Annotated in this window: 51 protein-coding genes and 1 pseudogene (1 of these 52 cut by a window edge); 34 read left to right on the plus strand and 18 right to left on the minus strand. The window is 67.3% G+C overall.

The genetic code is table 11. The features are described 5' to 3' along the window. Positions 1-272: integrase core domain-containing protein (locus tag B5D37_RS08890; RefSeq protein WP_143814232.1), on the plus strand; the 272-nt coding region annotated here is incomplete at its 5' end. Between the two features lie 224 nt (positions 273-496). Here the strand turns inward: B5D37_RS08890 and pilB are convergent. From pilB to B5D37_RS08910, 4 genes are all read right to left on the minus strand, one after another. Continuing rightward, complete coding sequence (gene pilB, locus B5D37_RS08895; protein WP_078758385.1) at positions 497-2,224, minus strand: type IV-A pilus assembly ATPase PilB; 1,728 nt, start codon at positions 2,222-2,224, stop codon at positions 497-499. Between the two features lie 172 nt (positions 2,225-2,396). Continuing rightward, the gene (locus B5D37_RS08900; protein WP_143814233.1) at positions 2,397-2,735 is read right to left on the minus strand and encodes a pilin; all 339 of its coding nucleotides are present in this window, start codon (positions 2,733-2,735) and stop codon (positions 2,397-2,399) included. A 320-nt stretch (positions 2,736-3,055) separates the two neighbouring features. Then, entirely contained in the window at positions 3,056-3,475 is a 420-nt protein-coding gene (locus tag B5D37_RS08905) for a pilin (RefSeq protein WP_078758386.1), read from the minus strand. Positions 3,476-3,718: 243 nt separating this feature from the next. Continuing rightward, on the minus strand, positions 3,719-5,134 hold the full coding sequence (locus B5D37_RS08910; RefSeq protein ID WP_078758387.1) for a sigma-54-dependent transcriptional regulator: 1,416 nt from the start codon (positions 5,132-5,134) through the stop codon (positions 3,719-3,721). A gap of 142 nt (positions 5,135-5,276) precedes the next feature. Between B5D37_RS08910 and B5D37_RS08915 the strand changes: the two genes are divergently transcribed. From B5D37_RS08915 to B5D37_RS08940, 6 genes are all read left to right on the plus strand, one after another. Then, entirely contained in the window at positions 5,277-8,252 is a 2,976-nt protein-coding gene (locus tag B5D37_RS08915) for a type VI secretion system Vgr family protein (protein ID WP_078758388.1), read from the plus strand. Next, positions 8,245-9,078 carry a hypothetical protein gene (locus B5D37_RS15065; RefSeq protein WP_143814234.1) on the plus strand — a complete coding sequence of 278 codons (834 nt, stop codon included), beginning with the start codon at positions 8,245-8,247 and terminating at the stop codon, positions 9,076-9,078. The genes B5D37_RS08915 and B5D37_RS15065 overlap by 8 nt, the downstream gene beginning before the upstream one ends. 160 nt (positions 9,079-9,238) lie before the next feature. Further along, the gene (locus B5D37_RS08925; protein ID WP_143814235.1) at positions 9,239-9,670 is read left to right on the plus strand and encodes a hypothetical protein; all 432 of its coding nucleotides are present in this window, start codon (positions 9,239-9,241) and stop codon (positions 9,668-9,670) included. Positions 9,671-10,102: 432 nt separating this feature from the next. After that, positions 10,103-10,789, plus strand: coding sequence for an SH3 domain-containing protein (locus B5D37_RS08930; RefSeq protein WP_143814236.1), 687 nt, complete (start codon positions 10,103-10,105; stop codon positions 10,787-10,789). Positions 10,790-10,854: 65 nt separating this feature from the next. Then, positions 10,855-11,493, plus strand: a complete 639-nt coding sequence (locus B5D37_RS08935) for a hypothetical protein (protein ID WP_078758392.1) — start codon at positions 10,855-10,857, stop codon at positions 11,491-11,493. A gap of 119 nt (positions 11,494-11,612) precedes the next feature. Continuing rightward, the gene (locus tag B5D37_RS08940) at positions 11,613-12,263 is read left to right on the plus strand and encodes a hypothetical protein (RefSeq protein WP_143814237.1); all 651 of its coding nucleotides are present in this window, start codon (positions 11,613-11,615) and stop codon (positions 12,261-12,263) included. A 6-nt stretch (positions 12,264-12,269) separates the two neighbouring features. Here B5D37_RS08940 and B5D37_RS08945 read toward each other — a convergent pair whose 3' ends face one another. Beyond that, complete coding sequence (locus B5D37_RS08945) at positions 12,270-12,617, minus strand: DUF3817 domain-containing protein (protein ID WP_078758394.1); 348 nt, start codon at positions 12,615-12,617, stop codon at positions 12,270-12,272. 48 nt (positions 12,618-12,665) lie between these two features. Beyond that, positions 12,666-14,348, minus strand: a complete 1,683-nt coding sequence (locus B5D37_RS08950; RefSeq protein ID WP_200809219.1) for a sensor histidine kinase — start codon at positions 14,346-14,348, stop codon at positions 12,666-12,668. Positions 14,349-14,588: 240 nt separating this feature from the next. Between B5D37_RS08950 and sucC the strand changes: the two genes are divergently transcribed. The 3 genes from sucC to B5D37_RS08965 all read left to right on the plus strand — a co-directional run bounded on the left by sucC (position 14,589) and on the right by B5D37_RS08965 (position 18,485). Further along, positions 14,589-15,755, plus strand: coding sequence for an ADP-forming succinate--CoA ligase subunit beta (sucC, locus tag B5D37_RS08955; RefSeq protein WP_078758396.1), 1,167 nt, complete (start codon positions 14,589-14,591; stop codon positions 15,753-15,755). 105 nt (positions 15,756-15,860) lie between these two features. After that, complete coding sequence (gene sucD, locus B5D37_RS08960; RefSeq protein ID WP_078758397.1) at positions 15,861-16,736, plus strand: succinate--CoA ligase subunit alpha; 876 nt, start codon at positions 15,861-15,863, stop codon at positions 16,734-16,736. A gap of 114 nt (positions 16,737-16,850) precedes the next feature. Then, a complete protein-coding gene (locus B5D37_RS08965) occupies positions 16,851-18,485 on the plus strand; it encodes an NAD+ synthase (protein ID WP_078758398.1) in 1,635 nt (544 codons plus the stop codon). Positions 18,486-18,700: 215 nt separating this feature from the next. On the opposite strand, the gene B5D37_RS08970 is transcribed toward B5D37_RS08965, so the two are convergent. Then, positions 18,701-19,558, minus strand: coding sequence for an outer membrane protein assembly factor BamD (locus B5D37_RS08970; RefSeq protein ID WP_078758399.1), 858 nt, complete (start codon positions 19,556-19,558; stop codon positions 18,701-18,703). A gap of 84 nt (positions 19,559-19,642) precedes the next feature. Here B5D37_RS08970 and rluD point away from each other — a divergent pair, with 84 nt between their 5' ends. Both rluD and pgeF read left to right on the plus strand, forming a co-directional pair. Continuing rightward, positions 19,643-20,641: a 23S rRNA pseudouridine(1911/1915/1917) synthase RluD gene (gene rluD / locus B5D37_RS08975; RefSeq protein WP_078758400.1), complete on the plus strand. Its 999-nt coding sequence runs from the start codon at positions 19,643-19,645 to the stop codon at positions 20,639-20,641. Beyond that, positions 20,638-21,405, plus strand: a complete 768-nt coding sequence (gene pgeF, locus B5D37_RS08980; RefSeq protein ID WP_425478046.1) for a peptidoglycan editing factor PgeF — start codon at positions 20,638-20,640, stop codon at positions 21,403-21,405. The genes rluD and pgeF overlap by 4 nt, the downstream gene beginning before the upstream one ends. Before the next feature lie 30 nt (positions 21,406-21,435). On the opposite strand, the gene otsA is transcribed toward pgeF, so the two are convergent. From otsA to otsB, 3 genes are read right to left on the minus strand one after another with little or no spacing between them, the layout of a single operon-like run. Further along, positions 21,436-22,803, minus strand: coding sequence for an alpha,alpha-trehalose-phosphate synthase (UDP-forming) (gene otsA / locus B5D37_RS08985; protein ID WP_078758402.1), 1,368 nt, complete (start codon positions 22,801-22,803; stop codon positions 21,436-21,438). Then, entirely contained in the window at positions 22,800-24,590 is a 1,791-nt protein-coding gene (locus B5D37_RS08990; RefSeq protein WP_078758403.1) for a glycoside hydrolase family 15 protein, read from the minus strand. The genes otsA and B5D37_RS08990 overlap by 4 nt, the downstream gene beginning before the upstream one ends. Then, positions 24,587-25,342, minus strand: coding sequence for a trehalose-phosphatase (gene otsB / locus B5D37_RS08995; protein ID WP_078758404.1), 756 nt, complete (start codon positions 25,340-25,342; stop codon positions 24,587-24,589). The genes B5D37_RS08990 and otsB overlap by 4 nt, the downstream gene beginning before the upstream one ends. 118 nt (positions 25,343-25,460) lie before the next feature. Between otsB and clpB the strand changes: the two genes are divergently transcribed. Beyond that, a complete protein-coding gene (gene clpB, locus B5D37_RS09000) occupies positions 25,461-28,046 on the plus strand; it encodes an ATP-dependent chaperone ClpB (RefSeq protein WP_078758405.1) in 2,586 nt (861 codons plus the stop codon). Positions 28,047-28,236: 190 nt separating this feature from the next. Here the strand turns inward: clpB and ybaL are convergent. Further along, a pseudogene (gene ybaL, locus B5D37_RS09005) lies at positions 28,237-29,918 on the minus strand (YbaL family putative K(+) efflux transporter). A gap of 109 nt (positions 29,919-30,027) precedes the next feature. Between ybaL and B5D37_RS09010 the strand changes: the two are divergent. Continuing rightward, the gene (locus B5D37_RS09010) at positions 30,028-31,914 is read left to right on the plus strand and encodes an ABC-F family ATP-binding cassette domain-containing protein (protein ID WP_078758406.1); all 1,887 of its coding nucleotides are present in this window, start codon (positions 30,028-30,030) and stop codon (positions 31,912-31,914) included. 18 nt (positions 31,915-31,932) lie between these two features. On the opposite strand, the gene B5D37_RS09015 is transcribed toward B5D37_RS09010, so the two are convergent. Continuing rightward, positions 31,933-32,868: a PhzF family phenazine biosynthesis isomerase gene (locus B5D37_RS09015; RefSeq protein WP_078758407.1), complete on the minus strand. Its 936-nt coding sequence runs from the start codon at positions 32,866-32,868 to the stop codon at positions 31,933-31,935. 16 nt (positions 32,869-32,884) lie between these two features. Beyond that, entirely contained in the window at positions 32,885-33,592 is a 708-nt protein-coding gene (locus B5D37_RS09020; protein ID WP_078758408.1) for an SIMPL domain-containing protein, read from the minus strand. A 116-nt stretch (positions 33,593-33,708) separates the two neighbouring features. On the opposite strand from B5D37_RS09020, the gene B5D37_RS09025 reads away from it, so the two are divergent. Continuing rightward, positions 33,709-34,959 carry a cation:proton antiporter gene (locus B5D37_RS09025; RefSeq protein WP_078758409.1) on the plus strand — a complete coding sequence of 417 codons (1,251 nt, stop codon included), beginning with the start codon at positions 33,709-33,711 and terminating at the stop codon, positions 34,957-34,959. Between the two features lie 3 nt (positions 34,960-34,962). Here the strand turns inward: B5D37_RS09025 and B5D37_RS09030 are convergent, their stop codons facing one another. Then, the gene (locus B5D37_RS09030) at positions 34,963-36,237 is read right to left on the minus strand and encodes an MFS transporter (protein ID WP_078758410.1); all 1,275 of its coding nucleotides are present in this window, start codon (positions 36,235-36,237) and stop codon (positions 34,963-34,965) included. Between the two features lie 162 nt (positions 36,238-36,399). Here B5D37_RS09030 and B5D37_RS09035 point away from each other — a divergent pair, with 162 nt between their 5' ends. From B5D37_RS09035 to queC, 18 genes are all read left to right on the plus strand, one after another. Continuing rightward, positions 36,400-36,762 (plus strand): FmdB family zinc ribbon protein, encoded by a 363-nt coding sequence (locus tag B5D37_RS09035; RefSeq protein WP_078758411.1) that lies wholly within the window; start codon positions 36,400-36,402, stop codon positions 36,760-36,762. 232 nt (positions 36,763-36,994) lie between these two features. Continuing rightward, positions 36,995-38,767, plus strand: coding sequence for an aspartate--tRNA ligase (aspS, locus tag B5D37_RS09040; protein ID WP_078758412.1), 1,773 nt, complete (start codon positions 36,995-36,997; stop codon positions 38,765-38,767). Further along, positions 38,764-39,306, plus strand: a complete 543-nt coding sequence (locus B5D37_RS09045) for a GNAT family N-acetyltransferase (RefSeq protein ID WP_078758413.1) — start codon at positions 38,764-38,766, stop codon at positions 39,304-39,306. Before aspS ends, B5D37_RS09045 begins: the two co-directional genes overlap by 4 nt. Beyond that, positions 39,303-39,929 (plus strand): esterase/lipase family protein, encoded by a 627-nt coding sequence (locus tag B5D37_RS09050; RefSeq protein WP_078758414.1) that lies wholly within the window; start codon positions 39,303-39,305, stop codon positions 39,927-39,929. The genes B5D37_RS09045 and B5D37_RS09050 overlap by 4 nt, the downstream gene beginning before the upstream one ends. Before the next feature lie 42 nt (positions 39,930-39,971). Beyond that, positions 39,972-40,703 (plus strand): YebC/PmpR family DNA-binding transcriptional regulator, encoded by a 732-nt coding sequence (locus tag B5D37_RS09055; protein WP_078758415.1) that lies wholly within the window; start codon positions 39,972-39,974, stop codon positions 40,701-40,703. 17 nt (positions 40,704-40,720) lie between these two features. Then, complete coding sequence (gene ruvC, locus B5D37_RS09060; protein WP_078758416.1) at positions 40,721-41,248, plus strand: crossover junction endodeoxyribonuclease RuvC; 528 nt, start codon at positions 40,721-40,723, stop codon at positions 41,246-41,248. Between the two features lie 13 nt (positions 41,249-41,261). Beyond that, positions 41,262-41,852 carry a Holliday junction branch migration protein RuvA gene (gene ruvA / locus B5D37_RS09065; protein WP_078758417.1) on the plus strand — a complete coding sequence of 197 codons (591 nt, stop codon included), beginning with the start codon at positions 41,262-41,264 and terminating at the stop codon, positions 41,850-41,852. Positions 41,853-41,880: 28 nt separating this feature from the next. Further along, positions 41,881-43,797: a potassium transporter Kup gene (locus tag B5D37_RS09070; protein WP_078758418.1), complete on the plus strand. Its 1,917-nt coding sequence runs from the start codon at positions 41,881-41,883 to the stop codon at positions 43,795-43,797. A 187-nt stretch (positions 43,798-43,984) separates the two neighbouring features. Continuing rightward, the gene (gene ruvB, locus B5D37_RS09075; RefSeq protein WP_078758419.1) at positions 43,985-45,025 is read left to right on the plus strand and encodes a Holliday junction branch migration DNA helicase RuvB; all 1,041 of its coding nucleotides are present in this window, start codon (positions 43,985-43,987) and stop codon (positions 45,023-45,025) included. Between the two features lie 39 nt (positions 45,026-45,064). After that, entirely contained in the window at positions 45,065-45,475 is a 411-nt protein-coding gene (gene ybgC / locus B5D37_RS09080) for a tol-pal system-associated acyl-CoA thioesterase (protein WP_078758420.1), read from the plus strand. Between the two features lie 74 nt (positions 45,476-45,549). Beyond that, positions 45,550-46,329: a protein TolQ gene (tolQ, locus tag B5D37_RS09085; RefSeq protein ID WP_078758421.1), complete on the plus strand. Its 780-nt coding sequence runs from the start codon at positions 45,550-45,552 to the stop codon at positions 46,327-46,329. 45 nt (positions 46,330-46,374) lie between these two features. Continuing rightward, the gene (gene tolR, locus B5D37_RS09090; RefSeq protein WP_078758422.1) at positions 46,375-46,818 is read left to right on the plus strand and encodes a protein TolR; all 444 of its coding nucleotides are present in this window, start codon (positions 46,375-46,377) and stop codon (positions 46,816-46,818) included. Beyond that, positions 46,815-47,771, plus strand: a complete 957-nt coding sequence (gene tolA, locus B5D37_RS09095; RefSeq protein ID WP_159447373.1) for a cell envelope integrity protein TolA — start codon at positions 46,815-46,817, stop codon at positions 47,769-47,771. Before tolR ends, tolA begins: the two co-directional genes overlap by 4 nt. An 89-nt stretch (positions 47,772-47,860) precedes the next feature. Next, the gene (gene tolB / locus B5D37_RS09100; protein WP_078758423.1) at positions 47,861-49,192 is read left to right on the plus strand and encodes a Tol-Pal system beta propeller repeat protein TolB; all 1,332 of its coding nucleotides are present in this window, start codon (positions 47,861-47,863) and stop codon (positions 49,190-49,192) included. An 81-nt stretch (positions 49,193-49,273) separates the two neighbouring features. Then, positions 49,274-49,783 (plus strand): peptidoglycan-associated lipoprotein Pal, encoded by a 510-nt coding sequence (gene pal, locus B5D37_RS09105; protein ID WP_078758424.1) that lies wholly within the window; start codon positions 49,274-49,276, stop codon positions 49,781-49,783. A 19-nt stretch (positions 49,784-49,802) separates the two neighbouring features. Continuing rightward, the gene (gene ybgF, locus B5D37_RS09110; RefSeq protein WP_200809221.1) at positions 49,803-50,621 is read left to right on the plus strand and encodes a tol-pal system protein YbgF; all 819 of its coding nucleotides are present in this window, start codon (positions 49,803-49,805) and stop codon (positions 50,619-50,621) included. 56 nt (positions 50,622-50,677) lie between these two features. Continuing rightward, on the plus strand, positions 50,678-51,355 hold the full coding sequence (gene queE, locus B5D37_RS09115) for a 7-carboxy-7-deazaguanine synthase QueE (protein WP_078758425.1): 678 nt from the start codon (positions 50,678-50,680) through the stop codon (positions 51,353-51,355). A 141-nt stretch (positions 51,356-51,496) separates the two neighbouring features. Beyond that, positions 51,497-52,174 (plus strand): 7-cyano-7-deazaguanine synthase QueC, encoded by a 678-nt coding sequence (gene queC / locus B5D37_RS09120; RefSeq protein ID WP_078758426.1) that lies wholly within the window; start codon positions 51,497-51,499, stop codon positions 52,172-52,174. Here queC and B5D37_RS09125 read toward each other — a convergent pair. Further along, entirely contained in the window at positions 52,165-53,109 is a 945-nt protein-coding gene (locus B5D37_RS09125; RefSeq protein WP_078758427.1) for a cytochrome c oxidase assembly protein, read from the minus strand. The genes queC and B5D37_RS09125 overlap by 10 nt on opposite strands. Here B5D37_RS09125 and B5D37_RS09130 point away from each other — a divergent pair. Next, positions 53,108-53,704: a CopD family protein gene (locus tag B5D37_RS09130; protein ID WP_234987786.1), complete on the plus strand. Its 597-nt coding sequence runs from the start codon at positions 53,108-53,110 to the stop codon at positions 53,702-53,704. The two genes, B5D37_RS09125 and B5D37_RS09130, sit on opposite strands and share 2 nt — an antisense overlap. A 31-nt stretch (positions 53,705-53,735) precedes the next feature. On the opposite strand, the gene B5D37_RS09135 is transcribed toward B5D37_RS09130, so the two are convergent. The 3 genes in view from B5D37_RS09135 to ctaD are tightly spaced (at most 8 nt apart) and all read right to left on the minus strand, a layout consistent with a single transcriptional unit that may run on beyond the window. After that, on the minus strand, positions 53,736-54,269 hold the full coding sequence (locus tag B5D37_RS09135) for a DUF2231 domain-containing protein (protein WP_078758429.1): 534 nt from the start codon (positions 54,267-54,269) through the stop codon (positions 53,736-53,738). Between the two features lie 8 nt (positions 54,270-54,277). Next, positions 54,278-54,643 carry a hypothetical protein gene (locus tag B5D37_RS09140; RefSeq protein WP_078758430.1) on the minus strand — a complete coding sequence of 122 codons (366 nt, stop codon included), beginning with the start codon at positions 54,641-54,643 and terminating at the stop codon, positions 54,278-54,280. Then, positions 54,640-57,109, minus strand: the 3' portion of a protein-coding gene (gene ctaD, locus B5D37_RS09145) for a cytochrome c oxidase subunit I (RefSeq protein ID WP_078758516.1). Its footprint extends 23 nt past the window's final position; only the last 2,470 of its 2,493 coding nucleotides appear in the window; its start codon lies beyond the right edge, outside the window; its stop codon occupies positions 54,640-54,642. The genes B5D37_RS09140 and ctaD overlap by 4 nt, the downstream gene beginning before the upstream one ends.

A 57,109-nucleotide genomic window follows, 5' to 3' on the forward strand; every position in this document is an offset into this window, starting at 1 on the left:
GCAGCTTCCGCCGCCTGGTCCACCGGCTCGGCATGCGCCACCTGCGCACGCGCCCCTATACCCCGCGTACCAACGGCAAGGCCGAGCGGCTGGTCCAGACCTGCCTGCGCGAATGGGCCTACGCACGCTCCTATGCCAACTCCGAACAGCGCGCAGGCGCCCTCCCGGGCTGGCTGCACCACTACAACTGGCATCGGCTACACGCCAGTCTTGGCTACAAGCCGCCCATTACCCGCATCCCGCTGAACAACGTGCTGGGTTTACACACCTAGAACTTTTAGCCATTGCAGCAAATCGGCACGCAAAGACTGCGCACCTCCCCCGACGTCAGCCGTGGCTCCCCACCACGACGTCGCGGCCGCCGGACCAGGAGGCCCAACATGCCGCGTACCAGCATATCCTGCCCTTGCGTGTCGGGATAGCAACCGCGGTCACAGCTGCACCCTCCGCGCCGCGGCTCTCGGCCCATTCAGCCGGGGGTGCGATAGGCAGCTCCTTAGTCCTTGGTCACCCGGTTGATCTCTGCCAGGCTTGTTATGCCCCGCCGGACCTTCAAAAGGGCGGATTGCCGGAGGTCCCGAACACCAGCCCTCTGCGCGGCCTCGGCAATCTGCATGGCGTTGCCGCCGGCCAAGACAATTTCCTGAATCTCATCGCTCATCGGCATCACCTGATAGATGCCGGTGCGCCCTTTGTAACCTTCCGTGCAGTCCGGACACCCCACCGGCTCGTAGATGCGAAAGTCTGGAAGGGTAATCTCCTCCGCCGTGAATCCCTCGGCCAGCAGTGCGTGCTCCGGCAGTTGGATCTCCCGCTTGCAGTCATGGAGCCGCCGGGCTAAGCGCTGGGCGACGACCAGCGTCACAGAGGACGTGATGTTGAACGGAGCGACACCCATGTTCATCAGACGCGCGATGGTCTGCGGTGCGTCATTCGTGTGCAGCGTCGACAACACCATGTGCCCAGTCTGTGCCGCTTTGATTCCGATTTCCGCCGTTTCCAGATCGCGGATCTCGCCGACCATGATCACGTCCGGATCCTGTCGCAAAAAACTCCGTAGTGCAGCGGCAAACGTCATCCCGCGCTTGACGTTCATCTGCACCTGGTTGATGCCAGGGACGCGGATTTCCACTGGGTCTTCGACAGTGGAAATATTGCGCGTCTCGTCGTTGAGGATGTTCAATGCGGTGTACAGCGACACAGTCTTGCCTGAGCCGGTCGGCCCCGTGACCAACACCATGCCGTACGGCTTCGCGATGGCCTGCAGGTACAGCTCCTGCTGGTCATCCTCGTAGCCAAGCTTCTCAATGCCCAGCTTGGCGGCGCTGCTGTCCAGGATGCGGAGCACGATCTTTTCGCCGAACAGCGTTGGTAGCGTGCTCACGCGGAAGTCGATCTGCTTGGTCTTGCTGAGGTTGAGCTTGATGCGCCCATCTTGCGGTACGCGTTTCTCGGCGATATCCAGTTGCGCCATCACCTTCAGGCGCGCTGATATCCGCGGCTGCAGCTTCACTGGGACCTTGGCGGCCTGCTTCAGGAGGCCGTCGATACGTAAGCGCACCCGGTACTCGGTTTCATAAGGTTCGAAGTGAATGTCTGACGCGCCACGCCGGATGGCGTCGACAAGCACCTTGTTGACAAACTTGACGACGGGCGTGTCATCCGTCTTCGTATCGACACCACTGTCGCCGGAGCTGTCCTCTTCCTTACCGACATCGAGGTTCTCAAGCCCCTCGTCATCCGCGCCCATGCTGTCGCCCAAGGCGTCGGCAGATTCCAGCCAGCGATCGATGTGTCGCCGGATACTGTCCTCATCCACCAGAATGGCTTCAACCGCCAGGTTGGCCTGGAACTTGATCTCGTCCAACGCCTGGGTGTTAGTCGGGTCGCTGATGCCTACGAAGAGACGGTTGCCACGCTTGAAAAGTGGGAGCACGCAGTGCTTGCGGAGCAACTCCTCCTTGACGAGCTTGATGGCCGTCTGTTCCGGATCAAGCACAGACGGATCGAGCAATGGCACACCGAACTCGATGGAGTTCGCGGCGGCCAATTGCGCCGGAGTGACCAAGCGCTGGCTCACCAGATAACTTGCTATCGGCTTCTTTTCAGCCGCAGCGGCAGCCATGGCCTCCCGGGCCTTGCCTTCCTCAAGCGCCCCGTCGACCACCAGTCGACGGGCGATACCCGTGATGCCTACGAGGTTTGCGGAAACAACTGCGTTCATGGAGCGCCTCTTGCCGTTCACGCCTCAACTGCGGCGGACTGGACCGGAACAACGATGTTGACGGAACTGTTGCCGTAGGCAGCAGTTCCGTCGTGATTTTAGGATCTACAGGTAGATGGTACGTGCTTGTCTTCGCCTGAGATGTGTTGACAAGCCCATACAACGGGTCCGTTCACGCTGTATGACGGAGCCAAGGCCGTGTTACCGATCCTGCTTTGGCAGTGGTGGTCACGGTCAACACGCCCAATCCCCCGCAGCCGAAGCTCGCAACGTTCTTCGTCGCAGTGGCTAAAACGGGGACACCGCTGCAAGCGGCTGCTGTGAGTGCATTCGCGTTGTTGACGTTCTCGGTCACAGTCGCCTTCGCGCCGCTCGCCAAGACAATGGCTTCGGCGACCCTCGCCCTGACGGCGTAGTCCTGATAGGCGGGCAAGGCAATGGCCGCGAGAATGGCAATGATCGCCACAACGACCATGAGCTCGATCAACGTGAACCCCGAAGCGCGTTTCATCGTCACCCCCCCCCGGTTAGTGAATGATCAAACATAGTTCAGCAAAGATCATGCCAATTCCGTCCCCGATTCCGCGGCAATCCAGCGCGCACTTCACGAGGAAGTTGCGCAATGGCCGCGATTAGGAATTCAGGTCCTCCCGTTTCGCGGCGAGCCGTGGGCCTATGGCCCCGTGCGATACCTCGTGAGGGTGCAGAGGAGCGCCTTGATTAGAACTCTGCGGCGGAACTGATGCTTCATTGCTCAATCTGGGCACCAAAAATAAAAAAGCCCCGGCTATATTGCCGGGGCTTTCCACACAGCGAGCAAAAAGCAGCTGCTTAGTTGCGGCATTCGGCAGGACGATATTTCTGTGCCAAGGTGCCACCGGTCTTGCACTGCCACGTGACATTGGTAGCCGGGGGGGGTCCAGCCACCAGGGCCGGCGAAGGAGTGAAAACGATCGTGCCGTCGCCGGCGCGCGTGCTGGTATCCAGCGTGATGACTCCGTTTGCGGCAATGGCGACGGAATCCGTGTTCACGGTGGCGGTCGGCGCGATGTAGCCGCTCGCGAGCGGGTTTCCGGTGGAAGCGTTCTCCACCACAGTCACCTTGGCAGCGGACACCAGGCCCATACCCTCGGCAACGCGCGAGCGGACGGTGTAGTCCTGGTAAGCCGGCAGAGCAATGGCGGCCAGGATGGCGATGATCGCGACGACGATCATCAGTTCGATAAGCGTAAAGCCCTTCTGGTTCTTCATGGTGTTCCCCTAGGAGTGGTTGATCTCACGTGCCTTCGAGCCGGTTTTCCGGTCCTCGGGCTGCCGTGCTCGTGGCACGTGCCTGTAAGACTACGCATGACCCGTGCCAACTCCGGCCATCCTTGCCTCGCATCATCGGAGTGAAACCGGCGTCACGGTTCTTGGCGGGTACGGCAGCGAAGGGTGACGCAGAAGGTCGGTTGGGCTGTCGGCAGGGTGACGCTTCACGTCACTCCGGCGGCTTCAGTCGATGCCCAGCTTCTTCAACTTGTACCGCAGCGCCCGGAAGGTAATGCCCAAAGCCGCGGCGGTACGCGTCTTGTTGTAGCGGTTTTCCTGCAGCGCGTGCTGGATGGCCGCACGCTCGATCTCCTCGATGTACGAGGGCAGGGCGCTGGTGGCGGTGTCGCGGGGGTCGATAGTGCGTGGGTCGATGCCGTTGGCGGCAGCGGCGGCCTGCGGTGTCTGGGGTGCCGTGGAAGCCGTTGGCAGCGAGGGCACCACCATTTCCGGCAGGCGAAGATCGTCCGCGGTCAGCACGTCGCCATCAGCCATGGCCAAGGCGCGCTCCAGGATGTTCTCCAGCTCGCGCACGTTGCCGGGGAACGGGTAGTTGCGCAGGGCGGCCACGGCGTCCTCGCCCAGCGACGGGGCGGGGCGGGCCTGGTCCTTCGAGAGCCGGCCGAGGATCTTCTCAGAAAGGCCCGGCAGGTCCTCGAGGCGCTCGCGCAGCGGCGGCACGCGCAGCTCGATGACGTTGATGCGGTAGTACAGGTCCTGGCGGAAGCGGCCGTCGGCCACCATCGGGGCCAGGTCCTTGTGGGTGGCCGAGAGGATGCGCACGTCGACGCTGACCTCGGTGTTGGCGCCCACCGGCTTGATCGACTTCTCCTGGATGGCGCGCAGCAGCTTGACCTGCATCGGCAACGGCAGTTCGGCGACTTCATCGAGGAACAGGGTGCCGCCGTCCGCGCTCTGGAACAGCCCGGGCTTGTCGGCGTGGGCGCCGGTGAAGCTGCCCTTCTTGTGGCCGAAGAACTCGCTCTCCATCAGCTCGCTGGGGATGGCGCCGCAGTTGACCGGCACGAACGGCCCGCCTGCGCGGCCGCCCTCGGCGTGGATGGTGCGGGCGACCAGCTCCTTGCCGACGCCGGATTCGCCGGCGATGTATACCGGGGCCTGGCTGCGGGCGACCTTGGCAATGGTCTGGCGCAGCGACGTCATCGCCGGGGACTGGCCATACAGGCGCGATGCCACGGCGTCGGCCGCCGGTGTCTTCTCCGGTGAATCGCCGAGTTCCAGCGCGTGGCGCACAAGGTCGCGCAGCACGGAAAGCTCCACGGGCTTGGCGACGAAGTCGAATGCCCCGGCCTTGAGGGCTTCCACGGCGGCATCCACGTTGCCGAACGCAGTGATCATGGCGACCGGCGTGTCGGGGTGGTTCCGGGAGATCTCGGAGACCAGGTCGATGCCGGAGCCGTCCGGGAGGCGCATGTCGGTGAGGCAGAGATCGTACTGGTTGCGCTGCAGCAGGTTGCGCGCGTCCGAAAGGCTGGACGCGGTGTCGCACCGCAAGCCCATGCGCCCCAGGGTCATGACCAGCAACTCGCGGATATCCCGCTCGTCGTCGACCACGAGTGCGTTTCGGTTCTCAGCCATCCAATCCTCCAATGCGCACAATACCTTAAGGGATTGTGAAGAGCCACGGGCAGAAGCCCGGCTCGCGGTCGCTCCGCGCTGATTCCATAACGGCCGCCGACGCGGTACCTTGAGCGGGTCAAGGACAGACATCGAAAACGGCATGGACAGCCTCAACCCGGTCGCCACGGCGGCCCTCGCCGCGCTCGCGCGCCTGCGCGATTCCGAGCGGCTTTACTCGCTCCAGTTGCCCCGCATGCCGGCCGCCCGCCTCGTGGTGGACCGCTGGCAGGGGTGGGAATCACTATCGGCCGGCTATGAGTGGTGGGTCGACGCGCTTTCGACCGACGCCTGCCTGCCACTGGACGAACTGGTCGGGCAGAACGCGACCTTGTGGACTCGCACCAGTACCGGCGGGCGGTTGCGCCGCAGTGGTCTGGTGCGGGAGGCGGTCCAACTGGGCAGCGATGGTGGGCTCGCCCGGTACCGGCTCTGCCTGGTGCCGTGGACCTGGCTGCTGACCCAGGGGCGGCACAGCCGGGTGTTCCAGGAGCGCGGGGTGCTGGAGATCCTCGGCACGGTGTTCGGCGACTATGCGCCTTGGGCGGCTTGGCAGGTCTCGGATGATGTTGGCCCCTTCCTCGAAGGCGCGCCGCGCCGGAGCTACTGCGTGCAGTACCGCGAGAGCGACTTCGATTTCGTCAGCCGCCTGCTGGCGGAAGAGGGGCTGGGCTGGCGGATCGAGGAAGATCCCGATGCGGCCGCGGGTCATCGCATGGTGCTGTTTGCCCAGAGTGGCGCGAGTCCGGAGGATCCGACGGCAGCTTTGGGCGGTGGCATCCGCTTCCATCGGAGCGACGCCACCGAATCCAGCGACACGATCCAGGCGTTCGGGAGTGCCAGTGTCCTCGGGCCGACCGCGCTCACCCTGTTGAGCGATGACTACAAGAGCGGCCGGACCCGCGGTACCACGCTGCCGCTGGGGAATCCGGCGGTCGACGTCTCCCTCGAGGCGTACGACCCGGCGGGCCCCTATGCGTTTCCGAACCAGGCTGCGGCCGAACGGCAGGCGGGCTTGCTCGCCGACGCCCGTCGCGCTGCCGACGAGCGCTGGTTTGGTCGGGGCTGCGTGCGCAGCTTCCGCGCGGGCGAGTGGTTCCGCCTCCTGCAGGCGCCGATCGATACCGATGGCCATCCAGAGGCGCTGCTGGTTTCGGTGCGCCAGACGGGGGTGAATAACCTGCCTGATGCCGTGCGGGGAGCACTGGAGCACTTTCCCCCGGATCCGCCGCCGATGGCGACCGCGGGCGCGGATGGCATCTCACGGATGGCGTGGGAGACAACGCTCACCCAGGCGCAGACGGTGGGCTATGCGAATGCTTTTGTTGCCTTGCCGCGTGAGCTGCCGTGGCGGCCAGTGCTGGTGGACGACACCGGTGCACGCCTGAACCCGCGGCCGACCGCACCCGGCTACCAGACCGCCATCGTGGTGGGCGATGGCGAGTTGAGCAGCGATGCCCTGGGGCGGATCCGGGTGCGCTTCCACTTCCAGAACGACGAAGGCGCCGAAGGTACTGCCGACGACTCGTGTTGGCTGCGCGTCGCCCAGCGCTACGCCGGGCCGGGTGTCGGCAGTCAGTTCCTGCCGCGCGTGGGGCAGGAGGTGCTGGTCACGTTCCTGGAAGGCGACATCGACCGGCCGCTGGTCGTTGGCGCGCTGTACAACGGGCAAGGCGAGGGTGGGATACCGGCAACGCCAGGCGGCGCGGAAGCGGAAATCGAACCCTCGGCCTTCACGCGCGCGTCGGACCATCGTCCCAGTGCGCAGGGCAACCGCGCCGGCGGCAACGCGCCGCCGTGGCACGGCATGAGCCCCGACGCCGAGGGCCACCGCAACGCTGCCGCGATGAGCGGGTTCAAATCGAAGGAGTTCAACGGCGAGGGCCACAACCGGCTGGTGTTCGACGACAGCGACGGCCAATTGCGGATGCAACTCGCCACGACGCACGGCGCGAGCCAGCTCAACCTCGGCCACCTGATCCACCAGGCCGACAATTTCCGGGGCAGCTTCCGTGGCGAAGGCTTCGAGCTGCGCACCGATCAGTGGGGCGCGGTGCGGGGCGAGCGCGGCCTGTGGATCAGCGCCTACCCCGCGGATCCCGGCGCACCCGCCGGCGAACACATTCCAGAGCTCGCGCTGCTTCGCCAGGCCGAGCGGCTGGGTGCGACGTTCTCCGACATCGCCGGCACGCACCTGACGGTGCAACTGGCCGCACATCTCGGTGCCGACCGGGCGGGACACTCGCACCTGGCCGACGACCAGCCCCCGCTCGAGGCATTTGCTGCCAGCGCCGCGACCACCGTTGACGGCACCCGCTATGACGCGGCCATCGCCCAGGCCCCCGACGGCGCGACCCGCGCCGGCGATGGCCGCGTCCCCCATACCCGCGACGCCATCCTCGGCCTGTCCGCCCCCGCGGGCATCGCCCTGGTAGCAGGGCAGGCCCTGCATTGGAGCGCCGGCGAAACGCTGACGGTCATGAGTGGGGCCGACAGCAACCTGGCGGTCGCGGGGGATTTGCGTCTCCATGCCGGGCAGGCGATCGGTTGGCTGGCCGGCGCGGTCGAAAGTGCGAGCAGCGCGACGGGCCACAACTTAGCGCTGGTCACCGCGGAGGGCGAACTCGCCCTGCAAGCTCAGAATGGCGACGCAAACCTCAAGGCGCGGGACGGGCTAAAGGTGGTGAGTGCCAATGCCGAGGTCGAACTGGCCGCCGGCAAAACCGTGCACCTCGCCACGGCGGGCGGGGCGAGCATCACGATCGAAGGCGGCAACATGACTGTGGCGTGCCCCGGGGAGATACGGGTGCAGGCGGGGAAGAAGTCCTTCGTTGGGCCGGCGCAGTTGTCGCGGGAGATGAACTCGTGGCCGGAGTCGCGATTTGATGATCGCTACTTCGTCCAACTTCCGGATGGTTCTGTCGCGGCAGGCATGTCATACGAGATCATAAGGGCTGACGGGGCAGTGATTCGCGGTACAACGTGTGAGAAAGGAGGCCTAGCTCTCCAGCGGTCCATGGCGCGAGAGCGCGTCCAGATCCGGATTGCAGAAGCCCGTGGAGGTGCTGAGAATGGATAGCGAGATGCCTGTGGCAGGGCGACGGCTACAGAGCAGCTTCGACTCAGGCCGGGAGAGTTGGGTCGCAAGTACAACGCTCACGCCAACAGCGAACCAGGAGCCGGTCTCGATCATCATTGGGCAGCGATGCACGTGCTTTGACGAGCAGAAATTCCTCGATCTCTACCGCGACGAACACTCGCTGCACTTTGGCTGGTACGAGCGTGAGGGATCATCAAAATCCCGACTGCCTCCGCTCAACTCCGAATCACTATCCAACCTCGAGAAGCTGCTTGGGGGAATAAAGCAACACTTCGTTCCCGTTGCAGGTTGTCGACTCGATCAGATCGCTTACATGCTTGCTACGGTGCGTGTGGAGGCATATGACTTCATGCGGGGCGTGTTCTTTGGACCCACCATCGAACGGATCTCCTACGCGAGTGCTGAGGTCCATTACGGGGTAGGACCAACGGCCCGCAGGCCGACCTATGCGCGCAGGCATGGAAACATTGACGTGGGGGATGGATTCAAGTTCAGGGGGCGGGGCTTCATCCAGATCACTTGGCGTTCCAATTACGAAAGCTTCAGCTCTATCGCGGGCGTTGACCTGGTCGCCTCGCCGGATGCAGCAATGGAGTGGGAAACGGCGCTCAAGATCATGGTGATCGGCATGGTAGAGGGCCGATTCACTGGTCGGAAGTTGGACGACTACTTGGGCGACGGACAGAGCGATTTCTATGGAGCAAGAAGAATCATCAACGGACTAGATAAGGCCCACATCATTGCCGAGTATGCGGAGAAGTTCTTGGAACTCCTCCACAGCACGAGGTGCCCCGCGAGTGAATAGCTTCTCAAAGGCAATCCTCACAGCCACTCTTGTCGCCTCCGCCTTCTGTGGATGTACGTCGACGCCTCATTCTTCGTACGTAATTTCGGCTGACGGAGATCTGGTGCGTCTGGATGGAGGGAGGAGGACAACTGTGGCGTCTGGCGTGGACGACGGCGCCATGACCTATGACGTGTACCTAGACGAAAACCCATCTCTGGGCCCGTTGCTCGTGAGGGAGAGGTTTGGTGGCAGCAGGCAAATGGTGTTGGTGCCCGTCACTCCAGAGCTGGAGGCCCGCTGGGCTCTTAGCCTGTCCATAGATATGGCCGGTTCACTGGGAAAAGCAGAGCCGGTTTGGCGCGGAGTAGAGCTGAAGTTCGCCCGCCCTGCGTCGCTGAATGACAGCATCTGGGATGCTGTGTTCGCGGGCTTGGAACATGTCGAGGGTAACGCTCCAGACCCAGTGCCGCTGCACAATCCTGGGGGTGCGGGCGACGAGCTGGTTATTCCGACGTTGGTGTACTCGGGCGATCGCCTGATAGGAACTAAGACGTACCTTGCTCCCGGAGCCGTGGTCGACCCACGGACGCTCAGGCGAGCCGATCCTTGAGTTGCACTTCGGCTTTCCCCTCGCCCAGTCAGTTCAACGTTTATCGGGTGCGGTAGTGTTCAACACGGCCCCCGACAGCAACCCCCGCCGCTTGAACCACACCTCCAGCGGCCAGGTCACAGCGGCGGAATGGCGGCGAACAGCGCAAGCACGGCGGCCCACAACGGCCAGTTCAGGCCGTGGATTCCACGTGTTGGTTCTGGCGCATGGGCTCCGCACTTGACCGTTTTCAGCTTGAAGACAGCTCTCTCAGCCGCGAAGCCGATGCGCTATAGCTTGCTGTTGCTAATTGTCGCCACTTCGTGTTCCAGCACGGCGCAACAAGAGGGCATTGGCCCACGGGGTGAGCTGTCTCGGTACACCCTTGAAGTGCCGACAACCGTGCGCTTGTCCGCTACACGGACTGCAGAGCTATCGAGGCGGAATGACCAGGTGGAAGTCGCCGAGGCCGGTCGCACGCACCTGCTCTCGGCGCTCGATTTCCCTGACACTCATGTGCTGGCTGGTGATCTGACTGGCGATGGAGAGAGCGAGATCCTGGTCGAGCTGTTCTCTTCAGCGTCGGGCAGCTGCTATGAGCTGTGGTTGCCGAGAGGTGCGACCTATCACCAGTACGACGATGTGTTCTGCAACCCGGTTTCCGAGCCTGATGGGACGTTGCGGACCGTGCGACGTGACGGCCCCTTTTCGCACATAACAACTTACCTGCCCGATGAGGAGCGCGGCCTGCGAAAGTTAAGCCGGCAGGAGCCCTTGAACCGGGACTTCAGCAGGTTTAGTGAGTGGCGGCAGGACGGGGCGATGGAAGAGGCCATCATATTCCTTGGACTTCCAGAGTGTGGCGAGGCAAGAGTCGTAATCGACTCTGTTCGGTCGCTGCGTGAGTCGCCCCGCGGGGATACGACCGGAAGAGTTCAGGGCGAAGTGCGTGTGCTTTCGATCAGCGAGGAAGAGCCCTTCGATCAACACTGGGTGCAAGTGCAAGCTCCGGACGGCTCGGAGGGATGGCTGTTGCCCGAGGAGCTGGGTGACATTGGGGCTGCCGCGATGCGTCACTGCCGCGCTCGATCAACAATCTCGGGCGACGCCAAGAAACCGCTGAGGCAGAAACTGCAATGATTGCGTCCCGCCACCTGCTTGTCGGTATCGCTGTGGCGACAGCGGGGTGTAGTGGGAGTGTGCCCATGCACGATGAAGATGCCGCATTGGGTCGGACGCCGGCCGATGGCCTAGAAGAGGCTGTGGAGGCCGCGCCGGCTGGCCCCGACAAACGTGGAACCGTTATGTACGTGGGCGATGCGGATGGAAAGAAGCGCAGCGTCGAAATCTACTATGACAGGCGGCATGTCAGAACCATCGACCACAGCTTCGGCGAATTTCAGCAGGAGCTCCCAGCCTCGATGTCGAGCTCGGGCAACATCGTCCTGCTGCACCAGGTTGAGAGCGGCACATTGCACGTGTCACCTGAGGAGGTGCAGCGACATGAGCGCTACTACTGCAACTTCGTTGATCTGCGGACCGGCTGCCTTCTCGATAGGAGAACTGGTGAATTCTGTGCCGGAGAGTGGGCTGAGAACGATACGTGGCGGGGTTCTGATGGTCGAACAGTCAACCTTCTCGAAGAACGCATCACGGCCGCACAAGTTGTGGGGTCGAGCCAGCCGCCCGCAGATGGTCCGGTCTGGAGTTACCGGAACCTGCGGCATTGTGACCCCCCGGGCCGGCATAACCGCAGAAGCTACATAACCCTGCTTGAGGCGAACGTCTTCTCCCTTACTGCAGAACAGCTTGGAGCTGAGTGGGAAGACTCAGAGAACTGGTAACACGCGATGCACGCGAGGTGATTGTGCCGAGTTTGGAGCGTGATACGGCTCCGACACCTGAGTGATCTGGCCTACTCCGCGCAGCGCCAGTGTGGGCAATCTAGGAGAGGGTGACCCAAATGGAATTTCGGTGGAGCAATGCAAAGAAGATGGTCGGGATCACTGCGGTGATTCTTCCCGCTCTGACGTTGACTGGCTGCAGTGAGGGCCGGGCGACGACAGCAACTTGTTTGGACGAGCTGCAGGCCGCTCCGCGTGCAAGTTCTCTGACGCTCGACATCGAGCAAATTACCGGCGGCGGAACCGTCGAGCGTGGCGGGAGCAAGGATGAGTGGAGCGACATCCGCTCGATCTCAACCAGTTGCGAGCCGCCGGCGCGGCTGCCTGGCGAAAACATGTTTCTCAACGATTCCGGTATGCGGGATCCTCCCAAACCGGTGCAGGTGGTCAATCTTCCGGGCCTGTCGGGGGTGGTGTTCGCCTATTCCTCGCGCGGGGACGAAGAAATCATGACCGGTTACGCCGCGGCGCTGGTCGAGTATGGACCTGACGGTAAGCCACGCCGGTCCTACAGGGCGACCGAGATTCTCTGGGACGAAGGCTGGGGCCGGCATGTCACCAGTCTGCTGACGCCCGCGGGCATCCGACGCTGCTCGGTTGAACTCGAGTACTTCACCTATTCCGGCTCGGATATCGTGGGCGTGCTTGAAACGCCACGCCGCAGTCCGCCGTTTTGCGAAGATCTCGTGGCACTGCCTGTTGATGCTTGAAGCAGCTCAACCGCGACCGTGCGGACTGCTCTTCGCCGCCTTGTCCGACAGCAACCCCCTCCGCTTGAACCACACCTCCAGCGGCCAGGTCACAAGCGGCGGGATGGCGGCGAGCAACGCGAGCACGGCGGCCCACAGCGGCCACTTCAGGCGGTGGGCCACGCCCAGGGTCACCACCAGGTAGAACAGGAAGGCGGCACCGTGCAGCCGCCCGAACAGCCACACCCCCAGGTCGGTGGTGCCGGTGCCGTACTTGAGCACCATCCCGACCAGCAGGCCGGCCCAGGTGAAGGCTTCGATGAAGGCGGCGATGGCGAACCAGCGGCCGGCGCGGGTGAAGTGGTCGTTGTCCATGGAGTCCCTGGTGGCGCGGATGCGAGGCGGCACCCTACAGGTAGCCGGTCAGCGGCGCGAGCGTGCCGCAACGGGACGCCGCTCGTCCTCGCGCTCCGGGCGTGCCGCCGTCGCGGTCATCCTGACCCGGAAGCAACTGCCACCCCCCGGCAGCGGGATGAAGTCGAGCGTGGCCTGGTTGGCCCGACAGAGTTCGCGGGCGATGTAGAGCCCCAGGCCGGTACCGTGGCCGGAGGTGGTGAAGAAGGGGCGGAACAACTGTTGTGCGACCCGCTCCGGGATGCCCGGGCCCCGATCGATGACGTCGATCACCGGTTGCTGGTGTTCGTCGACATGTACGTTGAGCGTCACCTGGGCGGGCTCCCCGGGGAGGCGGCCGTAGGTGAGGGCGTTGTGCACCAGCACGGTGAGGATCTGGTGCAGCTGGCGCGGATCGATCAGCGTGGCGATCTGCGGTTTGCTGGCGGTGGAGCGCAGGCTGTCGTTTTCCAGCGGGTGGCCGGCGCGGTAGTCGTCGACGAAGTGCCGGGCCAGCGCGACCAGTTCCACGTATTCCGGCTTGGCGGTTTCGCGCCGGGCCAGGCCCAGCACGTTCTCGACGATGCCGTTCATCCGTGCGCCCTGTTGCCGCACGATCTCAAGCAGGCGGCGGTCGGCGGTGGGGATATCGTCGGACTCCTCCAGCAGTTGCACCGCGTAGTTGATGGCGGCCAACGGGTTGCGGATCTCGTGGGCGAGGCTGGCGGAAAATCGTCCCAGGGTCGCCAGCGTCATCGACTCGGCGCGGCGCGATACCAGCGAGGTGTCGTCCAGGAAGATCAGCGTCTGCTCGCTGCCGGCCAGCAGCCGGGTGAAGCGGGGCACCACTTCCGGCTGGTCCGGGGCGATCTGCAGTGGACTCTCGTCTGCTTTGCCGTCCTGCCGCCACGCGGCCAGACGGCGGGCCAGCTCGGGAATCGCGACCCCGAGGTCACGGTGTCCATCCCCGGCGTCTCCCAGCAACAGCGTCGCCGCCTCGTTCGCCAGCCGTACCCGGTTGTCGCCGTCCACCAGCAATACGCCCGTGCGCAGGCGGCGGATGATCAGCTCGTTGACCTCCACCAGGTGTGCGGTTTCGGCGCCGCGGCGTTCGGCCAGTTCATAGCTGGAACGCATCTGCCGGCCGAGGACGCTGGTCAGGGTCGCGATCGCCAAGAAGCCGATTGCGAACATGATCGGCTCGGCCAGCAACCGTCCGCTGTCGTCGACAACCATGCTCCATACGTGCTCCCCCACCAGCGCCAGCGCCGCGGCCACCGACACGCTGAGGCCGAAGCGCGCCGGCAGGAGCAGCGCGGCGGCCCCCACGTTGAACATCAGCATCAGGGCGATGCCGGCGCCCGCGGCGGGGATGGCATGGATGGCGAGGATGCCCGCCACGAGGTCCACCGCAACGCCGGCCAGGGCCTGGGTCCGTAGTTCGCCGCGCCGACCCAGGGCGAACAGCGCCGCGGCGAAGACGAAGTAGGAGACGGCGACGACGCGTGCCAGCAGGTCGTGGCGGGGCGGGCCGATGAGGTCGGCGACGGGACCGAACAGCACCAGCACCAGCATGGCTGCTTCGAGCAGGCGGTACAGGGTGAAGAAGTACAGCTCCCTGCGCAGGGCGGTGTCGGCGTCGTCCAGCGGAGCGGCGATGGTGGTCGGCAAGCGGTATCCCCGGGAAGTGGGCCCCGACCGGAGTATAGGCATCGATCCCCCCGCCTTTGTAGGAGCGGCTTCAGCCGCGATCATGGAACCGGCGCGGGCGTACCGCCTGTCGATCGCGGCTGAAGCCGCTCCTACAGAGCCACGTGTGACGTCTTCGGGGGCGGCGACAAAGGGCAATTTTGCCGGGGGGGCCGCAATGGGCGACAATGCCCGGCCCCCTCGCGCCCGCGCCGCTCGCCGGTCGCCTCCGCGTGGGACGTCTTCAACTCCCCTCGGTGACGCATGAATTTCCACGAATACCAGGCAAAGAAGCTGTTTGCCGACTATGGCATCGCAGTGCCGGCCGGGCGCATCGCCCGCACGCCGGAAGAGGCCGTCGAGGCCGCCAAGTCGATCCCCGGTGATCTCTGGGTGGTCAAGGCCCAGATCCACGCGGGCGGCCGCGGCAAGGCCGGCGGCGTCAAGCTGGCCAAGAACTTCGACGAAGTGAAGCAGTACGCCGCGGCCATGCTCGGCACGAAGATGGAGACCTACCAGTCCGCCGGCGTGGCGCTGCCGATCGACTCGGTGCTGATCTCCGAAGGCACCGACATCGACAAGGAGCTGTACCTGTCGGTGCTGGTGGATCGCGACACCCAGTCGGTGACGTTCATCGCGTCGGCCGAGGGTGGCGTGGAGATCGAGCAGGTCGCCAAGGACAACCCCGACGCGATCAAGACCATCAACGTCAACTACGTCGAGGGGCTGCAGCCCTACCAGTGCCGCGCGCTGGGCTTCGACCTGGGGCTCAACGCCAAGCAGGCGGGCCAGCTGACCAAGATCATGATGGGCCTGTTCAAGCTGTTCCACGAGAAGGACCTGGCCCTGGTCGAGCTCAACCCGCTGGCGATCCTGACCAACGGCAACCTGGCCGTGCTCGATGGCAAGGTCAACTCCGACGACAACGCCGCCTTCCGCCACCCGGACCTGGTCGCCATGCGCGACATCCGCCAGGAGGACGAAACCGAGGTCAAGGCCAGCCAGCACGACCTCAACTACGTCACGATGGACGGCAACATCGGCTGCATGGTCAACGGCGCCGGCCTGGCGATGGCGACCATGGACGTCATCCAGCTGGAGGGTGGCTCGCCGGCCAACTTCCTGGATGTCGGTGGCGGCGCCAACAAGGAGCGCGTGACCGAGGCCTTCAAGCTGATCCTGTCGAGCGACAAGGTGAAGGCGATCTTCGTCAACATCTTCGGCGGCATCGTGCGCTGCGACATGATCGCCGAGGGCATCATCGCCGCGGTGCAGGAAGTCGACGTCAAGGTTCCGGTGATCGTGCGCCTGGAAGGCACCAACGTGGATGCCGGCAAGGAGCTGCTGAAGAACTCCGGCCTGGCCATCACCCCGGCCGACGACATCAACGACGGCGCCCGCAAGGCCGTCGCCGCCGTTTCCGCCGCCTAACATTCGCTTTTGTAGGAGGGGCTTCAGCCCCGATCGTGAAACGGCCCGGGCGACCGGTCGTGATCGCGGCTGAAGCCGCTCCTACAGGACAAGGGATCCAATCTAATGAGCGTTCTGATCAACAAGAACACCAAGGTGATCGTGCAGGGCTTCACCGGCTCGCAGGGCACCTTCCACGCCGAGCAGATGCTCGACTACGGCACCAAGGTCGTGGGCGGCGTGACGCCGGGCAAGGGCGGCACCGAGCACCTCGGGCTGCCCGTGTTCAACACCGTGCGCGATGCGGTCGACGAGACCGGCGCCAACGCCTCGGTCATCTACGTGCCGCCGCCGTTCGCGGCTGACGCCATCCTCGAGGCGGCCGACGCCGGCATCACCGTCATCGTCTGCATCACCGAGGGCATCCCGGTGCTGGACATGCTGCGCGTGAAGAACGTGCTGCGCGACTACGACGACGTGGTCCTGATCGGGCCGAACTGCCCCGGCGTGATCACCCCGGGCGAGTGCAAGATCGGCATCATGCCGGGCCACATCCACCAGAAGGGCAGCATCGGCATCGTCTCGCGCTCCGGCACGCTGACCTATGAAGCCGTGAAGCAGACCACCGCGGCGGGCCTGGGTCAGTCGACGGTCATCGGCATCGGTGGCGACCCCATCAATGGCACCAGCTTCATCGATGCGCTCAAGCTGTTCCAGGACGACGAGCAGACCGAAGGCATCATCATGGTCGGCGAGATCGGTGGCGGCGCCGAGGAAGAGGCGGCCGAATTCATCAGCCAGTACGTCACCAAGCCGGTGGTCGGCTTCATCGCCGGCGCCAGCGCCCCGAAGGGCAAGCGCATGGGCCACGCCGGTGCGATCGCCTCGGCCGGTGCCGGTACCGCGGAAGGCAAGTTCGCCGCGATGGAAAAGGCGGGCGTGACCACCGTGAAGTCGCCCGGCGACCTGGGCGAAGCGATCGCCAAGCGCCTGGCGAAGTAATCCGGCCGGCGCCGCTGCGGCGGCGTGCAGTCGTGGAAAGGCCACCTCCGGGTGGCCTTTTTCACAGGCGGGGTGGAACAATGGCCATCCCCCGGCAATACAGGCCATGCCGACATGGCAGACCCCATCCGCATCGCCCTCGCCCAGTTCGACTTCCCCGTCGGCGCCGTCGAGCGCAACGCCGAAGCCATCATCGAGCTGATCGCCGAGGCGCGCGACGAATATGGCGCGGACCTGGTGCTGTTCCCGGAGCTCGCCCTCAGCGGTTATCCGCCCGAGGACCTGTTGCTGAGGCCGGGCTTCCTGCACGACTGTGAAAAGGCGATGCACCGCATCGCTGCCGCAACCACGGGCATCACCGCGATCGTCGGCTGGCCCGAAACCGCCGGGTCGGTGGTCTACAACGCGGCCAGCATCCTCTGCGACGGCCGTATCGAGCGCACCTACCGCAAGCGCGAGCTGCCCAACTACGCCGTGTTCGACGAGCGTCGCTACTTCGTGGTCGACCCCGACGGTGGCAACTGCATCTTCGAGTTCAAGGGTGTGCGCATGGGCCTGCTGATCTGCGAGGACATGTGGTTCGCCGAGCCGCTGCACGCCACGGTGGAAGAAGGCGCGGAACTGATCCTCTCGATCAATGCTTCGCCGTTCGAACGCGACAAGCACGCCCGCCGCGATGCCCTGATGGAAGATGCCACCCGCCAGTTCGGCGTGTCCATCGCCTACGTCAACTGCGTCGGTGGCCAGGATGCGGTGGTGTTCGACGGCAGCTCGCTGGTGGCTGAGCGGGGCGGCACGGTGCGTCCGGCTGCGGCGGCGTTTACCGAGCAGATGCTGGTGGTGGACTACGACCCCGAATCCCGCGGTTTCGCCTCCGTGCAGTGGATGGAGGATGGCGACGAGAGCCGTGATGCGCTGGCGTGGCGCGCCGTGGTCCGGGGCACCCGCGACTACTGCCAGAAGAACGGCTTCAAGAAGGCCTGGCTGGGACTGAGCGGCGGCCTCGATTCCGCGGTCTGCCTGGCCATCGCAGTGGACGCGCTGGGGGCGGAGAACGTCACCGCTGTCAGCATGCCCTCGCGCTACACCGCGGGCATCTCCAACGAGCTGGCCGCCGAGCAGTGCGCCGAAATGGGCGTGCGGCTGATCAATCTGCCGATCGAGAAGCCGTTCCAGGGTTATCTGGACACACTGGCCGAGGTGTTCGAAGGCCAGGAGGTCGATACCACCGAGGAGAACCTGCAGTCCCGCACGCGCGGTGCCATGTTGATGGCGTTGACCAACAAGTTCCACGGCCTGCTGCTGACCACCGGCAACAAGAGCGAGTACGCGGTGGGCTACGCCACCATCTATGGCGACATGGCCGGGGGCTACGCGCCACTCAAGGACCTCTACAAGACCGAGGTCTACGACCTGGCGCAGTGGCGCAACACGGTCGGCGATCCGGTGATCCCGGTGGGGGTGATCGAGCGTCCGCCGTCGGCCGAGCTGCGGGCCGACCAGAAGGACCAGGACTCCCTGCCGCCCTATGACGTGCTGGACGCCATCCTGTCGCGCTATGTCGACCAGGAGCAGTCGCACGAGGAGATTGTCGCTGCCGGCTTCGGCGAGGAAACGGTGTCGAGGGTGCTGCACCTGGTGCGCATCAGCGAGTGGAAGCGCCACCAGGCCGCGCCCGGGCCGAAGGTCTCGCGCCGTGCGTTCGGGCGCGAGCGCCGCTACCCGATCAGCAACGGCTACGAGGGCTGACCGTCAGCAGGTGGGCTGCCATTTCCCGGCGGTACCTTCGCCGGCGTGTAGGAGCGGCTTCAGCCGCGATCATGGAGTCGGCGCGGGCGGTTTGGCATCCAATCGCGGCTGAAGCCGCTCCTACAAAAGCGGGGATGCCGTAGCCCCAACGAAAAACGCCGCCCAGGGGGCGGCGTTTCCGATTCAGCGGGGCGGGCCGTTCAGCCCGCTTCCGCTCAATCCATGTCCAGCGCCGACTTCTCGGTCGCGAACGGGTTCAGCTTGCGCCAGTCGCTCGGGTAGTCCGGCCAGTCGCCGCTGAGGTAGGGGTGGCCCGGGGCATTCTGTTCCAGCACGCGGCGCGCATCGTTGGCCAGCGTCTCCTCGCCCAGACCCTCGTACGCGGCCGCGAGGGTCGCCACCGCATCGTTCTGGTGCTCGGTCCCCGGATACGTTTCGATCAGGTAACGGGCGCGGTCGGCGGCGGCCACGTAGGCGGTGCGGCGCAGGTAGTACAGCGCGGTCTCCAGCTCGTGGCGGGCGAACATGTTGCGCAGCTGCGCCATGCGGTTGAGGGCGTCTGCGGCGTAGCGGCTGTTCGGGTAGCGCTCGGTGACGATCTTGAAGTCGTTGAAGGCCTGCATCGGCGTCGCCAGGTCGCGGCGGCTGGCGTCCAGGCTCCAGACCTTCTGCAGGAACACCGTGTCGCGGTTGGAGTTCACCAGTCCGCGAAGGTAGTACATGTACGAGGCGAGGCGATGGGTCGGATAGGTGCGAAGGAAGCGGTCGATGCTGCTGATGGCCTCCTCGTGCTTGCCCGCCTTGTACTGGGCGTAGGCCGTTTCCACCATCGCCTGCTCGGTGTATGGACCGTACGGATACTGCGCCACCAGACGCTTGTAGGCGGTCTCGGCCTGCGACCAGTTGCCGCGCGTCATCGAGGTATGGCCCTTCTCGTACAACTGCTCGACCGGCACCCCTTCGATGGCCTCTTCATCCTTGAACATCTTGCCGAAGCGGGCGCAGCCGCTGGCGACGAGGACTACCGTCAGCAGCAGGCAGGTGAGGCGCAGGGCGTGGGAGCGTTGGGTCATGGTCGAAAAGGTCAGCGGGCGCCGGAGGCACGAAGCGACGATAATAGCAGTCCCGCGCCGCGAGCCCTTAACCGTGCCCCCTACATGACATCCGACCCCCAAACGCCCGCCGGAAGCGAATCGGCCACCCACCAGGCCACCGTGCCCGACACCGCCGCCGGCCGCCGGTTCGATGCCGTGATCGCCGAATTGTTCCCGCAGTACTCGCGCTCCCGGCTGGCAGCCTGGATCAAGTCCGGAGACGCCCTCCTGGACGGCCAGCAGGTGCGTCCCCGCGATCCGGTGCGGGGCGGGGAGACGGTGAGCCTGGAGGTGGTGCTCGAGGTGCAGACGCGCTCGGAGCCCGAGGACATCGCGCTGGACGTGCTGTTCGAGGACGAGCACCTGCTGGTGATCGACAAGCCGGCCGGGCTGGTGGTGCACCCGGGGGCCGGCAATCCTACGGGCACGCTGGTCAACGCACTGCTCCACCGCGACCCGGGCCTGAACGCGCTGCCTCGCGCGGGCATCGTGCACCGGCTCGACAAGGACACATCGGGGGTGATGGTGGTCGCCCGCACGCTGGTCGCGCACACCGCGTTGGTGGAGCAACTGTCGGCGCGTGCCGTGCATCGCCAGTACCTGGCCGTGGTGGCTGGACCGCTGGTGGCCGGCGGCACCGCCAACGCCCCCATCGACCGCCATCCTCGCGACCGCATCCGCATGGCGGTGCGCGACGATGGCCGCGAGGCGGTGACGCATTACCGCCTGCGCGAGCGTTTCCGCGCCCACACCCTGCTGGAGTGCCGGCTGGAAACGGGCCGGACCCACCAGATCCGCGTGCACATGCAGCACATCAAGCATCCGATCATCGGCGATCCGCTGTATGGCGGCTCGCTCAAGCTGCCCAAGGGCGCGACGCCGGAGCTGGTGGAGGCACTGCGCGGGTTCAAGCGCCAGGCGCTGCACGCGGAAACGCTGGAGTTCGTGCACCCGGTCACCGGCGAGCCGGTGCGATGCAGTGCGCAGGTGCCGGAGGACATGCAGGCGCTGGTCAAGGCGCTGCAGGACGACACCCGCATCGCCAACGAGAAGGCCCGCTGAGCGTGCATCCGGCCCTGCTCGCGGCGGACTGGCCGGCGCCGGCAGGGGTGCGGGCATTCACCACGCTGCGATCGGGTGCCGGGGTGTCGCAGGGCCCCTTCCAGCACTTCAACCTGGGTAGCCGCTGCGGCGACGATCCGGCTGCGGTGGCGTCGAACCGTGACGCGCTGGTCGACCTGGCGAAAATGCCAGCCACGCCGGTCTGGTTGCGGCAGGTCCACGGCACGGACATCCATCGCGCACGCCAGGCGAATGCCGGATCGAGCGAGCCGGAAGCCGACGCAGCCGTGTCCGGCGTGCCCGGCGTCGTACTGGCGGTGCTCACGGCCGACTGCCTGCCCGTGCTGCTGTGCTCGGTACGCGGTGACGAGGTTGCCGCCGCCCACGCCGGCTGGCGCGGGCTCGCCGCCGGAGTGCTGGAGGAGACGGTCCGGGCGATGGCGACGCCGGCGTCGAGCCTGATGGCCTGGCTCGGACCCGCTGCCGGGCCGGAAAATTACGAGATCGGTGAAGAAGTCTTCGCGGCTTTCGCAAAGCTCGATCCGGCTGCGGCGGAGGCCTTCGTCGCCACCCGCCCCGGACATTGGCGGGTGGACCTGTACGCCCTCACGCGGCAACGGCTCACCGCCGCCGGCCTACCCCCGACCAGCATCCATGGCGGCGACTACTGCACCATCGGCGATCCGGGCCGCTTCTACTCGCACCGGCGAGACGGGCACAGCGGCCGCATGGCATCGGTCATCTGGATCGATCCGGCAGGGTGAAGCTAGGCCCATGGCCCGACTGGCGCCGAATCAGACCGCCCTCAGCGCCTCGAGGTAGCTTCGGCGCCATGCGGTGATGTCGAATTCGCGCAGCCGCTTCATCATCCCTTCCCAGCGCTCCTGGCGTTCGCCCAGCGGCATTTCGATGGCCTGCGCCAGCGCGGCGGCGACGCCATCGAGGTCGTAGGGATTCACCTGCAGGGCGCCATCGAGCTCCCGCGCGGCACCGGCGAAGCTCGAAAGCACCAGGACGCCCGGATTGTCTTCATCCTGAGAGGCCACGAACTCCTTGGCGACCAGATTCATGCCGTCGCGAAGCGGCGTCACCACCCCGACCTGGGCCAGCCGGTAGAAGCCGGTGAGGGTGGAGTGCGGATAGTTCTGGTTGACGTAGCGCATCGGCGTCCAGTCCGGGTGTGCGTATCCGCCGTTGATGTGCCCGGCCAGTTGCTCAAGCTCGTTGCGCAGCGCCTGGTACTCGGGCACGCCGCCGCGCGAGACCGGTGCGATCTGCAGGAAGGTCAGGCGGTCGCGCTGCTCGGGGTACTGCTTGAGGTAGCACTCGAAGGCCTTGAAACGCTCGGGCAGGCCCTTGGAGTAGTCGAGCCGGTCGACACCGATCGCCAGTGATCCGCGCGGGATGCTGAGGGCCAGCTTGATGACACTCGACTGGTCCGCCGCGGCGGCGGCCTGCTCCGCGATGCGTGCGGTGTCGATGCTGATCGGGAAGGCCCCCGCGTGCAGCCGGTGGCCACCCGAGGTTTCCAGGACCCCGTCGGAAATCACCCGGCCGCGGCCGAACAGCCGCACGTAATCCTGGAACCGCTCCAGGTCGCGCTCGGTCTGGAAACCGATCAGGTCGTGCGACGAGAGCCCTTCGAACAGCCGGGCGTGGTGGGGCAGGGCGGCCAGCAGGTCCGAGGAGGGCATCGGCACGTGCAGGAAGAAGCCGAGCTTGCAGCGCACGCCACGCTCGCGCAGCAGCCGTGCCAGCGGGATGAGGTGGTAGTCGTGGATCCAGACGATGTCGTCGTCACGCAGCAACGGCGCCAGCTTGTCGGCGAACAGCGCGTTGACCCTGCGGTAGGCGTCGTAGGTTTCGCGGCTGTAGTCGACCAGGTCGACCCGGAAATGCAGCAGCGGCCACAGGGTCCGGTTGGCGAAGCCGTTGTAGTAATCGGCGTGGTCCTGGCGCGAGAGGTCCAGGGTGACGTATTCGATATTGCCGTCCTGCTGCTCGTGGACGTGGCCGGATTCTTTCGGGTGAATCTTGCCGCTCCAGCCGAACCAGAGTCCGCCGGTTTCTTCCAGGGCCGCCCGCAGCGCCACCGCGAGGCCGCCGGACATGGGCTGGTCCGGAAGGGCGACGCGGTTGGACACGACGACGAGTCGACTCATGTAGCCTCCTGCCAGGGTCGGCTCAGCCGCGTTGCCGCGATGATCAGGCCGACGTGTGAATAGGTCTGCGGAAAGTTGCCCCAGGCCTGTCCATCGTCGAACGCGAGGTCTTCCGACAGCAGGCCGAGGTGGTTGCGCTTGGCCAGCACGCGCTCGAACAGTGCGCGCGCCTCCTCGTGCCGGCCGATCGCCGCAAGCGCGTCGACGTACCAGAACGTGCAGATTGTGAAGCTGGTCTCCGGCACGCCGAAATCATCGGGTGCGATGTAGCGGAACAGGCCATCGCCACAGCGCAGGTCGCGGCCGATCGCCTCTACGGTGCCGATGAAGCGGGGGTCCTCCGCCGCCACGAAGCCGAGATCGGCGAGCAGCAGCAAGGAAGCATCCAGCCGATGCCCACCGAAGGTGTCCACGAAATGGCCGCGCTCTTCGTCGTAGGCCTCCTGCATGACCCGTTCGCGGATGATGTCCGCGCGCTCGCGCCAGTGGCGGACCTTCGCAGGCAGGTTCAGGTGGACGGCGATGCGCGCCAGCCGGTCGCAGGCGGCCCAGCACATCACGCTCGAATAGGTGTGCACCTCGGCGCGCCCGCGGAATTCCCACAGGCCCGCATCGGGCTGGTCGTACAGCGCGAAGGCCCGGTCGCCGACCGGCTCGAGCCGCTCGAAGGTGGTCACGTCGCCCTGGTGCTCCAGGCGCCGGTCGAAAAACAACTGGGTGGAGGCAAGGACGACGCTGCCGTAGACATCGTGCTGTTTCTGCAGCCAGGCCAGGTTGCCGCGGCGGACCGGGCCCATGCCGCGGTACCCATCCAGGCTTTCGACCGCGTCCTCCGCCAGTTCGGCCTCGAAACCGATCCCGTACAGCGGCTGCAGCCCTTCCTCGTCGGTGCTGGTGAGGTTGGACACGTAGCGCAGGTAGTCCTCCATCGTGCGGGTGGCGCCCAGCCGGTTCAGCGCCCGCACCACGAATGCCGAATCGCGCAGCCAGCAGTAGCGATAGTCCCAGTTGCGCTGGGTGTGGGGTGCTTCGGGAATGGACGTGGTGACGGCGGCGACGATCGCGCCGGTTTCCTCGTACTGGCACATCTTCAGGGTGATGGCGCTGCGGATCACGGCATCCTGCCAGTCCAGCGGTACGGACAGGTAACGTACCCATTCGCGCCAATACGCCTCGGTGCGCTCCCGCGCGTTGCGCGCGAAGGCGGCGACCGGCTGGGTCAGCGTCTCGTCGGGTCCCAGCACCAGGTTGAGTTCGCGGTCCAGCACGAACGGCACCTGCTCGCGCACCAGCCGGACCGGGGCGTCGGTGGTCAGGCGCAGGGTGAAGCCCGGCACCAGGTAGCGCAGGTGGTTGCTGCCCCATGTCACCTCCGGCTGTCGCGCACCGTAATCCGCCAATGGCCGGAGCCGGATCCGGATACGCGGCATGCCACTCAGTGGACGGACCTGCCGGATCACCATCACCGGCCGGTAGAAGCGGTCGAAGTGGTGCCAGCGCGGCGCAAAGTCGATGATTTCGATGGCGCCGCCGTGGACATCGCGCAGCACGGTACGCAGCACGGCGGTGTTGGGCAGGTACTGCTGCTCGGATGCGGCCTGGTCCTCCAGCTCGATGGCGTAGTCGCCACCGGGGTGCTGGCTGGGCCGCAGCAGCGCGCAGAAGGTGGGGTCGCCGTCGAACGCGGGGACGCAGCCCCATACGATGCGGGCATCGCGGTCGACCAGCGCCGCCAGGCTGCCGTTGCCGATCATTCCCAGTTGCAGTGACTCCTCGCAGTTGCTCATGCGGGGCTCCCGATAGCGGCTTGCAGCCATGAAATGACGTCGGTGGGATCCGCCAGGCGGTGGGCGGCCACGCTGGGCTGCCGGTTGCCCACCAGGACGGCCAGGCCGTCATGGTCGCGGACCACTTCGAAGCCGTGCTCGTCGGTGTGGTCATCGCCGACGAACACCGGCCGCCGCCCTGCGAAAGGCGGGCGGTCCATCATCTGTTCGATGGCCGACCCCTTGTTCGCGCCACCCGGGCGCAACTCGGCAACGTGGTCGCCGGACTGGATGCGGTAGCCCGGCAGGTCCGGCAGGGCGGCGTTCGCGAGCGCCATGAGGTCCTGGTGGGCCGCGGTATTGCCGCGCCAGTGCAGGGCCAGCGTCGACCCCTTGTCCTCCACCACCGCACCGGGATAGCGCTCCGCCACCCGACCGGCGTCTTCGCGCAGGTGCCCCAGGGCCGGGGGCGGTTCGGGCGCTTCCTCCTTCGAGCCGTCGATCCGCCGCTCCAACCCGTGCAGGCCGGCGGCCGGGAGATGGAGGGGCGCGAACAGCCGGTCGAGTACGTCGAGCGGACGCCCGCTGACCAGCGCAAGCGCCCCGTCCAGCCGCGCATGCAGGGCGCCGAGTACATTGACGAGGTCGGGGGGCAGCCGCACCTCGTCGGGCCTCTCCGCGAACTCAAGCAGGGTGCCGTCGACGTCGAGGAAGAGGGCCCAGTCGTCGGCGATGGCCGGAGGGCGTGGAAGTGATGCGGTGGCTACGATCATGAATGCGATTGTGGGGCGGCGCATGTAAGGATCGGGTGGACAGCTTGAAGCTGGAACCCGGGGGCCACATCTGAAAGACATCGCGGCCACAACGGCGGCCGCCATCGAGGATCCACCGATGCGAATGGACAAACTCACTTCCCGTTTCCAGCAGGCGCTGGCCGACGCCCAGTCGCTCGCTGTCGGCCGCGACCACAGCGTCATCGAGCCGGTGCACCTGATGACCGCGCTGATCGACCAGTCCGGGGGCAGCACCCGGCCGCTGCTGTCGCAGGCAGGCATCAACGTGCCCTTGCTGCGCGAGCGCATGGGCGAGGCGCTGGACCGGCTGCCGACCGTCTCCGGCCAGGCCGGCAACGTCAGCGTCGGCAACGACCTGTCGCGGCTGCTCAACGTGACCGACAAGCTGGCGCAGCAGCGCGGCGATGCCTTCATCGCGTCCGAGCTGTTCGTGCTGGCGGCGCTGGAAGACAGCGGCGAGCTCGGCCGCGCCTTGAAGGCCGCAGGTGCCGACAAGGCCCGGCTCGACGCCGCCATCGACAAGGTGCGCGGTGGCGAGAAGGTCCAGTCCGAGAACGCCGAGGACCAGCGCCAGGCGCTGGAAAAGTTCACCATCGACATGACCGCGCGCGCCGAGTCCGGCAAGCTCGACCCGGTGATCGGCCGCGACGAGGAGATCCGCCGCACCATCCAGGTGCTGCAGCGCCGGACCAAGAACAACCCGGTGCTGATCGGCGAGCCCGGCGTCGGCAAGACCGCGATCGTCGAGGGCCTGGCCCAGCGCATCATCAACAACGAAGTGCCCGAAGGCCTGCGCGGCAAGCGCCTGCTGTCGCTCGACATGGGCGCGCTGATCGCCGGCGCCAAGTTCCGTGGCGAGTTCGAGGAGCGCCTGAAGGGCGTGCTCAACGACCTGTCCAAGAACGAAGGCCAGATCATCCTGTTCATCGACGAGCTGCACACGATGGTCGGTGCCGGCAAGGCCGAAGGTTCGATGGATGCCGGCAACATGCTCAAGCCGGCGCTGGCCCGTGGCGAGCTGCACTGCATCGGGGCGACCACGCTGGACGAGTACCGCAAGTACGTCGAAAAGGATGCCGCGCTGGAGCGCCGGTTCCAGAAGGTCTTCGTGGGCGAGCCGACGGTGGAGGACACCATCGCCATCCTGCGCGGGCTCAAGGAGAAGTACGCGGTCCACCACGGGGTGGAGATCACCGATCCGGCCATCGTCGCCGCCGCCACGCTGTCGCACCGCTACATCGCCGACCGCCAGTTGCCCGACAAGGCCATCGACCTGATGGACGAGGCGGCCTCGCGCATCCGCATGGAAATCGACTCCAAGCCGGAGGAGCTTGATCGGAAGGAACGCCGGCTGATCCAGTTGAAGATCCAGCGCGAGGCCCTGAAGAAGGAGAAGGATGCCGAGTCGAAGCAGCGGCTGGCGGATCTCGAGGCCGAGATCGAGAAGCTCGGGCGCGAGTTCAATGACCTGGAGGAGGTCTGGAAGGCCGAGAAGGCGACGCTTCAGGGCGCGACCAGGATCAAGGAGCAGATCGAGGCCGCCAAGCTCGAGCTGGAGGCCGCCCAGCGCCGGCAGGACTACACGCGCATGAGCGAGATCCAGTACGGCCAGCTGCCGCAACTGGAGAACCAGCTCAAGGCCGCGCAGGAGGCGGAGACGCAGGGCTTCACGCTGCTGCAGGACCGCGTCACCGCCGAGGAGATCGCCGAGGTGGTCGCGCGCTGGACCGGCATCCCGGTCTCCAAGATGCTCGAAGGCGAGCGCGACAAGTTGCTCAAGATGGAGGACGCACTGCACGACCGCGTGGTCGGGCAGGAGGAGGCCATCAAGGTGGTCTCGGATTCGGTGCGGCGCTCGCGGGCCGGACTTTCCGACCCTAACCGGCCGAGTGGCTCCTTCCTGTTCCTCGGCCCGACCGGTGTCGGCAAGACCGAGCTGTGCAAGGCGCTGGCCGAGTTCCTGTTCGACTCCAGCGAGGCGATGGTGCGCATCGACATGAGCGAGTTCATGGAGAAGCACGCGGTCAGCCGGCTGGTGGGCGCGCCTCCGGGCTATGTCGGCTACGAGGAGGGCGGCTACCTCACCGAGGCGGTGCGGCGCCGGCCCTACAGCGTGATCCTGCTGGACGAGGTCGAGAAGGCGCACCCGGACGTGTTCAACATCCTGCTGCAGGTGCTGGACGACGGCCGCCTCACCGATGGGCAGGGTCGCACGGTGGACTTCCGCAACACCGTCATCGTGATGACCTCCAACCTCGGCAGCCAGATGATCCAGGAGATGGATTCGGACGACTCGCCCGCCGGCTACACCCAGATGAAGGCGGCGGTGATGGGCGTGGTGCAGTCGCACTTCCGCCCGGAGTTCATCAACCGGCTGGACGACATCGTCGTGTTCCACTCGCTGGACAAACCGCAGATCCGCCAGATTGCGCGGATCCAGATGAGCGGTCTGGAACGGCGCCTGGCCGAGCGGGGCCTGAAGCTGGAACTGTCCGATGCCGCGCTGTCGCTGCTCGCCAATGTCGGCTTCGACCCGGTCTACGGCGCCCGTCCACTCAAGCGTGCCATCCAGCACCAGCTGGAGAACCCGTTGGCGACGAAGATCTTGTCGGGCGAGTTCGGCAACGGCGATACCGTCCAGGTGGATGCGGAAGGCGGCGCGCTGGTGTTCCGCAAAGGCTGACTAAGGCCCCTCACCGTCGGCGCCACGAGCGGCGCCGCCAGCCATCTACCTGCAGGAGCGACGTAAGTCGCGACCCCCCGGCGGTAGGGGTCACCCCTGTAGGAGCGGCTTCAGCCGCGATCACCAACCGGACGGGCGCGCCGCTTCCCGATCGCGGCTGAAGCCGCTCCTACAAAGGCCGCCCGGCAGCTCACCCCACCGCCGGCGGCAGGTGGTGGTCGCCCCGGTACGGCGGCGTTGCCATCACCATCTCGGCCAGGCTGTGGGCGAGCTCGCGTTCGGCCATCACCGCGGCATCGGCACCGTGGTCCAGCAGGTGGCGGACTTCGCCGTCGGAGTGGGCGCGGGCGACGATGGTCAGCGCCGGATTCATCTCCCGCAGCCTGGCGATGATCTCCCCGGCCTCCAGCGTATTGGGGATCGCCAGCATCGCGGTGTGCGCGGTTTCGGGCCGCGCCTCGGACAGCACCTTCTCGTTGACGGCGTTGCCGCGGATGGCCGGTACGCCGGCGATCCGCGCGCGGTCGATCAGGTGGTCCTCGCCATCCACCACCACCATGGGCACACCGCGCGCCTGCAGCAGGCGCCCAGCTCGCTGCCCACCCGGCCGAAGCCGATCAGGATCACGTGATCGCGCAGGTCCGCGGGGATCGGCGGATCAACGACGTAGCGCACCGGCTCGACCTCGGCCACGCGCTTCTCGCGCCGGTCCAGCCACGCGAAAAGGAACGGATTTGTGATGATCGACAGCAGCGCGCCAGCGAGGATCAGGTCCTGGCCTTCCTGCGGCAGGATGTCCAACGCCAGCCCGAGGCCGGCGAGGATGAAGGAGAACTCGCCGATCTGCGCCAGGCTGGCGGAGATCAGCAGCGCACTCCCGCGGGGCTCCTTGAAGGCCCGCATGATGGCGTAGGCCGCGGCGGACTTGCCGACCACGATGATGATGAAGGTTGCCAGCACCTCGAACGGGTGCTCGATCAGGATCATCGGGTCGAACAGCATGCCGACCGAGACGAAGAACAGCACCGCGAAGGCATCGCGCAGCGGCAGGGTCTCGCTGGCGGCCTGGTGGCTGAACTCGGATTCGCTTAGCAGCATGCCGGCGAAGAACGCGCCCAGCGCGAATGACACGCCGAACAGCACGGCGGACCCGTACGCCACGCCCAGGGCGATGGCCAGCACGCACAACGTGAACAACTCCCGCGAGCCTGAGCCGGCGACGCGCTCGAGGATCCAGGGGATCACCCTGCGGCCGACCAGCAGCATCACCGCCATGAACGCGCCGACCTTGAGGAAGGTGGTCAGCAGCGCGCTGCCCACCGAGCCCGCGTCGGTCGCTTCTCCGTTGAGCAGCCCCGCCAGGGCCGGCAGCATCACCAGCGCCAGGACCGTGGCCAGGTCTTCGACGATCAGCCAGCCCACCGCGATGCGCCCGCGCTGGGTCTCCACCAGTCGCCGGTCCTCCAGCGCCCGGAGCAGGACGACCGTACTGGCCACCGACAGTGACAGGCCGAACACCACGCCGGCCCCGTTGGACCAGCCGAGCCAACGCGCCAGGCCCCAGCCCAGCAACGTGGCGACCGTGATCTGCACCACCGCGCCCGGCAGGGCGATCGCCTTCACCGACATCAGGTCGCGCCAGGAGAAGTGCAGGCCGACGCCGAACATCAGCAGAATCACGCCGATTTCCGCCAGCTGGGGCGCCAGCTCCATGTCCCCGACGAAGCCGGGGGTGAAGGGACCGGCGATGATGCCCGCGACCAGGTAGCCCACCAGCGGCGAGAGCCGCAAACGCTGCGCCAGCGCGCCGAATACGAACGCCAGCACGAAGCCGGCGACCAGCATGGTGATCAGTGACGTGGCGTGCGGCATCTGGCTTCCTGTCGATGGCCCTCCAGAATGGTGGCGTGCCCGGTCCCGTGCAAGGGGCGGTTCACCTGCCGATGGGGGTGGACAAGGGTGGCGCCCGTACAATGACGGCATGATTGCTTTCAGAGATTTCGCCCTCCGTCGCGGCGAACGCCTGCTGTTGTCCAACGTCGACCTGGTCCTGCAGACCGGCTGGCGCGTGGGCGTGATTGGCCGCAACGGCACCGGCAAGTCCTCGCTGTTTGCCGCGGTCCAGGGCGAGGTCGAGGCCGACCGTGGCGATATCGACGTGCCCAACCGCGTCCGCATCGCCAGCGTCGCCCAGGAAACGCCTGCGCTGGACGATCCGGCGCTGGATTTCGTGCTCTCCGGAGACGCCAGCGTGCACGCCGCCATCCAGGCCGAAGCCAATGCCTTCGCCGCCGAAGACTGGGAGGCCGTCGCCGAGGCCCACCACCGGCTGGAGGAGCTCAACGGTTACGACGCCAGCGCCCGCGCCGGCAAGCTGCTGCACGGGCTGGGGTTCTCCGCCGACACCCACGGCCGCCCGGTCAAGTCGTTCTCCGGTGGCTGGCGGGTGCGCCTGAACCTGGCGCGGGCGCTGATGACGCCCAGCGACCTGTTGCTGCTCGATGAGCCCACCAACCACCTCGACCTCGACGCCGTGCTGTGGCTGGAGCAGTGGCTGCTGCGCTATCCCGGCACCCTGCTGCTGATCAGCCACGACCGCGAATTCCTCGATGGCGTGTCCACCCACACGCTGCACCTGCACGACGGCAAGGCCAAGCTCTATACCGGTGACTACACCGCCTTCGAGCGTCAGCGCGCCGAACACCTGCGCCTGCAGCAGATCACCCACGAGAAGGTGCAGGCCGAGCGCGCCCACCTGCAGAGCTTCATCGACCGCTTCAGCGCGAGCGCAGCCAAGGCCAAGCAGGCACAGTCGCGGGTCAAGCGGCTGGCGAAGATGGCCGATACCGAAGCCGTACGGGCCGAGCGCGCGCTGCGCATCGAGTTCCCGGAGCCCGCCAAGCTGCCGCACGCCTTGCTGCGCGTGGTGGATGCCGATTGTGGCTACCGCGCCGCCGATGGCACGCAGACCGCCATCCTGCACGACGTCGACTTCATCCTGCAGGCGGGTGACCGGGTCGCGCTGCTGGGTCCCAACGGCGCCGGCAAGTCGACGCTGGTGAAGACGCTGGTGGGCGAGTTGCCGCTGTTGTCGGGCGAGCGGGGCGGGCACCCGGACCTGCGCATCGGCTACTTCGCCCAGCACACGGTGGAATCGCTGCGTGAAGGCGCCAGCCCGATCGACCACCTGTCCGACCTGGCGCCGGGCGTGGCGACCCAGCAACTGCGGGATTTCCTGGGCAAGTGGAACTTCCCCGGCGACCGCGCGTTCGAGTCGGTCGATACCTTCTCCGGCGGCGAGCGCGCCCGGCTGGCACTGGCGATGATCGCCTGGCTCAAGCCGAACGTGCTGCTGCTCGACGAGCCGACCAACCACCTCGACCTGGACATGCGCGAGGCATTGGCGGAAGCGCTGAGCATCTTCAACGGCGCCATCGTCATGGTCAGCCATGACCGTCACCTGATCGGCCTGGTCTGCGACACCTTCTGGCGCGTGGCCGACGGCGTGGCGAAGCCGTTCGACGGCGACCTGGACGAATACGCCAGCTGGCTGCGCAGCCGGGACAATTCCAACGACGGCAAGGGCACCACCCGCGCCGCACCCGCGGTCGAGCCACCGGCGCCGGCGCCTGCAGCGAAACCCCGCAAAGGCAAGGCCAACCCGCACAAGCTGGCAAAGGCGGAGGCCGCAGTGGCGGATCTGGAAGCCGAGCTGTCGGGCATCGAGAAGGCCCTGGCCGATCCGGCCGTCTACGCCGATGGCGGCGCCCGCGGTGTCGAGCTGGGCAAGCAGCAGGCGTCGCTCAAGGAGGCGCTGGAGGCCGCCGAGGCCGAGTTGCTCGAGCTGTACGAGGCCGACGCGGCCTGAGCCGGAGGTGGCGGGCGCTCAGGGCGCCCGCGTGCTTCCCGCCATCCCGATGTCGAGCGGGACGTGCGTGCCGATCACGGCATGGCCGGTGATCGCTACCGCCACCGGCTCGCCTTCGGCGGTGGTCACTTCGACGTCCATGAAGCCGCCCCGCCCGCCCGCGGCCTGCTGGCGGGCCCGGAACCGGACCGGGCCGGCAAGGGGGCCGGCGGCGAGCAGGCCGTGCCGCACCAGGTAGGCCCCCAGTGGCCCGTTGGCGTTGCCGGTCACCGGATCCTCGTCGATGCCGATGGCGGGCGCGAACATGCGGCCATGGCTGAAGGCATCGTCGTCGTCCTCGGTTTCCAGCGTGAATACGAAATAGCCGTTGCTGCCGATCTCCGGACTCAGGCGGGCCAATGCCCGGAAGTCGGGTGAGAGGGCATCCAGCCGTGCCCGGCTGTGCACGCCGAGCATGAGCTTGCCGTGGCCGGTGCCGACGACCTGCACCGGGCAGCGGAAGTCCAGGTCGGCATCCCCGACGCCGAGCGCGGCCATCACCGCCCGCACCAGGGCGGGCGAAAGGGGCGGGTCGAACACCGGTGGCCCCTGTTCGATCCGGACCACGAAATCGCCGCGCTGCGCCCGGGTGTCCACCACCTGCACGCCGGCACCGGACAATTGTCGGCGCACGCCCGGCCCTCCGCCCTCCAGCGCGAGCGCGTAGTGGGCGGCGACCGTCGCGTGGCCGCATACCGGCACCTCCGTGGTGGGGCTGAAGAAGCGCACGTGCAGGTCGTGGTCCGGCCCCCGGGGCGGCAGGACAAAGGCGGTTTCGGACCAGCCCAGCTCGGCCGCGATGCGCTGCATCTCGTCGTCGCCGAGTCCGTCCGCATTGGTCACCACGCCGGCAGGGTTGCCGCGTCCCGGCTCGGTGGTGAAGGCGTCGATGCGATAGACACGCAGCGGTTCCATCGGTTCGGCTCCGGCTTCAGTCCTTCAGGAAATACTCCACCGTGGTCACCACGCGCACCCGCTTGACCTGGGGGCTGCTCTGGTCGCGGTCGCTGATGCTGACCACCCCCTGGTTGGCGCTGCGGATGCCGCCCAGGCGGGCGCCGGAGTCCTTGGCGAACTGCTGGGCGGAATCGCGCGCTGCGGCCGTGGCCTCGGCGATGAGGGCGGGCTTGATGTCGTTGAGCCGGGTGTAATCGAAGTCGGGAGCGCTGCCTTCGCCGATCATCACCCCGCCGGCGACCAGTTCGCCGCTGCGGCGCAGCACCTCGAGGGCCTTGGCCACGTCATCGGTGCGCAGGCTCACGGTGGTGGAGTAGCGGTAGCGTTCCGGCGGACGGCTGTCGCCGTAGGCGTAGGCCCAGCGGTCCTCCAGCCGCGGCGGCGACACCACGATCTCCTCGGGCGCGAAGCCCGCGCCGGTGAAGAACCGGCGGATCGCGTCGGTATTGGCGTCGAGCTGGCGCTGGACTTCCGCCAGGTCGTTGCCCCCGACGGTATGTGGCAAGGGCCAGACCACGCGGTCGGCATCGACGATCTTCTCCGCCGAACCCTTGACGGTGACGTAGCGGTCGTCGGTGCGGAGCTTGGCCATGCCCTGCGCGGCGAACCAGCCGGCCAGCGCGAGACCCACGGCCACCAGGGCGGCAGCGACCAGCAGGGTAACGGTGCGGAAGGATGACATTCGCGATTCCACTTGTCGGAGACTGGGGCACAGCGTAGCGCCTGCGGCCGGCGCCGTGCTTGCCAGCCTACGCGCATGCACCGACCATGCCTGCAGACCGCCCCACCGGACCCTGCATGAGCAACGAACTGATCTACCTGCTGCTGATCTTCGGCCTGCTGGTCATCCCGCGCGCATTGCAGCGCTTCAAGCTGCCGGCACCGATCACCTGCCTGGCGCTGGGGCTGGCGGCGATGCTGGTCTATGGCGACCGGACCCACGATCCGGTCGTGGCGCTGCTCTCGACGCTGGGCATATCGTCGCTGTTCCTGTTCGCTGGCCTGGAAGTGGACGTGCCGGCGCTGCGCAAGGGGCTCGGGCGGCTGCTGGTGCACCTGCTGGTCCGCACCCTCGCACTGGTGGCGCTGGCATGGCTCACCTGGCGCTATGCCGGCTTCGGCTGGCAGGCCTCGGCACTCGTCGCGCTGGCGTTGCTGACGCCCTCCACCGGCTTCATCCTCGATACGCTCGAGCGCCTGGGGCTGGATCCCGAAGAACGGTTCTGGGTGACCAACAAGGCGATCGCGGGGGAGCTGCTGGCCCTGCTTGCGTTGTTCGTGGTGCTGCAGGCGACGGACCCGGTGCAACTGGGCATCTCGTCGCTCACGATGGTGGCGATGCTGGTCGGCCTGCCGCTGCTGTTCGTCGCGCTCGGGCGCTGGGTGGTGCCGCACGCGCCGGGTTCGGAGTTCTCGCTGCTGGTGATGGTGGGCCTGGTGGCGGCGTTCATCACCTACAAGCTGGGTGTCTACTACCTGGTCGGTGCGTTCGTGGCCGGCCTCGTGGCGCGCATGCTGCGCCTGCGCATGCCCTTGCTCGCCTCCGACGACAACATCCACGCACTGCGGCTGTTCGCGACCTTCTTCGTGCCGTTCTACTTCTTCCACGCCGGCACCGGCATCTCCCGCGATGCGCTGACCTGGGAGGCCGCCGGGCTTGGCGTGGTATTGACGCTGGTGATGGTGCCGATCCGCATCGGCGGCGTATGGATCCAGCGCCGGCTGATGTTCGGCGAGGAACGCGGCAGCAGCCTGAAGGTCGCGGTGTCGCTTGCCCCGACGCTGGTATTCACGCTGGTGCTGGCCAGCATCCTGCACACCCGCTTCGACCTGCCGGGCGTGTGGTTCGGCGGCCTGATCCTCTACACCACGCTCAACACCCTGCTGCCTTCGCTGGTGCTGCGGGCGCCGTTCAATGTTGACCCGCTGGCTGGCGGGGGGGGCTGGAAAGCTGGCAGCTCGCATCCCGAGGATCAGTTGGAAGCGGAAGAAGCCGCGCCTGCCGCGCCGCGTCCGGAGGTCAGTGACGCCGGCGCACGCGGCGCCTGAAGCTCAACGCTGATCGCGCGGAGCTTGCGCCGGCTCGGCCGGCTCGGCTTCGCCGGACTCGTGCGTTTCGGGCAGCAGTTCCAAAGCCGAGGGCGTGGTGCGCACCATGGGGTGGAACTGGCCGGGGTGTTCGCGGTCGCGATGGCGCACCAGCCGCCGGCCCAGCGCCACCACCGCCACCAGACCGAAAGAGGCGGCGAAGAACAGCGGCAGTGTCTCCGGTCCCCAGCGCTCCATCACCAGCCCGCCGACCGCCGGTCCGATGGCCGAGCCCACGCCATTGAGCAGCAAAAGACTGCTGCCGCCCGACAGGATGTCCCTGGGCGGCAGGTGGTCGAGCAGGTGGGCGACACAGATGGGATAGATCGAGAACACCAGGCCGCCGAAGCAGAAAAACAGCGCGTACAGCAGCGGCCGGCTGTCCCCGCCCTGCAGTGACAGTGCCAGCGCCACGCCGACCGCCAGCGCACTGACCAGGGCCATTGCGGTGCGGCGGTCGCCGCGGTCGGAGATCCTGCCGATGGGCAACTGCATGACGGCGCCGCCGATGATCGCGGCGGAAATCAGCGTCGCCACCTGGGATACGCCGAGCCCGAGGCGGGTCCCGTACAAGGCGGTCAGGCCCCAGAAGCCGCCCATGCCCACGCCCGCCAGCAGTGCCCCACTCGCGGCAGCCGGGGCGGTGCGGTAGATCGCCGCCAGCGCCAGCCGGGGGCTGTGTGGCAGCTCGGGCTGGGTCATCCGGCTGGCGGTGACGGGCAGCGCGGCCAGACAGATCAGCACCGCGACCAGGCTGAAAGGCACGTAGTGCGCGGGGTCCGACAACCCGAACAACAACTGCCCGATCGCCAGGGCGCCCAGGTTGACCACCATGTACAGCCCGAATACCCGACTGCGCTGCTCGACCGGCGCCTGCGCGTTGAGCCAGCTCTCGATGACCGTGTACAGGCCGACGAAGGCGATGCCGCTGAACAGCCGCAACACACCCCAGGCCCACGGGTTGGGCAGGATCGGGTGCAGCAGCACCGTGGCCGCGATCAGGGAGGTGTAGAACGCGAAGCAGCGGATGTGCCCGATGCGTCGGATGAGGTTGGGGGCGATGTAGGTGCCGACCAGGAAGCCGACGAAGTACAGCGACATCACCAGCCCGAAGGCGCGCGCGTCGAAGCCTTCCAGCTCGCTGCGCACCGCCAGCAGGCTGCCCAGCAGGCCGCTGCCCATCAGCAGGAGTGCAACGCCGGCGAACAGGGCCGACAGGGGCCGCGCGGCAGCGATCATGGCACCTCCGGGAGTCGAAGCCGGGCAAGCTAGCACAGCGCCGGGCCAGGCCTGTGGCGTCCGGGAGGCCCACGCGGATGGCGGCGACGCCTGCCGTCCACTTGATTAGTGGCGCCCAGGCCCCACAATCCGCGCACACCGACTGTTCCCCTGAATCCTCCCATGCCGATCTATGCCTTCGAGTGCGCCGCTTGCGGCCACAGCTTCGACCGCCTGCAGAAGTTGTCCGATGCCGATCCCGTGGAGTGCCCGGAGTGCGGGCAGCCCCGGATCCGGCGCCAGCTGACCGCGCCCCAGTTCCGCCTGGCCGGCGGCGGCTGGTACGAGACCGACTTCAAGAAGGATGGCGACAGGAAGCGCAACCTCGCCGGCGACGGTGGCGGCAAGCCGGGCGAGGGCAAGGGCGGGGAAGGCAAGGGTGGCGATGCCAAGCCGGCTGATGCCAAGCCGGCTGGCGGTTCCGACGCCAAGCCGGCCAAGACCGAAACGGCCGCGACGAAGCCGGCCAGCAAGCCCGCTGCCTGATCGACGACCTGCGCCCGTCCCATGCCTTTTGTAGGAGCGGCTTCAGCCGCGATCACGGAGCAGGCGCGGGCGAACGATTGGCGGATCGCGGCTGAAGCCGCTCCTACAACATCGCCGGCTCCGCGCGCGCATCCCAGCGAAGCCCCTCGGCCCCGGCTAAACTAGCCGGCTCCCGGCCCCGCGCCGGGTCGCCGGGCGCGCGGCGCCCGTCCCGAGCCATTCCGGAGCCCCCATGCGTACCCATTTCTGCGGCCTGATCGACGAATCCATGATCGGCCAGACCGTCACCCTCTGCGGCTGGGCCGACGTCGCCCGCGACCTCGGCGGCCTGTGCTTCATCGACCTACGTGACCACGAAGGGATCGTCCAGGTGGTCGCCGAGCCGAGCGCCGGTACCGCCGGCAATGCGGAGGTCATCGCCACCGCCGCCAAGGTGGGTTACGAGGACTGCCTGCGAATCACCGGCACCGTGCGCCGCCGCGAGTCGGTCAACACCCGCATCAGGACCGGGCAGGTGGAGGTCGTCGCGACCGAGATTGATGTGCTGAACAAGGCCGAGCCGCTGCCGTTCCACGCCCACGAGAACCCGGGCGAGGACATCCGTCTGGAATACCGCTACCTCGACCTGCGCACCCCGGAGATGCAGCGCCGCATGCGCACCCGGACCCGGCTGGTGCAGTCGCTGCGTCGCTGGCTGGATGCCCGCGGTTTCCAGGACATCGAGACCCCGATCCTGACCAAGGCCACGCCGGAAGGTGCACGCGACTTCCTGGTGCCGGCCCGCATGCATCCAGGCGAGTTCTACGCCCTGCCGCAGTCGCCGCAGCTGTTCAAGCAGATCCTGATGATGGCGGGCTTCGATCGCTACTACCAGATCGCGCGCTGCTTCCGCGACGAAGCCCTGCGCGCCGACCGCCAGCTGGAGTTCACCCAGCTCGATATCGAGTTCGCCTGGGTCGAGGAGCGTGATGTCCAGGACACCGTCGAGGCGATGGTGCGCGAGGTCTTCCGCGAGGTGATCGACGTGGAGCTCGGCGAGTTCCCGCGCATGACCTATGCCGAGGCGATGCGTCGCTACGGGTCGGACAAGCCGGACCTGCGCATCGAGATGGAACTGGTCGATATCGCCGATCTGGTGAAGGCGTGCGAGTTCAAGGTCTTCACCGATTGGGCGAACCATGAGGATGGCCGGGTGGTTGCACTGCGCGCGCCGGGCGCGGCCTCGCTGTCGCGCAAGCAGATCGACGAGCTGGGCGCGCATGCGGCCAAGTACGGCGCCAAGGGCGTGGCCTGGATGAAGGTGGAGGATCCGGGCAAGGGTCGCGAAGGCATCAACTCGCCGATCGCCAAGTTCCTGGACGATGCCACCCTGACCGCGATCGTCGACGCCACCGGCGCGCAAGCCGGCGACCTGCTGCTGTTCGGCGCGGCGACCCACAGCGTGGCCTCGGATTTCATGGGCGCACTGCGCCTGAAGCTGGGCCGTGACCTCGGCCTGGTGCAGGAAGGCTGGAAGCCCCTGTGGGTCACCGACTTCCCGATGTTCGAGTGGGACGAAGAAGCCAGCCGCTACGTCGCCCTGCATCACCCCTTCACCGCACCGGCGGTGGATGATGTCGAAGACCTGAAGGCGAATGCCCGCACCGCCGTGTCGCGCGGCTATGACATGGTGCTCAACGGCAACGAGATCGGCGGCGGTTCTATCCGTATCCACCGCTCCTCCATGCAGTCGGCCGTGTTCGAGCTGCTCGGCATCGGCGCCGAGGAGGCGCAGGCGAAGTTCGGTTTCCTGCTGGACGCACTCAAGTACGGCGCTCCGCCGCACGGTGGCATCGCCTTCGGCATCGACCGCATCGCGGCGCTGATGGCCGGCACCGAGTCGATCCGCGACGTGATTCCGTTCCCCAAGACCACCGGCGGCCAGTGCCTGATGACCGGCGCGCCTTCGCCGATTGCCGATGAGCAGTTGGCTGAAGTCCACGTGGCGGTGCGGCCGAAGGCGTGAAGCCGCGGATCCGGCGCGCAGGGTTGGAGGACGCGGGGACGCTCTCGCGCCTCGCCGCCCGCACGTTCACCGAGGCGTTCGGCCACCTGTATCCGGACGAGGACCTGCAGGCCTTCCTGTCGGAGAGCTATAGCGTCGAGCGCCAGCGGGTGATCCTCGGCCACCCGGACTACGCGGTGTGGTTGCTGGAGGCCGAGGGCGAGGCGGTTGGCCATGCCGCCGCGGGTCCGTGCGGCCTGCCGCACCCGGAGGTGGCCGAGGGCGACGGCGAGCTCAAGCGCCTGTACCTGCTCGAATCCTTCCAGAACCATGGCTGGGGCGGGCACCTGTTCAAGAGCGCACTGGACTGGTTGCAGCGGGACGGGCCGCGCACGCTGTGGATCGGCGTGTGGTCGGGCAACCTCGGCGCCCAGCGCTTCTACGCCCGCCACGGGTTCCGGCATGTCGGCGACTACGAGTTCATCGTGGGGCGGGTGCGTGACCACGAGTTCATCCTTCGGCGCGAGGCCGGCGCCACCGGGTCGGACGGGACGTCTTGAGTCGGCGCGTCATCCTGGTGCACGGGTTGTGGATGCCCAGGGCCTCCATGCGCTGGCACGCGCACGGGCTCCGGAAGGCCGGTTACCAGGCGACCCTGTTCGGCTACGCCACCGTCGGCGGTGGGCCGGAACAGGCGATTCCGGCGCTGCGGGCGTTGCTGCGCGAACCCTGCGACATCGTTGCCCACAGCCTGGGCGGTGTGCTGGCCCTGCGCGCCCTCCAGTCAGAGCCGGGATTGCCGGTCGGCCGCGTGGTCTGCCTGGGTTCACCCCTGTGCGGCAGTGCCGCTGCCAGCACCCTGGCACGGCTGCCGTTCGGTGCCCGGACGCTGGGTCGCAGCGCCTCGCTCCTGCGCGACGGCTGCGATCCCTGGCAGGGTGAGGCGCGCGTGGGCATGATCGCCGGCGATTCGGCACTTGGCCTGGGCCAGGTCTTCGGGCGGTTCAAGGGCCCCTGCGACGGTACGGTGTCGGTGGACGAGACCCGGATCGAGGGGCTGGCCGACCATATCGTGCTGCCGACCAGCCACAGCGGCATGCTGGTGTCGAAGCGGGTCTCCCGGCAGGTATTGGAGTTCCTCGCGCACGGCCGTTTCCTGCATTCCGATGCCGGGGCGAAATAGGCGTAAAATCCCGCGCTTGTCACAAGCACAACCGGACATCACATGGGCAGGGGACCGTCGATCGAAGGCCGCAAGAACGCTTCGGATGCGAAGCGCGGCAAGATCTTCACCAAGATCATCCGCGAGATCAGCGTCGCCGCGCGCTCCGGCGGCGGCGACCCGGCGGGCAATCCACGCCTGCGGACCGCGATCGACAAGGGCCTGGCGGCGAACATGTCCAAGGACGTGATCGAGCGCGCCATCAAGAAGGCCACCGGCGAACTGGAAGGGGTCGACTATGAGGAGATCCGCTACGAGGGCTACGCGCCCGGCGGCGTGGCGGTGATCGTGGATTGCCTGACCGACAACAAGGTGCGCACCGTCGCGGACGTCCGCCACGCCTTCGGCAAGTTCGGTGGCAACCTCGGCACCGACGGCTCGGTCGCCTTCATGTTCAACCGGGTGGGCGTGGTCACCTACGGCCCCGGCGCCGACGAGGATGCGATCACCGGCGCGGCCATCGAGGCCGGCGCGGACGATGTGGTGGTCTACCCGGATGACGGCTCGATCGACGTACTGACCCCGCCGGACGGTTTCGAGGCCGTGCGCGACGCCATGATCGCCGCCGGCCATCCGCCGGCCCACGCCGAAGTCACCTACCGCGCCGACAACGACATCGCGGTGGAAGGCGACACCGCCCAGCAGGTGGTGAAGCTACTGGACTGGCTCGAGGACCTTGACGACGTCCAGAACGTCTACTCCAACGCCGAGCTCGGGGCGGACGCGTACGCCTGATGGCGTAGGCTGGCGACGTGATCCGCATCCTGGGAATCGACCCCGGTTCGCAACGGACCGGCATCGGCGTGATCGATGTCGCCGCGGACGGGCGCTGCGCGTACGTCCACTGCGAGGCGCTCAAGCTGCTGGATGCCGAGGATTTCCCGTCGCGCCTGGGACTGTTGTGCGAAGGGCTGGAGCGCGTGCTCGACGACTGGCAGCCCACCCACGTCGCGATCGAGACCGTCTTCATGGACAAGTCCGCGACCTCCGCGCTCAAGCTGGGCCACGCACGTGGCGCCGCCCTGGCGACGGTGGTGCGCAGGAAGATCGGCATCAGCGAATACGCGCCGCGGGTGATCAAGCAGTCGCTGGTCGGGCGTGGTGCCGCCGACAAGACCCAGGTGCAGCACATGGTCCGGTTGCTGTTGAACCTGGCCGACATGAAACTGCAGGCCGACGCCGCCGATGCGCTGGCGGTGGCCCTGACCCACGCACACATGAGTGCCACCGCGGGCCGCACCGGCCTGGCGGTGCACCAGCTACGGAGGCGCGGCGCATGATCCGCAGGCAGGCATGATCGGCAGGCTCAAGGGCATCGTCATCCACAAGCAGCCACCGTGGCTGGTGGTGGACGTGAACGGGGTGGGGTACGAGCTGGAGGCGCCGATGAGCACCTTCTACGACCTGCCCGACCTCGGCCGCGAGGTGTCGCTGTTCACCCATTACGCGCAGAAGGAAGACAGCGTTTCGCTGTACGGCTTCCTGCGCGAAGCCGAGCGACGGTTGTTCCGCGACGTGCAGAAGGTCTCCGGGGTCGGCGCGAAGATTGCGCTGGCGGTGCTGTCGGGCGTCAGTGTGGATGACTTCGCGCGCATGGTGCAGAACAGCGATGTCACCGCGCTCACTCGCATCCCGGGCATCGGCAAGAAGACCGCCGAGCGCATGATCGTCGAACTGCGCGATCGCGCCGCGGCGCTGGGTGGCGATGGTGTCGCCCTGGACCCGAAAGGCATGCCCGGGGATCCGCAGAGCGAGGCGGTCATCGCCCTCCAGCAACTGGGCTACAAGCCCGCCGAGGCTGCGCGCATGGCGCGCGATGCCACCGCCGGTGGCGACGACGCTGCCACCATCATCCGCAAGGCGCTACAGTCCGCGCTTCGCTGAAGCGCCCGACGCTCCCGCCAGGGTCCACATGTCCAGTCCAAACAACCCACGCAACGGCCACGGGGCCGCGGGCGCCCATGGCAGGAAGGGCCTCGCCGGGCTCGTCGTCGCGGCGGTCGGTGTCGTGTTCGGCGACATCGGCACCAGCCCGCTGTATACGCTCAGGGAGGCCTTCAGCCCGCACTACGGACTGGTCGCCAACCACGACACCGTCTTGGGCATCCTGTCGCTGGTGTTCTGGGCCCTGATGATCGTGGTCACGCTGAAGTACGTGACCATCATCATGCGCGCCGACAACGAGGGCGAAGGCGGCATCATGGCACTGATGGCGCTGGCCCAGCGCACGCTGCCGAAGGGCTCGAAGTCGGCCTACGGCGTCGGCATCCTCGGCGTGTTCGGCGCGGCACTGTTTTTCGGCGACGGCGTGATCACCCCGGCGATCTCGGTGCTGTCGGCGCTGGAAGGCCTGGAGGTGGTCGCGCCGCAGCTGGGCCGCTGGGTGGTGCCATTGACGGTGGTGGTGCTGGTGGCGCTGTTCGCCGCCCAGCGCTTCGGTACCGAGAAGGTCGGCAAGGTGTTCGGGCCGATCACCGGGATCTGGTTCATCACCCTGGCCGTGCTCGGGGTGGTCAACATCCTGCACGAGCCCGAGGTGCTGAGCGCGATCAATCCATGGTGGGCGGTGAACTTCTTCGCCACGCACAGCTGGCACGGCATCTTCATCCTCGGTGCGGTGGTGCTGGCGGTGACCGGAGGCGAGGCGATCTACACCGACATGGGCCACTTCGGCGCCAAGCCGGTGCGCTACGGCTGGTACTACTTCGTGCTGCCTTCGCTGATGCTGAACTACCTGGGGCAGGGCGCGCTGGTGCTCGAGGATCCCGCCGCCATCGCCAATCCGTTCTACATCGGCGTTCCCGAGTGGGGACGCGTGCCGATGATCGTGCTGGCCACCGCGGCGACCGTGATCGCCTCTCAGGCCGTCATCACCGGCGCGTTCTCGGTGACCCGGCAGGCGATGCAGCTGGGGTACATCCCGCGCATGAGCACCAAGCACACCTCCAGCGACACCATCGGGCAGATCTACATCCCGAGCGTGAACTGGATGATGATGATCGTGGTCATCCTGCTGGTGCTGACCTTCGGCAGCTCCTCGGCCCTGGCCACCGCCTACGGCATCTCGGTCTCGGGCACCATGCTCATCGACACCCTGCTGCTGGCCCTCGTGGCGCGCGCCCTGTGGCCGCGCTGGCGCTGGTGGGTGCTGCCGCTGTGCGTGGTGTTCCTGGTCGGCGACATCGCCTTCGTGATCGCCAATGGCGCCAAGATCCTGCAGGGCGGCTGGTTCCCGCTGGTGCTGGGCATCGTGCTGTTCACGATGCTGCGGACCTGGCGCCGCGGCCGCAAGCTCCTGCGCGAGGAAGTGCAGAAGGGCGGTATCCAGCTCGACAGCTTCCTGCCGGGGCTGATGCTCGCGCCGCCGGTGCGGGTGCCGGGCACGGCCATCTTCATGACCGCCGACAAGGGCGTGGTCCCGCACGCGCTGATGCACAACCTCAAGCACAACAAGGTGCTGCACGAGCGCAACGTGTTCCTGACCGTGGAAACGCTGGCGGTCCCTTACGCACCGAGCGACAAGCGCCTCAAGATCAGCGAGATCGGCGACGACTTCTACCGCGTGCTGATCCGCTTCGGCTTCATGGAGACGCCGGACGTGCCGCTGGCGCTGATGCGCTCCTGCGATGCCGGCGGCGTTTACTTCGACCCGATGGAAACCACCTATTTCGCCAGCCGCGAGACGGTGGTGGCGATCGCCCATCGCGGCATGCCGTTCTGGCGCGACCGCCTGTTCGGGTTCATGCACCGCAATGCGGCGCCGGCGACCGGCTTCTTCAGGATCCCGGGCAACCGGCTGGTCGAACTGGGCGCCCAGGTCGAGATCTGACGGGAGGCCCGCCGCCTGTTTCACGCGGCGGAGTATGTAGGAGCGGCTTCAGCCGCGATCGGACCATCGGTAGCCCATCGGCATCCGATCGCGGCTGAAGCCGCTCCTACAAATGCACGGATCAACGGCGGCGGGCGGGCGCCCGCGCAAGGCGCCGATCCGCGCCCACCCATGCGAACATAGCCCGATGAACGAAGAGCGCATCATCGCCCCCGGCGCGACCCACGAGGACGACGCGGTCGAGGCGTCGATCCGGCCGAAATCGCTGGACGACTACCTCGGCCAGCAGCCGGTCCGCGACCAGATGAAGATCTTCATCGAGGCCGCCAAGGGCCGGGGCGAGGCGCTGGACCACGTGCTGATCTTCGGGCCGCCCGGCCTGGGCAAGACCACCCTGAGCCATGTGATCGCCAACGAGCTTGGAGTCAACCTGCGCACCACCTCGGGCCCGGTGATCGAGAAGGCCGGCGACCTCGCCGCGCTGCTGACCAACCTGCAGCCGCACGACGTGCTGTTCATCGACGAGATCCATCGCCTCTCGCCCGTGGTCGAGGAGGTGCTGTACCCGGCGATGGAGGACTACCAGATCGATATCATGATCGGCGAGGGCCCCGCCGCCCGCTCGATCAAGCTGGACCTGCCGCCCTTCACGTTGATCGGCGCCACCACCCGGGCCGGCCTGCTGACCGCGCCGCTGCGCGACCGCTTCGGCATCGTCCAGCGCCTGCAGTTCTACAGCCCGGCCGAGCTCACCCGGATCGTACGGCGCTCGGCCAGCATCCTTGGCATCAGCTGCGAGCCGGAGGGCGCCGGCGAGATCGCCCGACGCTCGCGCGGCACTCCGCGCATTGCCAACCGCTTGCTGCGCCGGGTGCGCGACTACGCGCAGGTCCGCGCCGGCGGCCGGATCGACCAGGCCACGGCCGATGCCGCCATGGCGATGCTGAAGGTGGACCCGGAGGGCTTCGACGAGCTCGACCGGCGCCTGCTGACCACCATCATCCAGTCCTTCGATGGCGGTCCGGTCGGGGTGGAGTCCCTCGCCGCGGCATTGAGCGAAGAGCGCGGCACGCTGGAGGACGTGATCGAGCCCTACCTGATCCAGCAGGGATACCTGGTGCGCAGCGCCCGCGGCCGGATGGCCACGCCCAAGGCGTATCGCCACGTGGGCCTGCAACCGCGCGGCGCCGACGAGGACCTGTTCGAGGGTCCCGGCCCCTCCGCCTGACCCCGCTTCTCCCTCCGATCCGTTACAGGTCTTTCGACAATGTTCAGTCTACCCGTCCGTGTTTACTGGGAAGATACCGACGCCGGCGGGGTGGTCTACCACGCCCGGTACCTGGGTTTCCTCGAGCGGGCGCGCAGCGAATGGATGCGCGGACTCGGGTATGCCCAGGATGCACTGCGCGTCGAGCACGACCTGGTGTTCGCGGTCCGGTCGATGGAGATCGGCTTCGTGAAACCGGCGCGGCTCGACGACGAGGTGCAGGTCGGTGTCGACCTGCGCGAATGCCGCCGCGCGAGCGCGGTGTTCGCCCAGGAGATCCGGCGCGACGGGACGCTGCTGCTGAGCGCGACCGTGCGTGTCGCGGCACTGGATGCACAGGCTTTCCGGCCGCGGGCCATCCCGCAGCCCCTGCACGACCGGCTCATGGCGCTGGCGACACCTGCGCCCTGATCCGCAACCACTGACACCCGGCAGGCGCCGGACCGACCAACCGTCCGGAATGAACCGGGCACCGGAGACCACGCATGACATCGTTGCTGACCGCACTGCAGGCCGCCACCGTCGAACCGTTGCCGGAGGAGGCCGCCTCCGCGGCCGGCAACGCCGCGCTGGTGACCGCCGAGGGCACGCCGGTGGCCAGCAACCTGGACATGGTGCAGCTGATCCTCCATGCCAGCATCCCGGTGCAGCTGGTCATGATCCTGCTGTTGCTCGCCTCGATCGCCTCGTGGGTGATCATCTTTCGCAAGAAGAAAGTGCTCGACCGTGCCGAGCGCGAAGCCGAAGCCTTCGAGGAGCGCTTCTGGTCGGGCACCGAGCTGAGCAAGCTCTACACTGGTGCCAGCCAGCGCAACCGTGAACCGGGCGGCATGGAGTCGATCTTCGAAGCCGGCTTCCGCGAGTTCTCGCGCCAGCGGCGCGTAGCCGACAGCCGCCTGCAGCTGGAAGGTGCGCAGCGAGGCATGCGGGTGGCGGTCGCCCGTGAACTGGACGGCCTCGAGCACAACCTCGAGTTCCTCGCCAACGTCGGCTCGATCGCGCCGTACGTGGGCCTGTTCGGTACCGTCTGGGGCATCATGATTTCCTTCCAGGGCCTGGCGAACGTGCAGGAGGCGACCATCGCCACCGTCGCGCCGGGCATCTCGGAAGCCCTGATCGCGACCGCGATGGGCCTGTTCGCCGCGATCCCGGCGGTATGGGCGTACAACCGCTACGCCACCAAGGTCGAGCGCATCGCGGTGCGTTACGACGCCTTCACCGAGGAGTTCTCGTCGATCCTCGAGCGCCAGTCGCACCAGGACTGATCCGGCGACCTGCCGCCCCTCGAAGACGACTACGGAACCCACGCCATGGCCCCGACCGGACGCCGCATCCGCAAACGCAAGCTCAAGGCCGAGATCAACGTCGTGCCCTACATCGACGTGATGCTGGTCCTGCTGATCATCTTCATGGTCACCGCGCCACTGATGAACCTCGGCGTGGAGGTGGAACTGCCCCGCGCCGACGCCAAGTCGATCACCAGCGGCGACCAGGAACCGGTGGTGGTGAGCGTGGACGCCGCCGGCAACTACTTCCTGACCCTGCAGGGCGCGCCGCAGGAGGCGCTGACCCTCGACGACCTCGAAGCCCGCGTCGGCGCCTTCGCGCGCAACAATCCGGGGGTGCCGGTATACGTTGCCGGTGACGCCAACGCGCGCTACGAATCGGTGGTGCAGGCGATGGCACGCCTCAAGAACGCGGACGTGCCGCGGGTGAGCCTGATGAGCTCGACCCTGGAGGTCGAACAGCAGTGAGGGAGACCCGCGCCGATACCCGGCAGGCGCTGCTGCTCGCGATCGGGCTGCATCTGTTGCTGTTCGGGCTGATGTTCGCCGGGCTCTGGTGGGCCCGCGATGCCGCGCCGGTGTCCGCGGCCGGCTCGCCGGTCGAAGCCGAGCTGGTGGACGCCGATGCGCTCTCGCCCGCCATGCAGGAGGTGCTCAGCGATCGCCCGGAGCCGTTGCCCGAACCGCTGCCCGAGCCGGCGCCCGAGCCCGTCGAGGAGGTCGCCGCACCCCTGCCGCAGCCTGTTCCCGAGCCCGTGCCGGAGGACGCACCGACGCCGCCGCAGCAGCAGGCGCAGGAGTTCCTCCCCGAGCCGGACACCATCGAGCAGGACGAGGTGGTCGACGTGCCGACGCCGACCCCGTCCGATGAGGAGAAGCTCCAGGAGGAACGGCGCCGCCAGGCGCAGGTCGACCTGACCGAACGCAAGCGCCAGGAAGAGGCCGAGCGCCAGCGCCGGCTCGCCCGGGAGGCGCGGGAGCGCGAGGAGAAGCTGGCCGAAATCCGCCGGCGGATGGCGGAGGAGGCACGCAAGGCGGAGCTGGCGGAGCAGAAGCTGCGGCAGATCGCCGAGGCGCGCGAAAGTCGGTCCGGTTCCAGCGCGACCAGCCCGCCGCAGGGGAACAATGGCGTCGACCAGGATCTTTCGGCTCGGTATCAAGCCGCGTTGATCGAAGCTATCCGCGCCAAGTGGACGCGACCCGAGACTGTCCCGATTGGCGCGCGTTGCCGCCTGATCATCAAGCAGTTGCCCGGCGGCGAAGTGATGAGCGCCGAGGTCACCTCACCGTGTTCGTATGACGAAAGCGGGCGCCGATCGATCGAGGCCGCGGTCCTCAAGGCGCAGCCCCTGCCCTTTGCCGGTTTTGAGAAAGTGTTCTCGCGCACGTTGACGCTCAACTTCGAGGCCAGCGACCGCTGATACTTCGCTCCGCTGGGCCCGCGTTCAGCTTTGAGAAAGCGTTCACACGCATGCTGTTACACATTCAGCTTCCCCTTCAGGATGTGCCGATGAAAGGTTTTGCTTCATGGCTGGCCGCGCGTTGTGCGGTCCTCGTTCTGGCGCTGCTCGCGCCCGCCGTCGCTGTTGCCCAGCAGGGGCTCGAGCTCGACATCGTCGGTGGCCATGCCGCGGCATTGCCGGTCGCCGTCGTGCCGATGCCGTACCAGGGCAGTGGCACGGCGCCGGACACCGACGTGGCCGCCGTGATCACCGCCGACCTCAACCGGTCCGGCCAGTTCCGCGTGTTGTCCGAGCGTGACCTGGTCGAGCGGCCGACCCGCGGCAGCGAGGTGAACTATCCCACCTGGCGCGCGCTCAACCAGGACTACCTGGTCGTGGGGCGGGTCGTCGATGGCGGCAGCGGAAGCTACCGGGTCGAGTACGAGCTGTTCGACGTGGCCACCCAGGAGCGGCTGCTCGGATTTGCCATGACCGGACGCGCGAACGCGATGCGGGACGTCGCCCACCAGATCGCCGACGCCGTCTACGAGGAGATCCTGGGTGTGCCGGGTGCGTTCTTCACCCGTATCGCCTACGTGACCGCCACCGGGGTGGGGCAGGGCGCGAGCTACTCGCTGATGGTCGCCGACTCCGACGGCTTCAATCCCCAGACCGTCGTCAGCTCGCCCGAGCCGCTTCTGTCGCCCTCATGGAGCCCCGACGGCAACCGCCTGGCCTACGTGAGCTTCGAAGCCGGCAACTCCGAGATCTACATCCAGGACATCAGCTCGGGCAGCCGCCAGCTGATCTCCAAATTCCGCGGCATCAACGGTGCGCCGGCCTTCTCGCCGGACGGCAACCGCCTCGCGTTGACCCTCTCGCGCAGTGGCAATCCCGAGATCTACGTGATGGACCTGGGCAGCAAGGCGCTGCGTCAGATCACCAACCACTTCGGCATCGACACCGAGCCGACCTGGAGCGCGGACGGCAGCACGCTCTACTTCACCTCCGACCGTGGCGGCCAGCCCCAGATCTACCAGGTGCCGGCGGCCGGTGGCAGTGCCAGCAGGGTCACCTTCCAGGGCAACTACAACGCCAGCCCTTCTGTGTCCTTTGACGACAAGAAGATCGCAACGGCGCAGGGCGCGGGCAACACCTACCGGATCGCGCTGATGGATTCCACGCTGGGCGCGGCCCGCTGGAGCACGCTGTCGCCCGGGTCCCTCGATGAATCCCCGAGCTTCGCACCCAATGGCGCGATGATCATCTATGCTGCGCGCGAAGGCAGCCGCGGCGTCCTGTACGCCGTGTCCGCCGACGGCCGGGTGCGCCAGCGCCTGGTGCTGGCCGACGGCGACGTCCGCGAGCCGGCCTGGGGGCCCTTCCGTACACCACGCTGACGTCCTGATCAGGCGCCAGCGGTTCCACCACCGGTCCAACAACCGCTACACCCAGCCATGCCAAAGACGAGGAAAACCACGATGAACAGCACCACCCGTATTCTGGTTGCAACCCTGCTGTGCACCGCCGCCATCGGCTGCTCCAAGAAGGTGAAGGACGCTCCGCCGCCGGCCGAGACCACCCCGCCGCCGGTCGCAGGCCAGCCGACCACCCCCGGCGCCTACGGCCCGGAAGACCTGGACACCGACTCCTGCCTGCGCCAGCGCGTCGTCTACTTCGATCTGGACCAGGACGTGCTGCGTCCGGAGTTCCAGGCCCTGGTCGGCTGCCACGCCAAGTACCTTCGTGACCGTCCGAGCTCGCGCATGACGCTGGAAGGCCACGCCGACGAGCGCGGCAGCCGCGAGTACAACCTCGGCCTGGGCGAGCGCCGCGGCAACTCGGTCTCCTCGGCCATCCAGGCCAACGGTGGCTCGGGCAACCAGCAGACGGTCAACAGCTACGGCGAAGAGCGTCCGACCTGCACCGCTTCCAACGAAGAGTGCTGGGCCCGCAACCGCCGTGTAGAGATCATCTACACCGCCAAGTAAGGAAGAAAGACAGCCAATGATGCGCAAACTGTCCGTTTCAATTGCGACATCGCTGGTGGCAGCGGCGGCCCTCGTGGCCGCCGCTCCCGTCTCGGCCCAGCGCATGAGCCTGGCCGAACGGGTCGCCGTGCTGGAGCAGCAGGCCTCCAACAACCAGACCTCCGTCGACCTGCTGCGGCAGGTGAACATGCTCAAGGACGAAGTGGTCTCGCTGCGCTCGCAGATCGAGCAGATGGCGCACGACCAGGAGCAGGCCCAGAGGACGGCGCGCGCGCAGTACCTGGATCTCGATGGCCGGCTGTCACGGCTGGAAGGCACGGACCCGGCGTCGACGCCGGACCTCGGCGCTGCTCCGCCTGCCGATGCGGGCACGGTGGCGGCCCCGGTGGTCCCCCCGCCGTCCACTGCGCCGTCGGTGTACGGCGATCCCGGCAAACTGGACGAGATGGCCGGCGAGCGCGAAGCCTACGACGCCGCGTTCGATGTGCTGAAGGCCGGGCGCTACGACGAGTCGGCGACGATGTTCCGCGACTTCCTCGATGGTTTCCCGTCCGGCGCCTACGCGCCCAACGCGCTGTACTGGCTGGGCGAGAGCTATTACGTCACCCAGAACTACGAGCTGGCGATCGAACAGTTCGAGGCGCTGCTCGAGCGCTACCCGACCCATGACAAGGCGCCGGGTGCATTGCTGAAGGTGGGCCTGTCCCAACAGGGCCTGCAACAGGACGAGGCCGCCGAGCGCACCCTGGTCCAGGTCACCACCCGCTATCCCGGCACCGATGCCGCCCGCATCGCCAGCGACAGGCTGGGCGCGATGCAACTGGGCCGGCTGCGCTGAGTCCCCGGCCGGACCGGCCTCGCCCGGCCGATCCGCGGGTCGGCTAAAATGCGCGGATGAACGCCGTGACCCAAGAGGCGGCTGCAGCGTCGCCCGAGCGCCTGCGGCTGACCGAGATATTCCTATCGCTGCAGGGCGAATCCCGGAGCATCGGCTGGCCGACGGTTTTCGTGCGGCTGACGGGCTGTCCGTTGCGCTGCCAGTACTGCGACACCGCCTACGCCTTCCACGGCGGCGAATGGTGGGACTTCGACTCGATCCTCGCCGAGGTGGCCCGGCACGGTGTGCGGCACGTCTGCGTGACCGGCGGCGAACCGCTCGCCCAGAGGCGCTGCGTGGCGCTGCTCGAGCGCCTGTGCGATGCGGGCTATGAAGTGTCGCTGGAAACGTCCGGCGCGATCGACATCGGTCCGGTCGACACCCGGGTCTCGCGGGTGCTCGACATCAAGACGCCGGGGTCCGCGGAAGCCCACCGCAACCTGTGGAGCAACCTGCCGCTGCTGACCGCGCACGACCAGGTGAAGTTCGTCATCTGCTCGCGCGAGGACTACGACTGGGCGAAAGCGGTGGTCGCCGAGCATGGCCTGGTGGACACCTGCGACGTGCTGTTCTCGCCGAGCTTCAGCCAGATACAGCCCCGCGACCTCGCCGACTGGATCGTCGCCGACCGGCTGCCGGTGCGTTTCCAGCTGCAATTGCACAAGATCCTGTGGGACGACGCGCCCGGCCGGTAGCCGCGCGGCGCCCCTCTGTAGGAGCGGCTTCAGCCGCGATCGATATTCGGCGTTCCTCGTTGGTCCGATCGCGGCTGAAGCCGCTCCTACAGAAGAGCAACAGCCAATCTCCATCCATCACTCCCGATTCCAGAGACTCCCATGAAAAACGCCGTCGTCCTCGTATCCGGAGGCATGGACTCCGCGGTCGTCCTCGCCATCGCCCGCGAGCGCGGCTTCGCCGTCCATGCGCTGAGCGTGCGCTACGGGCAGCGGCATACCTCCGAGCTCGAAGCCGCGGCGCGGGTCGCCAGGGCCATGGGTGCGGTGGCGCACAAGACGGTCGGGGTGGACCTGGGCAGCATCGGCGGGTCGGCGTTGACCGATGCCGGGATCGACGTACCGATGGACCAGGCGCCGGGTGACGGGGAGATCCCGGTGACCTACGTCCCGGCGCGCAACACCATCATGTTGTCGATCGCGCTGGGTTGGGCCGAGGTGCTGGGGGCGGCCGACATTTTCTGCGGGGTCAATGCCGTGGATTATTCCGGTTACCCGGATTGCCGCCCGGAGTTCATCGAGGCCTTCGAGCGGCTCGCCAACCTCGCTACCCGTGCCGGCGTCGAGGGTGCAGGCATCCGTGTGCACGCGCCGCTGCAGCACCTGGGCAAGGACGACATCGTGCGCGAAGGCGTGCGGCTGGGGGTCGATTTCGCCGATACCGTCTCTTGTTATGCGGCCGATGCCGCGGGCAAGGCCTGTGGCCACTGCGATGCCTGCAGGTTGCGGGCAGCCGGCTTCGACGCCGCCGGCGTCGCAGACCCGACCCGCTACGCCTGAGGGCCGGGCGAACGCGGTTCGAAGGGAGGCGGGGCAGCGTAGGCCGGGTCCTGCCGGCGCTGCGCACGCTGCATCCATGCCGCCATCAGCCAGAGCCCGCCGACGAGGTAGGGCAGGCACGCAGGTACCCACATCACCAGGCCCGCCAGTTGCTGGTCCGCCAGCACGTCCAGTCCCAGTGCCGGCGCACGCTCGGCGTATACCTCGTACAGGGGGCGGCGGGAGAAGGTGAGCAGTGCGCCCATGAAGCCCATCGCCATCATCACCGCCACCACTGCAAGCAGCGCCGGCCCGGCGCCGGTGCTCGCGTCGCGCAAGCGGTGCAGCATCGCGGTCCAGAACCACAGGCCTGCCAGCAGGAAGCTGCCGTGCATCGCCCAGTGCACGCCCTCGCTGGCCAGTGCCGCGCCGGTTGCGGCGGGCAGGTGCCATAGCGCCATCACCCCGACATGCACCAGCGTGGCGAGGCCCAACCCCGCCACGACCTGCGACTTCAGGCCGGCCACCGCCCGGTGCACGCGTGGCGACCAGCGCGGAGGCAGTGCGTGCGCGACCACCCCCATCGGGCGCCCCGACAGCAGCAACGGAGGCGCGAGCGCGAGCAGCAGCATGTGCTGCGCCATGTGCGCGGAGAGCGACCATTCGCCATAGGCATCCAGCGGCCACACTGCCGCCAGGAACAGCGCCAGAATGCCCGCGCCGAACCCGCTGGCCTGCAGCCAGGACACGCCGCGGCCGATGCCGGCCTGCCGCCACAGCCTCGCCAGCCCCACCGTGTACAGGGCCAGCAGGACGGATGCCGGTAGCAGGAACCAGGGCGACAGCGTCCACGCCGTCGCGAGCGTCGGGACATGGTCGCCATGCGCCAAGGCGACAGCCGGTGCGCCCAGGCAGAGGGCGAATGCGAGAGCACGGCAGGACCAGGAGCTGGACATGGCACGCACGCTAGCAAACCCGTCGTTCCGTGCCCGTGGAGCCGGGGAGGCAGCCATGCGCCACGGGTCGACGATGTTGTCACTCCGTCTTGCGGCGGCTTCGCCTAGATTGCATGTCTACAGCAAGGTTTCGAGGACGGGCATGTACTTCTGGCTGAAGCTCCTGCACATCACCGCAATGAGCGTCTGGTTCACCGGCCTGTTCTTCCTGCCGCGACTGCTTGCCGCGCGCCATCGTCGCGAGCTCGACGCCGAATCATCGTTCTTCATCCCCGCCGCCGGCACGCTGTACTTCCGCGTGATGTCGCCTGCCGGCCTGCTGACGATCGGGCTCGGGATGGTCCTGATCGCCTACGGCCCGACCGGCGCCTGGCTGGTGATCAAGTTGCTGGTGGTGCTGATGGCGGTCGCCATCCACCTGTATCTGGGCGTGGTGATGTACGAGCTCGAACAGGGGCGCGAACGCCACGGCGTCGGGTTCTACCGCCTGGCGGGCGCGATCCCGCTGGTACTGCTGCTGGCGATCGCGGCGTTGACCGGGGCCAAGCCCGGGACGGTGCCGCCGCTTCCGGCGCCGCCCCCGCACTCGACCTGAGCCGACCCTGCCTGTCCAGGGCCTCGCTGGCTCACTCGGCTGCCCGTTCGTTGCCCTCCTCGTCGGGGCCGGGTGGCTTTTCGCCGTACACGCCGATGCCATGGCGGAAGGTCAGGGTTCCGCCCAGCCACCCGGCCACCACGACGGTGCCACCGGTCACCGTAGAGAGCAGCAGTCCCCACGGCCACACGGCCGCCTCCGGGTCCGGCCAGCGCAGCCACACCCCGGTGGCCGCCAGCGCCAGCAGCATCACTGCGGCGATGAAGTGGCTCCAGGCCGATACGTGGTTGCGGATCTCGCGCACGATCAGGAAGTCGCCGATGCCGAACACCGCGGCCAGCAGGCCCATGCCCAGCCCACCGACGTTGAGCCAGAGCGAGAGCACCGCCCAGACCTCTTCGCCCAGCCACGCATAGAGGATGTCGGTCACCACCATCGTTGCGAGGAAGGCGATCGGAAACGTCACCATCATCGGGTGGATCGGGTGCTTGTGGATCGCCATCACGCTCGGCACCTTGCGCGTGTACTTCTTCGGCGGAACGGGACGGTTGCGGCGACGGACCATGGGCTCCCTCAGCTGCACGAAGGCAGCATGAAGATGGGGGTGGCGGTGAAGACGATGGCGATGATCGAGAGCACTGCGAGGACCAGCGACACCCGGCCCATGAAGCGTTGGCGGCGCGCTGCGGTTGCCTGCTCCGCCGGCGCCGACCGTGCATCTCGCCAGGCTTTCGCGGCAAGCCACGCGACCGGCAGCAACGCCGCCACGGTGACGGCCAGCAGCACCCACGTCAGCGTGCTCAGACCGCCAAGGACGGACAGGTGCCACCCCTGCCGGCAACCGATGCCCGCCAGGCTGTAGACCACCACCAGGTGCAGCGCCCACGTCACCATCGGCGCCACGACTCCGGTCAGGGTCCGGCTGGGGTGCGCGCTCACTGCACCATCCTCGGGAACAGGTGGATCACCGCCCAGGTGACCAGCCCCTGGCCGACCACGTAGCGCCAGTAGCCGGTCGCAATCCGTGGCTCAAGCCGGCGGACGGCGTCCACCAGCCCGCGGCGGGACCGCGCCAGGACGAACAGACTGATCAGCACCCCTACCAAGAGGTGCACCGCGTGGAACCCGGCCAGCGTCCACACCACCGATGCATAGCCGTGGACCTGGGGCGGACCGACCGCGGCCAGTGCCAGTGCATGCAATGCCAGGAAGCCGACGCCCGCGGCCGCGCTCACGCCGAGGCCGAACTGGAGCCGCACCGGGCGCCCGGCGTCATTGGCGCGCAACGACCACTCCGCGACCACGGCACTCACGATCAGGGCGCCCAGCGCAAGCAAGGGCAGCATCCAGCCGCCGGTACCACTGGTCGGTGGCGGCCAGACAGGTGCGCCCAGCCACAGATAGAAATAGGCGTACACCAGCGAAGCGAACAGCGACCCGTCGATCAGCAACGAGATCACCAGCGCCCACCAGCCCGGTGCATTGCGGGCGCTTGCCTGGGTCGGCAACTCCAGTCCGGGGGCAGCTTTGCGCGTTGCAGGCGCGTGGCGATCGCCGGTGGTCCACAACCAGAACCCGAGCATGGCGATGATCGGCAACAGCGCGATCGCCGCCAGCAGGTAGAGCTTGGCAATGAAGCAGGCCAGCAGCGCCGCGATCGAAAGCGCCGTCAGCAACGGCGCCCAGCTTGAACTGGAGATGCGGATCACCTGCTCCGGTTTTGCCGACAGCAACCCGGTGCCGAGGAGTTCGCGATGGCCGTGCGAGGCATCCGAAAGCAGTCCATCGGCACGCGCGGTCTCGGCCCGGGTTTCAGGCCGGTCCCAGAGTGGGTAGCCGCTGTCCACCGTGGGGATGGAAGCGAAGTTGTATGGAGGCACGGGTACCGGGATCGCCCACTCCAGCGTGGAGGCGCCCCATGGATTGCCTTCGCCGCGCCGCCCGTGCCTGAAGCACAGGGCGATGTCGATCAGGATGGCGACGATGCCCACCGCCAGCAGGAAACCCGCCGCGGTGGACACCAGGTTGAGCCAGGAAACGCCCAGCTCCGGTGCGTAGCTGTACACCCGGCGGGGCAGACCCAGCATGCCGGTCAGGTGCATTGGCAGGAAGGTCAGGTTGAAGCCGATGAAGACCAGCCAGAAGCCGGTACGGCTGATGCTCTCCGAAGGCATGCGCCCGCTCACCAGCGGCAGCCAGTAGTACAGTCCGGCGAACAGGGGGAACATCATTCCGCCGATCAGCACGTAGTGCAGGTGGGCCACCACGAAGTGGGTGTCGTGCACCTGCCAGTCGAAGGGCACCAGCGCGACCATCACCCCGGTCAGCCCGCCCAGTACGAAGATGAAGAAGAACCCGACCAGGTACAGCATCGGGACCCGGAGCCACGGCTTGCCCGACCACAGCGTCGCCAGCCACGCGAATATCTGGATGCCGGTCGGAATGGCAACCGCCATGCTTGCCGCGCTGAAGAAGCTCAGCGACAGCAGCGGGATGCCGACCGCGAACATGTGGTGTACCCACAACCCGAAACTCAGGAATCCCATCGCGATGATGGCCAGCACGATCCAGGTGTAGCCCACCACCGGGTGCCGGGCGAAGGTGGGGATCAGCGTCGACACCACGCCTGCCGCGGGCAGGAAGATGATGTAGACCTCGGGGTGCCCGAACAGCCAGAACAGGTGTTGCCACAGCAGCGGATCGCCGCCGCGCGAGGGCTCAAAGAAGGCGAAGCCGAAGGCCCGCTCGATCTCCAGCAGGATGCTCGCCAGGATCAGCGGCGGGAAGCCGAAGGCGATCATGAAAGCCGTCACCAGCATGTACCAGGCGAACAGCGGCATGCGCTGGATGCCCATGCCCGGCGCACGGGTCAGCAGGATGGCCACGATCAGCTCCACCGCCCCCGTGACCGCCGCGATTTCGGCGAAGGTGATGCCGATCAGCCAGAAGTCCGGGCCCATGCCGGGGCTGAAGGTGGCGTTGGCCAACGGCACGTACATGAACCAGCCGCCGTCGGGCGCCTCGCCGAACAGGAAGCTGGAATACAGGAACAGCCCGCCGAACAGGTAACACCAGTAGCCGAACGCGCCCATGCGCGGGAACGGCAGGTCGCGCGCGCCGATCATCTTCGGCACCAGGTACATGCCGAAGCCTTCCATCACCGGCACCGCGAACAGGAACATCATCGTGGTGCCGTGCATCGTCACGAACTGGTTGTAGCGCTCCGGGCTGAGTACTTCATTGCCGGGCCACGCCAGTTGCAGGCGTATGAACATCGCCAGGATGCCGCCGACCAGCATGAAGGCCAGTCCGGTGAAGACGAAGCGCAAACCTACCGAGCTGTGGTTGACCGCGGTCAGTTGCCCCAGCAGGCCGGGGGCGTTGGCCCAGGTGCGGTGCATGCGG

Origin of the sequence: Lysobacter spongiicola DSM 21749, assembly GCF_900167055.1 — a bacterium.
Classification (GTDB): domain Bacteria; phylum Pseudomonadota; class Gammaproteobacteria; order Xanthomonadales; family Xanthomonadaceae; genus Novilysobacter; species Novilysobacter spongiicola.

Bases quoted from the DNA above. Each gene is read 5' to 3' on its own strand.
- queC (WP_078758426.1), top strand. From the start codon at position 51,497: ATGAAAAACGCCGTCGTCCTCGTATCCGGAGGCATGGACTCCGCGGTC.
- otsB (WP_078758404.1), bottom strand. From the start codon at position 25,342: ATGATCGTAGCCACCGCATCACTTCCACGCCCTCCGGCCATCGCCGAC.
- ybgF (WP_200809221.1), top strand. From the start codon at position 49,803: ATGCGCAAACTGTCCGTTTCAATTGCGACATCGCTGGTGGCAGCGGCG.
- B5D37_RS09035 (WP_078758411.1), top strand. From the start codon at position 36,400: ATGCCGATCTATGCCTTCGAGTGCGCCGCTTGCGGCCACAGCTTCGAC.
- B5D37_RS08935 (WP_078758392.1), top strand. From the start codon at position 10,855: ATGCACGATGAAGATGCCGCATTGGGTCGGACGCCGGCCGATGGCCTA.
- B5D37_RS09020 (WP_078758408.1), bottom strand. From the start codon at position 33,592: ATGTCATCCTTCCGCACCGTTACCCTGCTGGTCGCTGCCGCCCTGGTG.
- tolR (WP_078758422.1), top strand. From the start codon at position 46,375: ATGGCCCCGACCGGACGCCGCATCCGCAAACGCAAGCTCAAGGCCGAG.
- B5D37_RS08945 (WP_078758394.1), bottom strand. From the start codon at position 12,617: ATGGACAACGACCACTTCACCCGCGCCGGCCGCTGGTTCGCCATCGCC.
- B5D37_RS09055 (WP_078758415.1), top strand. From the start codon at position 39,972: ATGGGCAGGGGACCGTCGATCGAAGGCCGCAAGAACGCTTCGGATGCG.
- B5D37_RS09015 (WP_078758407.1), bottom strand. From the start codon at position 32,868: ATGGAACCGCTGCGTGTCTATCGCATCGACGCCTTCACCACCGAGCCG.
- rluD (WP_078758400.1), top strand. From the start codon at position 19,643: ATGACATCCGACCCCCAAACGCCCGCCGGAAGCGAATCGGCCACCCAC.
- B5D37_RS15065 (WP_143814234.1), top strand. From the start codon at position 8,245: ATGGATAGCGAGATGCCTGTGGCAGGGCGACGGCTACAGAGCAGCTTC.
- clpB (WP_078758405.1), top strand. From the start codon at position 25,461: ATGCGAATGGACAAACTCACTTCCCGTTTCCAGCAGGCGCTGGCCGAC.
- B5D37_RS08910 (WP_078758387.1), bottom strand. From the start codon at position 5,134: ATGGCTGAGAACCGAAACGCACTCGTGGTCGACGACGAGCGGGATATC.
- B5D37_RS08905 (WP_078758386.1), bottom strand. From the start codon at position 3,475: ATGAAGAACCAGAAGGGCTTTACGCTTATCGAACTGATGATCGTCGTC.
- sucC (WP_078758396.1), top strand. From the start codon at position 14,589: ATGAATTTCCACGAATACCAGGCAAAGAAGCTGTTTGCCGACTATGGC.
- B5D37_RS08965 (WP_078758398.1), top strand. From the start codon at position 16,851: ATGGCAGACCCCATCCGCATCGCCCTCGCCCAGTTCGACTTCCCCGTC.
- pilB (WP_078758385.1), bottom strand. From the start codon at position 2,224: ATGAACGCAGTTGTTTCCGCAAACCTCGTAGGCATCACGGGTATCGCC.
- B5D37_RS08940 (WP_143814237.1), top strand. From the start codon at position 11,613: ATGGAATTTCGGTGGAGCAATGCAAAGAAGATGGTCGGGATCACTGCG.
- ybgC (WP_078758420.1), top strand. From the start codon at position 45,065: ATGTTCAGTCTACCCGTCCGTGTTTACTGGGAAGATACCGACGCCGGC.
- tolB (WP_078758423.1), top strand. From the start codon at position 47,861: ATGAAAGGTTTTGCTTCATGGCTGGCCGCGCGTTGTGCGGTCCTCGTT.
- B5D37_RS08950 (WP_200809219.1), bottom strand. From the start codon at position 14,348: ATGCCTATACTCCGGTCGGGGCCCACTTCCCGGGGATACCGCTTGCCG.
- B5D37_RS09070 (WP_078758418.1), top strand. From the start codon at position 41,881: ATGTCCAGTCCAAACAACCCACGCAACGGCCACGGGGCCGCGGGCGCC.
- B5D37_RS08925 (WP_143814235.1), top strand. From the start codon at position 9,239: ATGACCTATGACGTGTACCTAGACGAAAACCCATCTCTGGGCCCGTTG.
- B5D37_RS08970 (WP_078758399.1), bottom strand. From the start codon at position 19,558: ATGACCCAACGCTCCCACGCCCTGCGCCTCACCTGCCTGCTGCTGACG.
- B5D37_RS08900 (WP_143814233.1), bottom strand. From the start codon at position 2,735: ATGAAACGCGCTTCGGGGTTCACGTTGATCGAGCTCATGGTCGTTGTG.
- B5D37_RS09025 (WP_078758409.1), top strand. From the start codon at position 33,709: ATGAGCAACGAACTGATCTACCTGCTGCTGATCTTCGGCCTGCTGGTC.
- B5D37_RS09125 (WP_078758427.1), bottom strand. From the start codon at position 53,109: ATGTCCAGCTCCTGGTCCTGCCGTGCTCTCGCATTCGCCCTCTGCCTG.
- B5D37_RS09030 (WP_078758410.1), bottom strand. From the start codon at position 36,237: ATGATCGCTGCCGCGCGGCCCCTGTCGGCCCTGTTCGCCGGCGTTGCA.
- pal (WP_078758424.1), top strand. From the start codon at position 49,274: ATGAACAGCACCACCCGTATTCTGGTTGCAACCCTGCTGTGCACCGCC.
- tolQ (WP_078758421.1), top strand. From the start codon at position 45,550: ATGACATCGTTGCTGACCGCACTGCAGGCCGCCACCGTCGAACCGTTG.
- B5D37_RS09135 (WP_078758429.1), bottom strand. From the start codon at position 54,269: ATGGTCCGTCGCCGCAACCGTCCCGTTCCGCCGAAGAAGTACACGCGC.
- sucD (WP_078758397.1), top strand. From the start codon at position 15,861: ATGAGCGTTCTGATCAACAAGAACACCAAGGTGATCGTGCAGGGCTTC.
- aspS (WP_078758412.1), top strand. From the start codon at position 36,995: ATGCGTACCCATTTCTGCGGCCTGATCGACGAATCCATGATCGGCCAG.
- B5D37_RS08915 (WP_078758388.1), top strand. From the start codon at position 5,277: ATGGACAGCCTCAACCCGGTCGCCACGGCGGCCCTCGCCGCGCTCGCG.
- B5D37_RS09010 (WP_078758406.1), top strand. From the start codon at position 30,028: ATGATTGCTTTCAGAGATTTCGCCCTCCGTCGCGGCGAACGCCTGCTG.
- B5D37_RS09130 (WP_234987786.1), top strand. From the start codon at position 53,108: ATGGCACGCACGCTAGCAAACCCGTCGTTCCGTGCCCGTGGAGCCGGG.
- B5D37_RS08990 (WP_078758403.1), bottom strand. From the start codon at position 24,590: ATGAGCAACTGCGAGGAGTCACTGCAACTGGGAATGATCGGCAACGGC.
- ruvB (WP_078758419.1), top strand. From the start codon at position 43,985: ATGAACGAAGAGCGCATCATCGCCCCCGGCGCGACCCACGAGGACGAC.
- ruvA (WP_078758417.1), top strand. From the start codon at position 41,262: ATGATCGGCAGGCTCAAGGGCATCGTCATCCACAAGCAGCCACCGTGG.
- otsA (WP_078758402.1), bottom strand. From the start codon at position 22,803: ATGAGTCGACTCGTCGTCGTGTCCAACCGCGTCGCCCTTCCGGACCAG.
- queE (WP_078758425.1), top strand. From the start codon at position 50,678: ATGAACGCCGTGACCCAAGAGGCGGCTGCAGCGTCGCCCGAGCGCCTG.